Annotated in this window: 46 protein-coding genes (2 of these 46 cut by a window edge); 35 read left to right on the top strand and 11 right to left on the bottom strand. The window is 58.3% G+C overall.

The genetic code is table 11. The features are described from left to right. The 4 genes in view from motA to CFA77_RS15490 are tightly spaced (at most 53 nt apart) and all read left to right on the top strand, a layout consistent with a single transcriptional unit that may run on beyond the window. On the top strand, window positions 1-488 hold the 3' portion of the coding sequence (gene motA, locus CFA77_RS15505) for a flagellar motor stator protein MotA (protein ID WP_206991458.1). 388 nt of this gene lie to the left of the window's left edge; 488 of the gene's 876 nt are visible here — the last part of the coding sequence; its start codon lies beyond the left edge, outside the window; the stop codon is at window positions 486-488. 53 nt (window positions 489-541) lie between these two features. Next, a complete protein-coding gene (locus CFA77_RS15500; RefSeq protein ID WP_242517411.1) occupies window positions 542-1,552 on the top strand; it encodes an endonuclease/exonuclease/phosphatase family protein in 1,011 nt (336 codons plus the stop codon). Window positions 1,553-1,590: 38 nt separating this feature from the next. Further along, on the top strand, window positions 1,591-2,115 hold the full coding sequence (locus tag CFA77_RS15495) for a hypothetical protein (RefSeq protein WP_206991457.1): 525 nt from the start codon (window positions 1,591-1,593) through the stop codon (window positions 2,113-2,115). Between the two features lie 47 nt (window positions 2,116-2,162). Beyond that, the gene (locus CFA77_RS15490) at window positions 2,163-4,079 is read left to right on the top strand and encodes a sodium:proton antiporter (RefSeq protein ID WP_206991456.1); all 1,917 of its coding nucleotides are present in this window, start codon (window positions 2,163-2,165) and stop codon (window positions 4,077-4,079) included. Window positions 4,080-4,085: 6 nt separating this feature from the next. Here CFA77_RS15490 and CFA77_RS15485 read toward each other — a convergent pair whose 3' ends face one another. After that, on the bottom strand, window positions 4,086-4,805 hold the full coding sequence (locus CFA77_RS15485) for a M48 family metallopeptidase (protein ID WP_206991455.1): 720 nt from the start codon (window positions 4,803-4,805) through the stop codon (window positions 4,086-4,088). A gap of 68 nt (window positions 4,806-4,873) precedes the next feature. Here CFA77_RS15485 and CFA77_RS15480 point away from each other — a divergent pair, with 68 nt between their 5' ends. From CFA77_RS15480 to CFA77_RS15465, 4 genes are all read left to right on the top strand, one after another. Continuing rightward, the gene (locus tag CFA77_RS15480) at window positions 4,874-6,505 is read left to right on the top strand and encodes a hypothetical protein (protein ID WP_206991454.1); all 1,632 of its coding nucleotides are present in this window, start codon (window positions 4,874-4,876) and stop codon (window positions 6,503-6,505) included. Between the two features lie 89 nt (window positions 6,506-6,594). Further along, window positions 6,595-7,416, top strand: a complete 822-nt coding sequence (locus tag CFA77_RS15475) for a TIGR00282 family metallophosphoesterase (protein WP_206991453.1) — start codon at window positions 6,595-6,597, stop codon at window positions 7,414-7,416. A 32-nt stretch (window positions 7,417-7,448) separates the two neighbouring features. Continuing rightward, on the top strand, window positions 7,449-8,027 hold the full coding sequence (locus CFA77_RS15470) for a biliverdin-producing heme oxygenase (RefSeq protein ID WP_206991452.1): 579 nt from the start codon (window positions 7,449-7,451) through the stop codon (window positions 8,025-8,027). Continuing rightward, complete coding sequence (locus CFA77_RS15465; protein WP_206991451.1) at window positions 8,002-10,560, top strand: HWE histidine kinase domain-containing protein; 2,559 nt, start codon at window positions 8,002-8,004, stop codon at window positions 10,558-10,560. The genes CFA77_RS15470 and CFA77_RS15465 overlap by 26 nt, the downstream gene beginning before the upstream one ends. 53 nt (window positions 10,561-10,613) lie before the next feature. Here the strand turns inward: CFA77_RS15465 and CFA77_RS15460 are convergent, their stop codons facing one another. Next, window positions 10,614-11,252: a peroxiredoxin gene (locus CFA77_RS15460; RefSeq protein ID WP_206991450.1), complete on the bottom strand. Its 639-nt coding sequence runs from the start codon at window positions 11,250-11,252 to the stop codon at window positions 10,614-10,616. A gap of 126 nt (window positions 11,253-11,378) precedes the next feature. Between CFA77_RS15460 and CFA77_RS15455 the strand changes: the two genes are divergently transcribed. Next, window positions 11,379-11,909: a histidine phosphatase family protein gene (locus tag CFA77_RS15455; RefSeq protein ID WP_206991449.1), complete on the top strand. Its 531-nt coding sequence runs from the start codon at window positions 11,379-11,381 to the stop codon at window positions 11,907-11,909. Between the two features lie 94 nt (window positions 11,910-12,003). Here CFA77_RS15455 and CFA77_RS15450 read toward each other — a convergent pair whose 3' ends face one another. The 3 genes from CFA77_RS15450 to CFA77_RS15440 all read right to left on the bottom strand — a co-directional run bounded on the left by CFA77_RS15450 (window position 12,004) and on the right by CFA77_RS15440 (window position 14,378). Beyond that, window positions 12,004-12,309: a UrcA family protein gene (locus CFA77_RS15450; protein WP_206991448.1), complete on the bottom strand. Its 306-nt coding sequence runs from the start codon at window positions 12,307-12,309 to the stop codon at window positions 12,004-12,006. Between the two features lie 99 nt (window positions 12,310-12,408). Further along, on the bottom strand, window positions 12,409-12,591 hold the full coding sequence (locus tag CFA77_RS15445) for a hypothetical protein (RefSeq protein ID WP_206991447.1): 183 nt from the start codon (window positions 12,589-12,591) through the stop codon (window positions 12,409-12,411). A gap of 245 nt (window positions 12,592-12,836) precedes the next feature. Then, window positions 12,837-14,378, bottom strand: a complete 1,542-nt coding sequence (locus CFA77_RS15440; RefSeq protein ID WP_206991446.1) for an FAD-binding domain-containing protein — start codon at window positions 14,376-14,378, stop codon at window positions 12,837-12,839. A 258-nt stretch (window positions 14,379-14,636) separates the two neighbouring features. On the opposite strand from CFA77_RS15440, the gene CFA77_RS15435 reads away from it, so the two are divergent. The 4 genes from CFA77_RS15435 (at window position 14,637) to CFA77_RS15420 (ending at window position 18,717) form a co-directional block, all read left to right on the top strand. After that, on the top strand, window positions 14,637-15,965 hold the full coding sequence (locus CFA77_RS15435) for a glycosyltransferase family 2 protein (protein WP_206991445.1): 1,329 nt from the start codon (window positions 14,637-14,639) through the stop codon (window positions 15,963-15,965). A gap of 78 nt (window positions 15,966-16,043) precedes the next feature. Further along, complete coding sequence (locus CFA77_RS15430) at window positions 16,044-17,258, top strand: acyl-CoA dehydrogenase family protein (RefSeq protein ID WP_206991444.1); 1,215 nt, start codon at window positions 16,044-16,046, stop codon at window positions 17,256-17,258. Between the two features lie 2 nt (window positions 17,259-17,260). Continuing rightward, on the top strand, window positions 17,261-17,584 hold the full coding sequence (locus tag CFA77_RS15425; RefSeq protein ID WP_206991443.1) for a hypothetical protein: 324 nt from the start codon (window positions 17,261-17,263) through the stop codon (window positions 17,582-17,584). Continuing rightward, window positions 17,581-18,717: an acyl-CoA dehydrogenase family protein gene (locus CFA77_RS15420; RefSeq protein ID WP_206991442.1), complete on the top strand. Its 1,137-nt coding sequence runs from the start codon at window positions 17,581-17,583 to the stop codon at window positions 18,715-18,717. The genes CFA77_RS15425 and CFA77_RS15420 overlap by 4 nt, the downstream gene beginning before the upstream one ends. A gap of 78 nt (window positions 18,718-18,795) precedes the next feature. On the opposite strand, the gene CFA77_RS15415 is transcribed toward CFA77_RS15420, so the two are convergent. Then, window positions 18,796-19,224 carry a DUF2853 family protein gene (locus tag CFA77_RS15415; protein WP_084333332.1) on the bottom strand — a complete coding sequence of 143 codons (429 nt, stop codon included), beginning with the start codon at window positions 19,222-19,224 and terminating at the stop codon, window positions 18,796-18,798. Window positions 19,225-19,506: 282 nt separating this feature from the next. Between CFA77_RS15415 and CFA77_RS15410 the strand changes: the two genes are divergently transcribed. From CFA77_RS15410 to CFA77_RS15375, 8 genes are all read left to right on the top strand, one after another. Further along, a complete protein-coding gene (locus CFA77_RS15410; RefSeq protein ID WP_206991441.1) occupies window positions 19,507-21,096 on the top strand; it encodes an FMN-binding glutamate synthase family protein in 1,590 nt (529 codons plus the stop codon). 151 nt (window positions 21,097-21,247) lie between these two features. Then, on the top strand, window positions 21,248-22,642 hold the full coding sequence (locus CFA77_RS15405) for a trehalose-6-phosphate synthase (protein ID WP_206991440.1): 1,395 nt from the start codon (window positions 21,248-21,250) through the stop codon (window positions 22,640-22,642). Further along, window positions 22,639-23,373, top strand: coding sequence for a trehalose-phosphatase (otsB, locus tag CFA77_RS15400; protein ID WP_242517410.1), 735 nt, complete (start codon window positions 22,639-22,641; stop codon window positions 23,371-23,373). Before CFA77_RS15405 ends, otsB begins: the two co-directional genes overlap by 4 nt. Further along, window positions 23,370-25,136, top strand: coding sequence for a glycoside hydrolase family 15 protein (locus CFA77_RS15395; protein ID WP_206991439.1), 1,767 nt, complete (start codon window positions 23,370-23,372; stop codon window positions 25,134-25,136). The genes otsB and CFA77_RS15395 overlap by 4 nt, the downstream gene beginning before the upstream one ends. A 93-nt stretch (window positions 25,137-25,229) precedes the next feature. Further along, window positions 25,230-26,660: a circularly permuted type 2 ATP-grasp protein gene (locus CFA77_RS15390; protein ID WP_206991438.1), complete on the top strand. Its 1,431-nt coding sequence runs from the start codon at window positions 25,230-25,232 to the stop codon at window positions 26,658-26,660. 3 nt (window positions 26,661-26,663) lie between these two features. Further along, window positions 26,664-27,605, top strand: coding sequence for an alpha-E domain-containing protein (locus CFA77_RS15385; protein WP_206991437.1), 942 nt, complete (start codon window positions 26,664-26,666; stop codon window positions 27,603-27,605). Between the two features lie 4 nt (window positions 27,606-27,609). Continuing rightward, complete coding sequence (locus CFA77_RS15380; protein ID WP_206991436.1) at window positions 27,610-28,410, top strand: transglutaminase family protein; 801 nt, start codon at window positions 27,610-27,612, stop codon at window positions 28,408-28,410. 33 nt (window positions 28,411-28,443) lie between these two features. Beyond that, on the top strand, window positions 28,444-29,175 hold the full coding sequence (locus CFA77_RS15375) for a proteasome-type protease (RefSeq protein ID WP_206991435.1): 732 nt from the start codon (window positions 28,444-28,446) through the stop codon (window positions 29,173-29,175). Window positions 29,176-29,181: 6 nt separating this feature from the next. Here CFA77_RS15375 and CFA77_RS15370 read toward each other — a convergent pair whose 3' ends face one another. From CFA77_RS15370 to CFA77_RS15360, 3 genes are read right to left on the bottom strand one after another with little or no spacing between them, the layout of a single operon-like run. After that, the gene (locus CFA77_RS15370; protein ID WP_206991434.1) at window positions 29,182-30,144 is read right to left on the bottom strand and encodes an alpha-L-glutamate ligase-like protein; all 963 of its coding nucleotides are present in this window, start codon (window positions 30,142-30,144) and stop codon (window positions 29,182-29,184) included. Then, window positions 30,141-31,673 (bottom strand): UUP1 family membrane protein, encoded by a 1,533-nt coding sequence (locus tag CFA77_RS15365; protein ID WP_206991433.1) that lies wholly within the window; start codon window positions 31,671-31,673, stop codon window positions 30,141-30,143. The genes CFA77_RS15370 and CFA77_RS15365 overlap by 4 nt, the downstream gene beginning before the upstream one ends. Beyond that, window positions 31,666-32,193, bottom strand: coding sequence for a RimK/LysX family protein (locus CFA77_RS15360; RefSeq protein WP_206991432.1), 528 nt, complete (start codon window positions 32,191-32,193; stop codon window positions 31,666-31,668). Before CFA77_RS15360 ends, CFA77_RS15365 begins: the two co-directional genes overlap by 8 nt. Before the next feature lie 474 nt (window positions 32,194-32,667). On the opposite strand from CFA77_RS15360, the gene CFA77_RS15355 reads away from it, so the two are divergent. The 4 genes from CFA77_RS15355 (at window position 32,668) to CFA77_RS15340 (ending at window position 45,703) form a co-directional block, all read left to right on the top strand. After that, window positions 32,668-34,185, top strand: a complete 1,518-nt coding sequence (locus CFA77_RS15355; protein ID WP_206991431.1) for a PfaD family polyunsaturated fatty acid/polyketide biosynthesis protein — start codon at window positions 32,668-32,670, stop codon at window positions 34,183-34,185. Window positions 34,186-34,212: 27 nt separating this feature from the next. Then, window positions 34,213-38,151 (top strand): type I polyketide synthase, encoded by a 3,939-nt coding sequence (locus CFA77_RS15350; protein WP_206991430.1) that lies wholly within the window; start codon window positions 34,213-34,215, stop codon window positions 38,149-38,151. A 110-nt stretch (window positions 38,152-38,261) separates the two neighbouring features. Then, window positions 38,262-39,602 carry an SDR family NAD(P)-dependent oxidoreductase gene (locus CFA77_RS15345; protein ID WP_206991429.1) on the top strand — a complete coding sequence of 447 codons (1,341 nt, stop codon included), beginning with the start codon at window positions 38,262-38,264 and terminating at the stop codon, window positions 39,600-39,602. After that, window positions 39,599-45,703, top strand: a complete 6,105-nt coding sequence (locus CFA77_RS15340) for a beta-ketoacyl synthase N-terminal-like domain-containing protein (RefSeq protein ID WP_206991428.1) — start codon at window positions 39,599-39,601, stop codon at window positions 45,701-45,703. The genes CFA77_RS15345 and CFA77_RS15340 overlap by 4 nt, the downstream gene beginning before the upstream one ends. On the opposite strand, the gene CFA77_RS15335 is transcribed toward CFA77_RS15340, so the two are convergent. After that, the gene (locus CFA77_RS15335) at window positions 45,700-46,371 is read right to left on the bottom strand and encodes a 4'-phosphopantetheinyl transferase superfamily protein (protein ID WP_206991427.1); all 672 of its coding nucleotides are present in this window, start codon (window positions 46,369-46,371) and stop codon (window positions 45,700-45,702) included. The two genes, CFA77_RS15340 and CFA77_RS15335, sit on opposite strands and share 4 nt — an antisense overlap. A 136-nt stretch (window positions 46,372-46,507) precedes the next feature. Between CFA77_RS15335 and dusA the strand changes: the two genes are divergently transcribed. The 6 genes from dusA (at window position 46,508) to CFA77_RS15305 (ending at window position 53,893) form a co-directional block, all read left to right on the top strand. Further along, window positions 46,508-47,485, top strand: coding sequence for a tRNA dihydrouridine(20/20a) synthase DusA (gene dusA, locus CFA77_RS15330; protein WP_206993280.1), 978 nt, complete (start codon window positions 46,508-46,510; stop codon window positions 47,483-47,485). A gap of 90 nt (window positions 47,486-47,575) precedes the next feature. After that, the gene (locus tag CFA77_RS15325) at window positions 47,576-49,144 is read left to right on the top strand and encodes a YifB family Mg chelatase-like AAA ATPase (RefSeq protein ID WP_206991426.1); all 1,569 of its coding nucleotides are present in this window, start codon (window positions 47,576-47,578) and stop codon (window positions 49,142-49,144) included. A gap of 37 nt (window positions 49,145-49,181) precedes the next feature. Beyond that, window positions 49,182-50,672 (top strand): ATP-binding protein, encoded by a 1,491-nt coding sequence (locus CFA77_RS15320; protein ID WP_206991425.1) that lies wholly within the window; start codon window positions 49,182-49,184, stop codon window positions 50,670-50,672. After that, complete coding sequence (locus CFA77_RS15315) at window positions 50,669-52,408, top strand: MFS transporter (RefSeq protein ID WP_206991424.1); 1,740 nt, start codon at window positions 50,669-50,671, stop codon at window positions 52,406-52,408. Before CFA77_RS15320 ends, CFA77_RS15315 begins: the two co-directional genes overlap by 4 nt. A 26-nt stretch (window positions 52,409-52,434) precedes the next feature. Then, on the top strand, window positions 52,435-52,905 hold the full coding sequence (locus CFA77_RS15310) for a DUF4440 domain-containing protein (RefSeq protein ID WP_206991423.1): 471 nt from the start codon (window positions 52,435-52,437) through the stop codon (window positions 52,903-52,905). Between the two features lie 106 nt (window positions 52,906-53,011). Next, window positions 53,012-53,893 carry an ion transporter gene (locus CFA77_RS15305; RefSeq protein ID WP_206991422.1) on the top strand — a complete coding sequence of 294 codons (882 nt, stop codon included), beginning with the start codon at window positions 53,012-53,014 and terminating at the stop codon, window positions 53,891-53,893. 60 nt (window positions 53,894-53,953) lie between these two features. Here CFA77_RS15305 and CFA77_RS15300 read toward each other — a convergent pair whose 3' ends face one another. Then, window positions 53,954-54,499, bottom strand: a complete 546-nt coding sequence (locus CFA77_RS15300) for a fasciclin domain-containing protein (protein ID WP_206991421.1) — start codon at window positions 54,497-54,499, stop codon at window positions 53,954-53,956. A gap of 192 nt (window positions 54,500-54,691) precedes the next feature. Here CFA77_RS15300 and CFA77_RS15295 point away from each other — a divergent pair, with 192 nt between their 5' ends. From CFA77_RS15295 to CFA77_RS15280, 4 genes are all read left to right on the top strand, one after another. Further along, window positions 54,692-55,402, top strand: a complete 711-nt coding sequence (locus CFA77_RS15295; protein ID WP_034815017.1) for a molecular chaperone DjiA — start codon at window positions 54,692-54,694, stop codon at window positions 55,400-55,402. A 91-nt stretch (window positions 55,403-55,493) separates the two neighbouring features. After that, on the top strand, window positions 55,494-55,772 hold the full coding sequence (locus CFA77_RS15290; RefSeq protein ID WP_206991420.1) for a hypothetical protein: 279 nt from the start codon (window positions 55,494-55,496) through the stop codon (window positions 55,770-55,772). Between the two features lie 119 nt (window positions 55,773-55,891). Further along, window positions 55,892-56,275: a BlaI/MecI/CopY family transcriptional regulator gene (locus CFA77_RS15285; RefSeq protein WP_206991419.1), complete on the top strand. Its 384-nt coding sequence runs from the start codon at window positions 55,892-55,894 to the stop codon at window positions 56,273-56,275. Then, window positions 56,272-57,671, top strand: the 5' portion of a protein-coding gene (locus CFA77_RS15280; RefSeq protein ID WP_206991418.1) for a peptidoglycan DD-metalloendopeptidase family protein. The gene runs 511 nt beyond the window's last position; 1,400 of the gene's 1,911 nt are visible here — the first part of the coding sequence; its start codon is at window positions 56,272-56,274; the stop codon falls past the right edge of the window. The genes CFA77_RS15285 and CFA77_RS15280 overlap by 4 nt, the downstream gene beginning before the upstream one ends.

Here is a 57,671-nt window from a genome sequence, read left to right as displayed (position 1 = left end):
TTCGCCTGATGGCGCTCGACCTGTCAGACCCGGCACGGGCTGAGGCGCATATGGAGCAGTCTGTGGCCCTGCATGTCGATCAGCGCATGAAAGCAGTGAATGCACTCAATACTGTAGCCGATGCCTTGCCAGCGCTCGGTATCGTGGCGGCTGTGCTGGGCATCATCAAGACCATGGGGTCGATTGATCAGTCGCCTGCAGTGCTTGGAATGATGATCGGGTCAGCTCTGCTGGGCACCTTTCTCGGTGTATTTTTGGCTTATGGCGTAGTTGGGCCTGTCGCCGCTCGCTTCGGACAGATTGTCGAAGATGAGGCCCAGCCTCTTGATGTGATCCGCACGGTGTTGTCTGCATTTGGCGGCGGGGTTCAGCCAGGCATTGCCGTAGAACTTGGCCGCACGGCCATTCCCGTAGATCAGCGCCCCGACGCGGAATCGGTTGAACGGGCACAGACGAGCGCCCGTTTTGCTGAACGCGCCGTCGCCTGAGACAGCCGCCATTCTGCGTTGACCCCGCAGGCATGAGGCCGCATCACCGATGAATGCCTGATATTCGTTTGGCCACGTTCAATTGCGAAAACCTGATGATGCGCTGCGATTTCGCGCGCTCAGGTCTCGCCAATGCGCGTCGCAAGCTGACCGATGTCGACGACGCCCTGGTCGCCGAACAGGTGGATGCGGTTTTCGATGTCCTGTCCGAGGATGACCGCACCCTGACCGCTCAGGCTCTGGTCGCGACCAAGGCCGAAGTGTGCGCACTGCAGGAGGTCGAAAACCTCGTCACCTTGACCGCTTTTGACAATCGCTATGTCGGGCGCTGGGCCGGAAAGCCGTTTGGCGAACGTGTGCTGCACGAGGGGAATGACAGCCGCGGGATTGATGTGGGTCTGTTGTCGTCGCTTACGGTTGCATTCCAGCGCAGCCATGCGCGGGCGACCTTCGGACGGTTGGGCATTCACCCCCCCAAAGGGGCTTCCATCAATGACTACGTCTTTCGCCGGGATTGTCTGGAAGTGGATGTGGAAAAAGACGGGCGCCTTTTGACACTTTTTGTCTGCCACTTCAAATCCATGCATGGTGGACGCAAGAGGACGGTTGCCATGCGTGAAGCTGAAGCTCAGGGTGTGCGCCGGATTGTAAGCCAGCGATTTGATGACCCGGCAAAAGCGGAATGGGTTATTCTGGGTGATTTCAATGATTATTGGGAAGTAGATGGCCGCCCGGCACGGCCGCATGGTCTGGGGGCGCTGGTAGGCGACGGGTTCGCCATCGATCTGGCCAGCCGCGCCATTGCAGACCCCTATGACCGCTGGACTCACCATTATAGCGGCGACGACACCTATGGCGCGCTGGATCACATCTTCCTGTCACCCACGCTCGCCGCCCTGAATCCTGCTGCCAGGGTTGAGATTGTGCGGGCAGGATCGCCATATAGAGCCGCGAGATATGATGGGGCTCGCTTTCCCGGCGTTGGCTGGATTACGCCCAAAGCATCAGATCATTGTCCGATGGTGGCGACTTTAAAATTTGAAGGTCGCCCTGCGGCACCCTAATTTATGTTGGCTTTGGTAATGAAGGGGGCCGTCAGGCTGTGTCACGTTTTGATAATCTGATCGAGACGGTGGAGGCCTATCAGGCCCTCGCTGCTGAAAATTACGACCGAATCCGCACACTTGCGGAAGAAATCCGCAGCGGGTTTTGCGAATTCCTTGGCTCAACCGATGGCGTTTGTGTCCACCTCGTCCCGCCGGCCGGGGCCTACAAACCAAAGGCACATGGGGATGCAGCCTTTTCGATCCCGCCGCGAGGCTTCCGGCTCCTGGGGCCAATATCGTTCGGCCTTGCTGTGCGCGTCACGCGCGATACGGACTGGCTGAGGCTGGTGATGCAGTGCCGCAAGATCGGCGACAAATTCAAAATTCAGATTGAGGACGGTTCGGTATACGAATTCAGCCTGCCGCTGAAAGATGCTGACCCTGAACCATTCTATGAACATCTTTACCAGCACATCCTGCTCTGGTTCTCCGACCATATCGAACGCTACAAAGAAGGCGATTATGGTACCCGCGAGATCGGATTTGACTTTGCTGATGACATAAACGCGGCTCAAGCCTAGTTTTCTGATCGCCCGACGGGCAGAATGCACCACGAAACGGGGCTTTTATGGACCAATTCAACTTTGCACTGGCATCCGCCGGATCCAGCGAGCTGATCTTCGCCTGCGCCCTGATCGGGGCGCTGGGAATTGGTGCGCAATGGGTCGCTTGGCGTATACAGGCACCCGCCATTGTGCTGATGGCGTTGGCAGGTTTGGCGGTCGGTCCGCTGTGGACTGTGGTTTTCGGCGAGCCTCTGCTCAATCCTGAGAAGGTGTTCAACAGTGGCAGCAGCGAATTGTTGCGTCCCATCGTGTCGCTGGCCGTTGCCGTGATCCTGTTCGAGGGCGGGCTCGTCCTGAAATTCGAGAACCTGCGTGATGCCGGTGCAGCTGTTCGGCGCATGGTATTCCTTGGTGGCCCGCTGGCTTGGGCGCTGGGCACTTTCGCAGCCCATTATGCCGCCGGTCTCGATTGGGGCAGTTCTGTTGTGTTTGCGGGCGTACTGGTGGTTACCGGGCCCACCGTGATCATGCCATTGTTGCGTCAGTCCAAACTCGGCGGGCGAACCGGTCAGTTCCTGAAATGGGAAGGCATCGTCAACGATCCGGTTGGCGCCCTGTTTGCCGTGGCTGCTTTCGAAATCATTCGCGTGGCCGCCACGGGGGAGTCGATCCTGGGTAAGGGCGCCATGATCATCGTGGCCGCTGCACTGGGTGTCGGGCTGGGCTTCGCCTTCGGTTGGGCCATCGTGCGCGCCTTCCGTCAGGGGTGGACTCCGGAATACCTCAAGGCGCCGATCATCTTCGCGTCCATCATTCTCTGTTATGCGCTGGCAGAAATGATCGAAAAGGAAATCGGCCTCGTTGCCGTCACGGCCTATGGCATGACGCTGGCCAATTCGCGCCTTGCCGGGCTCGCGGAACTCCGAAAATTCAAGGAGGATATCGCCGTCTTGCTCGTTTCGGGCGTGTTTGTCATCCTGACGGCGAACCTCACGCCAGATGTCATTCGCCGCGCACTGACCTGGAATACGCTCGCCTTCCTGTTGGCGATGCTGTTCATCGTGCGGCCGCTTTCGGTGTGGATCGCCACATTCGGGACGTTGAAACGCAATGAAGCAATCCTGCTTGGCTGGATTGCGCCGCGCGGGATCGTGGCGGTTGCCGTTTCCAGCCTTTTTGCAACCCTGCTGGAGGATCTCGGGCGGCGCGGAGATTCCCGGTTCTATTTCTCTGGTGCAGAACAGATCACCCCGCTCGCCTTTGCCATGGTGTTCGTGACCGTGGTCCTCCACGGCTTTACGATCGGGCCAATGGCCCGGCGATTGGGACTCGCCCGCAAGGAGCGACCCGGCGTCTTGCTGGTAGGTGTGAACCCCTGGAGTATCGATCTGGCCAAAGTGCTGAAGGATGTCGGCATTGAACCGATCCTTGCAGACAATAACTGGAGGCGCTTGCGACCTGCACGCGAGGCCGGGCTCAACACCTTCTTCGGCGAAGTCCTGTCAGAGGAAGCGGAGGTTCGGCTGGATCATGCCGCCTTTGACCAGGTTGTTGGCTTGTCTGCCAATGAGCCGTACAACGCGCTCGTTTCCGGACATTTTGCCCCCGAACTCGGCCGCCACAGGGTCTATCAATTGTCGGCACAGGATACCGAAGAAGAAGATCCCCGGGCCATCGGCATGGGCACACGCGGGCGAACACTGATTCGTCGGGGCAGGGGCTATGACAGCCTGATCCGCGACCATTATCGCGGTTGGACCTTTGGCAAGACGAAGTTGACGGATGAATACGACCTTGAAGATTATCGCAAGGATCGACCGAAAGCGGACCTGATCGCTGAAATTCGCGCAGATGGCACGCTGATTTTCCTCGGGCCGAATCGGGAGGCCAAGGGCGGCGACGGGGTCACGTTGATCAGCTTTGGTCCGGCGCGCGATGTCGAAGTTGCAACTGAACCTGAAGAGGTTGCTGCCAGCTAGGCCGCACTATTCGCCGGCTGCCTGCAAGCCAGCGCCATGCTCACGCAGCCATGAGCGTTGCCGCTTCCAGTCGCTGCAGCAGGTTGCAACATGCGCCCAGAACCGCGGGGAGTGGTTCATTTCCAGCAAATGTGCACATTCATGGGCCGCCACGTAGTCAAGCACTTCAGAGGGCGCCATGATCAGGCGCCATGAGAACGACAATTTACCATCGGCCGTGCACGAGCCCCAACGCGAGCGGGTATCCTTCACCGAAATGCCATTGTACGAGACGCCCAACGTGGCGGCATGACGGTTTACTGAGCGGGTGATATCTGCACGCGCCTGTTTCTTCAGGTAGCGGGTGACTCGCAAATGTAGTGTTTCCGGGTCACCTGGCGCGCAAAGTGTGTTCGGCTGACCGGTTATCATGCGGGCTACGCGGCCCGAGCCTTCTGCGGTCAGGCGGCAGGGAGCACCCCGATACGAAATCAGATTGTTTTCTTCAAAGCGAACAACTTCTGGAAGGTGTTGGAGGCGCGTTGAAATCCAGTCGATTCGCTCGGCTGCGAAGGCGGCGGCGTCCTTGATCTGCCGCCGCGATGGCGCAATCGCGACCGCTTCCCGGCGGCGTTCATCCAATCTCAAAATCAACCGGCGTGCCTTCGAATTCACTTCAAGGCGAACACGAATTTCGTCCCCGTCGGGGCCATTGAATGTCACGGTCTGGCCATTGTTGTATGCCATGTTAATAATCTCACTCTAGGTGACGGGCGCAAATGAAACGCTGGCATCAATCATTAAAGGGACCAAACATGAAATATCTGCTCACAGGCGTTGCCGCCATCGCCATGCTTACGGCTTGCGGAGACAAAGACAAGCCGGTTGATGGCGCTGGCTCTGAATACGCCACAGATGCCGCAAAGGACGTCAAGGCCCGCAAAGGTGATCCAGCAACCGCGCCACAGGCGCTTGCGGCTTTTGCTTTGGATGAAGCCGACGACAGCCGCATTTCCTTCGGCAGCAGCACGCTGAACGGGGACAAGGCCGTATTCACTGATGTGACGCTTCTGGCAGGCGACGATGACGGGTCCGACGACGATGAGGACGGCACGCACCTGGATGGTGCTGATGTAAAAGCGAAAAAGTTGGAATTCGACGGTCTTGCCATGATTGACGGCAAAGCGAGCTTCTCGCGCATGGTCATGTCCGACATTTCGCTGGTTCCGACTGATCCCGAAGAAGCAGAAGATGGCAGCGCGTCCATTGGCTCCATCGAACTGGTCAATCCCTCACCTGCGCTGGCAGCATGGGTCGCGAGCGTGTTTGCGGACGCAGAACCTGCTGACATGCCTACAGGGGAAGCGCTCTCTTTCGATCTGTGGACCATGAACGACATGAACATGCAGATCGATGAAGACGATGGCGAAAGTGGTACCTTCCTCGTGGACACGATTTCGGTCTCTGGGATGAAGAATCAGAAGGCTGCTCAGATGATGCTGAAGGGCCTGAAGTTCGACATGTTCGATCCTGAAGACGACATGACCGTCAAGGCCAATCTCAGCAATGTGGATATTCGCGGGTTTGACTGGTCGGTGTTTGCACCAGCTGAGGGCGACTCTCTGGAAGACAGCTTTGAGTCTGGCTTCATGGCCGGCATGAACCCGAAAGATCCGGCCAATCCCGGTTACAAGTCGATCAATCTGAAAGATCTGAACTTCGATGTTTCAGGCGTCAATTTCGACATGCCTTCGCTCGTCTCCAATGTCAGCCATGACAAGCAGGGCCGTGCCGTAAAAGTGATCACTGAGCCTGTCAAAATGGTTTTGAACGCTGGTGATGGTGAACTTGGCCAGCAGTTGGGCACCCAGCTTGCGACGCTCGGGTACGAAAAGCTTGAGCTGACCATGGCCAGTGAACAGGCTTACGATCCTGATGCAGACGTGGTGACGCTGGAAAAAGGCAAGAATTACTGGGAGCTGAAAGATGGCTTCCGCTTGAATTTCGGCGCGAAGTATGAAGGTGCCAGCGCGATGGCAGCGGCTCAGGCTGAGCAGGATATGGACTCTGCAGATCCATCGGCAATGCTGGGAGAAGTCATGGAGAAGCTTACGCTCCACTCCATCGACCTGTCTTTGGATGATGATGGCATCGTGGACCGTGCCTTCAATGCCTACGCCGCGCAGAGCGGTGAAGACCCGCAGCAGCTGCGCAATCAAACGGCTGGTCTGCTGGCCATGGCACCCATGATGGCGTCAGGTTCGGGGATCGACATGGAACTGGCAACTGAGGCCTCCACGGCCCTGTCCAGTTTCATCACGGATCCGAAGACGCTGACCATTTCGTTGAACCCTGCAACACCGATCAAGATGTCGACATTTGCAGAGATGGAAGACCCGTCTACGCTGACCAAGTCGTCGCTCGGCTTCTCGGCTAGCAACGAATAGAGTCTACTGGAATCCGCTCTAAGCGCGCGCGTGCCGACTGGGCGCGCGCGCTTTTCTTTGTTCTCAGGCCGGGGCATAGACTTTTCGCCATGAAAATTGCCTTTTTTGGAGATGTGGTCGGAAAGCCTGGCCGACAGGCTGTCCTGGACCATTTGCCGGGCCTGAAGGCGCGCATGCGTCTGGATTTTGCTGTAGTAAACGCTGAGAATTCGGCGGGGGGCTTCGGCCTGACAAGCGTCATTGCGGAGGAATTCTTTGCCGCAGGTGCAGATTGCCTGACTCTCGGTGATCATGCCTGGGATCAACGCGAGGCTTTGACCTATATCGAACGCGAACCCCGTTTGTTGCGCCCCATAAATTACCCATCGGCTGCCGGCGCACCTGGCAAGGGAGCCAATCTGTTCAGCTTGCCGGATGGGCGTCGTGTCGGGGTCGTCCAGGTGCAGGGGAATGTGTTCATGCGCCAGACGCTGCCGTGTCCCTTTGCGGCCGTGGATGCGGCATTGGATTCCATGCCGCTTGGCGCTGTGGCGGACGCCATCATTGTGGACATGCATTGTGAAGCGACCAGTGAGAAAATGGCTATGGGCCATCACTGCGATGGGCGGGCAAGTCTCGTGGTTGGAAGTCACACCCATGTCCCCACAGCCGACACGATGATCCTTGAGGGCGGCACGGCTTATCAGACGGATGCCGGAATGTGCGGTGACTATGACAGCGTCATCGGCATGCAGAAGCAGATTTCCCTGTATCGATTCCAGACACAATTGCCTGGAGAGCGTTACCAGCCCGCTTTGGGGGAGGGGACCTTGTGCGGAACCTATATTGAAACCGATGACGCCACAGGACTTGCCACAAGAATTGAAGCTATCCGCATTGGCGGCCGTTTGAGCGATTCTGTTCCGGCCTGAGCGCTGCGCGGACGCACAGAGAGATTTCATTGATGAAAATTGTGGACACGGTCAGGCAGGATTTGCGCTTAAGAACCGCTGACCATCATGCGCGCGTGGACGAATTGATCAGCCGCCATGACCTCACTCGGCCGGAAGGGCTTGCCGCCTTTCTCGCAATCAATCATCTCGCCTATACGACGGTTGAGCGTCATTTGCGGCCGCATGGCGGGTTCACATTGCCACACTTGTCCCTCGAAGAAATAGAGGCTGATCTTGCCTCACTCGGCGCTGGAATACCGACCTGGCAGGCAGAGCCCAGTATGGAGGCGGCGCATCCAGTTGGAATAATTTATGTTATCGCGGGTAGCCGCCTCGGTGGTACGGTTCTGCACAAACGATGGCAGCAGGCCGATGATTCGAATGTCCGGCTTGCAGGTCGCTTTTTGAGCCGGATGACAGACCGTTCTTGCTGGACAGATTTTCTTGTCCAAGTTTCAAACGCGCAAATTAGCCAATCGGAATTTATTGATATAGTAGAATCTGCGAAGGGCTGTTTCTCGATTTTTGAGGCGGCTTGCCAGGACGTGACCAGAAAGTTTGCCTATGATCCGCCACAGCCCCGAAACTGACGGGCCCGCGAGCGATGTTGACCTGACGAATTGCGACCGTGAACCCATTCACGTCATCGGGCGTGTACAGTCCTTTGGTGGCCTGATCTCCATGTCGTCAGACTGGATCGTGAACCATGCTTCGGTAAACGTCAAAGAGTTCATCGGAGCCGCAGCGGAAGAGCTGATAGGCAAGCCCCTGAGAGACTGTTTCTCGGAACAGGCCTTGCTGTTGATTCGATCCCGCATGCCGATGCTGGCGTCGCCAGATGCTGTTGAGCGCGTATTCGGTGTGGCATTGACCGGGGATGAGCGCTTGTTCGACCTCTCCATGCATCTGTCGGGGCGCTCGATCGTTATGGAGTTCGAGCCTCGGGACGATGCGCGCGATACCAACTATGTGAACTATGTTCGTCCCATGGTGGAGCGTATATCTCGCGCCGATTCTTCGCAACAATTGTGCGATGAGGCGGCGCGCCAGTTGCGCAACCTGATTGGGTTTGATCGGATCATGGTTTACCGCTTTGCAGAGGATGATTCCGGCGTTGTCGTATCTGAATCCGTCAAGCCGGGAATGGATAGTTTCAAGGGTTTACATTATCCGGCGTCTGACATTCCAAGGCAAGCGCGAGCACTCTACAAGCGTAACCTTCTGCGTATCATCGCGGATGTATCGGATTCGGGCGCGGAGATCATTCCTGCCATCAATCCAGAGGGTGTGCCGCTCGACTTGTCTATGAGTGGTTTGCGGTCCGTCTCGCCCATTCATCTGGAATATCTGGCAAATATGGGCGTTCAGGCGTCGCTCTCCATTTCCATCCTGAAGCGGGGCAAGCTCTGGGGGCTTTTCGCCTGCCATCATGAGAGCCCGCGAGTGCTTGGCTATGAAGTTCGTACGGCCGCGGAACTGTTTGGGCAGCTTTTCTCATTTGTATTGGACCAGAAAGAATCTGACGAGGGCAGGGATGAGCAGGAGCGCGCCCAGTCCCTGCATGACCAACTCATGGCTCAGCTTGCCGAAGATGCGTCGATATCTGACAATTTTGATACCATCATCAGCGGTATCGCCTCGGTCATTCCTTACGACGGAGCCGTTGGGTGGGTTAACGGAGAATTCGAATCGATCGGACATACGCCGAGCAAGGAGGAATTTCTTGGCTTGGTGAGTTTCCTGAATACGACGGCCGCCAGCCGGATTTATCACACGGACAGTGTTGTTAAAGCCTATCCCGCTGCTGCTGGGTTTGTGGATCGCGCTGCCGGTATGCTCGTCTTGCCCGTGTCGCGGGCGCCGAGAGACTATATTGTGCTGTTCCGCAGGGAGCTTGCAAAATCTGTCACATGGGCCGGGAATCCGGATAAACCCGTCGTTTCTGGTCCGAATGGCGACCGTCTCACCCCGCGCAAGAGTTTTGAGGCATGGCAGCAGATTGTGCGGAATACATCTGCCCCCTGGCAGCCCGCCGAAGTGCGCGCCGCTGAAGCGCTGCGGCTGACATTGCTCGAAGTCATTTTGCGTATGTCGGACGCAACATTGCGCGAACGGGCTAAAGCGCAGGAGCATCAGGAACTTCTGATTGCCGAGCTTAATCACCGAGTGCGGAATATCTTGAGCTTGATTGGTGGGCTTGTTGAACAGAGCGGATCCGAGGCGCGCTCCATCTCTGAGTTTACGCATGTTGTGGGTGGTCGGATCCATGCACTCAGTCGTGCCCATGACTTGATCACGAGGCAGCAATGGGAGCCTGCTTCAGCACGAGAACTGATACGCATCGAGGTAGAGGCCTATCTTGGGGCAAACGCCGAGAAGGTGAAGATTCAGGGGCCGGACGTCCACTTGCGACCAAAAGCCTTCACGGCTGTGTCACTGGTCGTGCATGAATTGCTAACCAACTCGGCCAAATACGGGGCGCTTAGCAAAACAAATGGCGTCGTGCAGATTGGCTTCGCGCGGCTCTCGGACGGGGCCTTGTCAATATCGTGGTTGGAGACCGGTGGCCCGCCCATCCAGTCGCCTCCTGTACGTCGGGGCTTCGGTTCGACCATCATTGAGCGATCGATTCCGTATGAGCTGGGTGGTCGAGCCGAGATTAGGTTTGAGGTCACCGGAGTCTCAGCGGATTTCGAAATTCCCCCTGCACATGTCGATGGATTTTCCGATGCCTTGCACCCGGAGACCGGAAACAAGATGGATGAACGCAAGCAGGCCAGCCTGTCTGGGCATGCGCTGGTACTGGAAGACAATTTGATCATAGCGATGGATGCGGAGGACATGCTTCGGTCGCTAGGTGCGACGGAAGTGTTCGTGGCGTCAAACGTGAAGGAAGCCCTCGATTTCATCGAGAGCGAGACCCTTCAATTCGCCTTGTTGGATGTCAACCTCGGATCAGAGACCAGTGAACCGGTCGCCGAACAATTGCACGCACAAGGCATTTCCTTTGCATTTGCGACGGGATATGGAGATTCCATCGATTTGGCAAAGCGTTACTCATCCGCGCCAGTGGTCAAGAAACCATACGATATCGACTCGATCAAAGCAGCTTTGCCAAATTGAATTCGCTTTCAGTGCCTTCCGTGCGCTGATGGCACGGAAGGTCAGGAGGAAATCTATTTTTCCGGCTGAGGAGTGTAGCGCAAGTACGGCTTCACCGCCTTGTAGCCTTTCGGAAAGAGCCTGGCGATTTCGTTCGGGTCAGTCAGAGAAGGCACGATGATCACATCATCGCCGTCGTTCCAGTTCACTGGCGTCGCCACTTTGTGGCCGTCCGTAAGTTGAAGGCTGTCAATCAGGCGGAGGATCTCATCAAAGTTCCGACCTGCGCTTGGGGGATAGATGATGGAAGCGCGAATTTTCTTGTTGGGGTCGACGACATAAACTGCCCGAACCGTGACTTTGGCGTCCGCATTTGGGTGGATCATGTTGTACAGCGTTGCCACGCTGCGATCAGGATCGGCAATGATCGGAAATTGAACACTGGTATTCTGGGTTTCCTCGATATCAGCGATCCACTTCTTGTGGTCTTCGAGGCTGTCGACTGAAATGACGAGGGCTTTTGCGCCACGCTTTGCGAATTCATCCTTCAGTTTCGCTGTATAGCCAAGTTCGGTGGTGCAAACCGGTGTGAAATCTGCCGGGTGGGAGAAGAACACGACCCAGTCATCGCCAGCCCATTCGTGGAAGCGAATGCGGCCTTCTGTTGTCTCGGCTTCAAAATCTGGGGCGACGTCGCCAATCAGAAGGCTCATATTACCATACTCCTGTCTCTTGATTTCTGACCAGAAAATGGTGCCTAAGAAGAAGCAATCCAATGCGCGGCACCTGAAGCTGTCGATAAGTTTTTCTAATGCCCGATCCGGGAAGAAGGAATTGGAATGAAGCGCCTGATCCTGATGCGACACGCCAAGACGGAGCCTTGGGGCGAAGGGGTAGACGATTTCAGCCGCGCTCTGACGGCAAGAGGCAAGGAGGACGCGCAGCGCATGGCCGAGGAACTGGTCGCGATGGGATGGTGCCCGGAGCGGATTTTGGTATCCAGCGCCCGCCGCGCCCGCGAAACCTGTTCTGAAGTTGCCAGGGTTGTGGAGGGCGAGAAAGTACGCCCGATGGAGTCTCTCTATTTGTCGGGTGTGCGCGGCTTGACCGAAGCTGTGCGGCATAATGATGGTGCCGGTACGCTCATGATCATCGGTCACAATCCGGGCCTGCATGACTTCTCGATGGAAATTCTTCGCGAAGCCGGTAGCCAGGACCATCAGGAATCGATCCGGTTAATAGAAAAATTCCCAACCAGTTGCTGTGCCTTGTTCGAGAGTGATGAGGATGAAGCGTTTGTGCCTGCCCATTTCCGACTTGCGCAGGTCCTGCGGGCAAAGGACTTCCGGGAAGCCGACGCGAATTCCTGACAAGAAAATGCCCTGCTGGTGAGAGCAGGGCAAGGATCCGGACCGGGCGGGCGTGTGTTTGGAGAGGCAGGAGGCCCGCCAGAGCCGAAGAAGATTAGTTGGATGCGTAGTGAACCTTGGTGAAGGTCGCGTCATCCACGAAGGCGACGACCTTTTTCATCATCGAGCGTTCGCACTTTTCGACCACATAGTCCTTCGCGAAGCGAAATGTGTCATGTTCGGCGGCGCAGCGCTCATGAACATCCTGACGAATGCGCTTGTATTCTTGGATTGCGCCTTCTTGCGTCTCAAGTTGCGTGCGGTTCAGATCGATTTCCATCTGGAAATTGTCGGACGCGGCGAAAGCAGGCGCCGTGGCGATGGAAGCGGCAATGGCGATGGCTGTGATTGAGCGGATCATGGTGAGATTATCCTTCTGGGCTTGTGAGTGTGGGGGGCGGGGGGAGGCCGGCGCCACGATCGGCAGGGGAACCGATTGTCGCGGCGCCGGCAGGCGGGCTTAGTGCGCTTCGCGGCGGGCGATGCGGCGGCGGCGGCGAACCAGAAGATTCTGACGATCCTCCGCTTTGACATCATTGGCCGGCCGGGTCCGGTGAGTTGCCTCTCCGGTCATGATGGAGAGGGCCATCACTTCATTCTTGGCGGGAGCGGCGATGTCGGTATGACGAGCGCGGGGGATCATGATTTTCAATTCCTTCTAGCTGTTTTCTGAATGTCCTTGGCGAGACCATCCCGCCGCCGACACAAACAATCTAGGTTGGAAATTATCGAAAATCAATAAGTTTTTATCGAAAAAAGATAAATACGAGCAATTTCAAGGCTCTGTTATTTGTTGAATATCGATATGGGTCGGCCAATTGCAAGTCAAGCCGAAGAAAAAATCTGAAGCAGAATTAATGCAAAGGATTGTATTGTGCTGCCCCCCAATCAGGCTTGGCTCTGCAAATCAAAGCTGAGCTGGATTGGGCTATGGCCTGAGCGCTTTGCTGTCATGTTGCGGCCGATAGTTGACCTTCTGATGCCCAGCGGCTTTCGGGCAATAGAATGAAAGGGCAGTGGGCGAGACGCCCCGTCAGGGGAAAGCCTGCGTTTTGCTTCTCGGGCGGCTGCGACATGGTCCACCAGCGGCATAGGGTAGGATTGTCCGAGAATGATGCCGTGCGCGGACAGGGCCGACTTGGGAGCTTCCCAGGGTGCATGGAGATACTGGTCGGGTAGTTCGGCGATCTCGGGAATCCATTTGCGGATGAACGCGCCGTCTGGGTCACGAGACAGGGATTGCCTGACGGGGTTGGGGATATATGGCGGAGCTGCTTTGGAGAGGCCGATGACTTGGCTGGCACTTCCGTAGTACATCGCGGGAGCAAAATCGGTGCAGAGTTGCGCTAGGACTTGAGCCGGGCGAACCGGTCCCAGCCAGAGGTGACATGTTGCAAAGGAAAGAAGCATGCTCCTGAGGCTCGATTCCAAATGCCCGGTGGCCTGAAGACACCGCATACTCGCATCCAATAGCGGAAACCCCGTTTTTCCATTTGTCCAGGCAGACAAACGAGGATCAGCCAAACTGGCTTCTTCTCGGTTATGAATGTCGACCGGGAGCAGGGACGTGTCGGTCAGACTGACCCGGGCAGATGCCTGAACACGTCGAGATCGCTTGGCGAGCTTTTCGGTGAAGCGGTGAAGTGCCGTGGCAAAGGTCTCGTCCCCATCGGTGACCAGTGCCGCCTGGGCTTTCATGGCGGCTTGCCAGACTTCGCGTTCTGACACTGAGCCCATCGTCAAATGAGCGGACAGTCGCGATGCGGTCGCCTCACATGCCGTTATGGACAAGTTTGCCTTCCCAGCATTGCGACCACCGCCCGACAGGAACCACCGCAATTGAAGGATCGCATTGGTCCGCCCGCCCGTTTGTCGGTCTGGACACCCGTCTGATTCCAGACCGAAATCAGAAGCGATCGGCCAGCCTTCCGATGGAATTGACAGCGGAGGAAGAGCTGCGGGCGCCGCGATACGAGGCTTTCTCATATGTCTGCGCCACGCCGTATCCCAATCAGAATGCGGCGAAATTGAATGTTGTATCCCGGTATGCTCTCTCAGAGGAATCCCAACCTTGAGCGCCCAGGTGCGAACCTGCCGGTCCTGTTCCGCCTCTGCAGGCGTATTGCCGAGAGAGTGGAAATGAAGGGAAGCGATGCCATGCTGGGCATGTAGGCGTGAGAGAACTTCCGTCACCACGCCGGATCTGAGGCAAAGCTGACTACCGCGTTGGCGCAGGGCGCGATCAAGATCAGCAAGAGATTCCACTGCAAACTCAAATTGGCGTTCCGACGTGTCGGCCCGTTGCCAATAATTCGGCTCGAATATGAAAAGCGGCACAATCTGTCCGCCCGCTGCGCAGGCAGAGGCTAGTGCGGCATGATCGTGAACCCGAAGGTCCCGTCGAAACCAGATGATGTTGAGCTCAGTCATAGAACAAATATAGAACAAACTTTGCGAGAGTCTATATATTTCTATCAATTGGGGTATTCGTTACGATCTCGAAACGAATTCAACTTGTGGTTTCTTGAGCTTCGTCCTCTTTACTCATCAATGCATTTCATGGGTGGTGATGGGGCGTCCGCGCGGGAGAGATTTCCGCAGCATTTGTTTGATGACCTTGCTGAGCCTCCGCCGGACGTGCGTCTGGCGGAAAGGGCAGCGGAGGCGTTCCCTTCCCGATTCCAGGGCATGTCTGCAAAGACAGGACTTGACGAGGCACAGTCTCGTTTCGTCGGTCGGAGCGCGGCCACACTTGGTATTTTGGGATTGTTTGCGCCCGGGTTGATCCTGACTGGGCTTGGGACGCTCAGCCTGGTCATCTTCGTTCTCATCATTGCGTATAGACTCGCATTGGCGATCTTTGGGGACAGTCGCGCCTACCTTCTGACCGATCCAGCCTCCCTCTCCTTGTTGCTGCCGGTATATACGATCCTGATAGCGCTCAAGGACGAGGCCGCCTGCATGCCCCAGCTATCAGACAGCCTGATGTCGCTCGAATATCCGCGGCATTTGCTTGATGTGAAACTGTTGTTGGAAGCCGGAGACGACGCAACGAAGGATGCGATCCATGCTCAAATATGGCCGGAAGGAACCGAAGTTCTGGTCCTGCCCCCCGGCAAGCCACAGACCAAGCCCCGCGCGTTGAATTATGGCCTCGGACGGGCCCGTGGGGCATTTGTGACCGTCTATGATGCCGAGGACCGGCCCAATCCGGGGCAGCTCATGGAGGCGGCACGCCGGTTTGCGTGGGATCCGGACCTGGCTTGTGTACAGGCTCCCCTGTCTGGGAATGTGCGCTTCGGTAGTTGGCTGTCCCGACACTGGGCACTGGAGTATGCAATTCAGTTTCATCGGCTCATGCCAGCGCTGGCTCGGCTCGGCATGCCCATACCGCTCGGCGGAACAAGCAATCATTTCCGCCGCAGGGCGCTACTTGCGTCGGGCGGGTGGGACGCTTGGAATGTGACTGAAGATGCGGACCTGGGTCTGCGGTTCGCACGTCTTGGCAAGAAGATTGATGTCATCGCCCCATCAACTGTTGAGCTACCGCCACAGCATCTGAATGTCTGGCTTGGTCAGCGGTCGCGATGGTTGAAGGGCTTCGTGCAGACTTGGTTGGTGCTGATGCGCGAACCCGTCACTGCAGCACGTGAAATGGGGGCACTGCGCTTTGTCTCTATGCAGCTGACGCTTGGCGCCTCCATTCTGTCTGCGCTCTTTCACCTTCCTTGGCTGGTCTGGTGCGTGGTCTGTATCGTGTCTCCGGATGCCAACTTAAGCCGCATCAGCTGGGCGATGCTCACCGTTTCTTATGCGGTTGGTGCTGTGACCGCCCTCACAGTGCCGTCGGCTTCCTTCGCAATACGCATGCGAGACCTTATCACATTGCCATTTTATTGGCCGCTGCAGTTCTTCGCGATGGCGAGAGCCCTCTACAGCTTGGCGCGCAGACCACATTATTGGGTCAAAACGCCTCGAGAGGGCGTGCCTGCCGCGGGAGGCGCGCACCAATTCTAACGCTAGGTCAGTGCTTGGCGGTGCTATCTGATGGGCATATGGTTGGGCAAAGTTCTGTTGCCCCTTCAGGAGTCCGATATGGCGTATGATGAATCTGTCGATTTAGAGCAATTCCGTGCAGAAACGCGGGAATGGCTTGAGGAGAATTGTCCGCCGTCTATGCGCACGCCCATGAAGGATGACGAGATCGTCTGGGGCGGTAAGCGCGAAAAGTTCAAGAATCCCGAAGCAAAGCTCTGGTTGGAGCGTATGGGGGAGAAGGGGTGGACCTCTCCTGAATGGCCAGCGAAATATGGGGGTGGCGGACTTAGCCGCGCGCAGAATCGTGTGCTTCAGGAAGAGCTACGCCGCATCAAGGCGCGCCCGGCGCTGTTCTCCTTTGGCCTTTGGATGTTTGGCCCGGCCTTGCTTGAGTTTGGCAACGAGGAGCAGAAACTTCGTTTCATCCCGGACATCGTGAAAGGCAAGACGCGCTGGTGTCAGGGATATTCAGAGCCCGGCGCAGGGTCTGACCTTGCCGACCTTCAGACGCGTTGCGAAGACAAGGGCGATCACTACCTGATCAACGGACAGAAGGTATGGACATCTTACGCCGACAAGGCCGATTGGATCTTCTGTCTCGTTCGCACTGACACGAGCGTGAAGCATGAAGGCATCAGCTTCATTCTGTTCGACATGGAGAGCCCGGGCGTTGAGGCGCGTCCGATCCAGTTGATTTCGGGTGAAAGCCCATTCTGCGAAACCTTCTTTTCCGACGTCAAGGTGCCGAAGGATCAATTGGTCGGCGACGTGAATGGGGGCTGGCAGATCGCCAAGCGGCTGCTTCAGTTTGAGCGCTCTTCAATCTCTGCTGGCGGATTTGGCGGCACGGGAGGCTCCGGCATTCTTGGGCCTGAAGAATATGCGAAGATGCATATCGGTACCGACAATGAGGGACGTCTCATCGATGGCGATCTACGCGGACGGATCACGGACCACAAGATGTATGCGAAGGCGTTCAATCTAACCGTCCAGCGCCAGGCCGAACAAGCCAAGGCTGGCCAGCAGGTGGGCCACACAGCTTCCATCCTGAAATATGGTGCTGCCAAGATGAATCAGGATCGTCACGAACTACTCGTCGAGGCGCTTGGAACTGAGGGGCTTGGCTGGGAAGGGGAGGGCTTTGACCCGTCTGCCAAAAAGGTTACGCGCCAATGGCTTCGCTCGAAAGGCAACTCAATCGAGGGCGGCACGAGCGAGATCAATCTCAACGTGATCTCGAAACGCGTACTGGGTCTCAAGGACCACAAATAAGCATGTCGTCCACGCAGATCATCATTCTGTTTCTTGGCACACCGTTCATGGCCGGAGTCCTGGCTCCGTTTTTCCGTGGGCGCTGGCTTACGCAGGTGGCTGTGTGGACACTTGCGCTGTTGTCGACCCTTGTCGTTGTCTACGTATGGGCAGGCATGGAGGCAGCGCGCCTCGAATTGACAAACATCCGGCTGGTTCTCGCTGCCAGCGCCCTTTGGAGTACGGCCGGTTTGGCCGGTCTGCTCGTGGGGCGCGAAGCGGAAAATGTCCGCCGTGATGCAATAAACACCAGGGAAAAACGCAAGGCTTCGGAGATATTCAGATGACGTTCCTTTTGACGGAAGACCAGGAAATGCTGCGCGACACCGCTATGGCGTTCGCGCGTGACGAAATGCCAGTGACTCGCCTGCGCCAACTGCGCGACAGTGGAGCAAATGGCGTAGACGCAGAGACACGACAGAAACTCGCCGAACTCGGCTTCTTTGGTGTGATCATTCCGGATGAGCCAGGTGGTGAACACTTCGGCCTGGTCGGACTTGGCCAGGTTCTGGAAGCGCAAGGCCGTACACTGGCGCCAACACCGGTTCTCCAGACAGCCCTGATCGCGGCCAGCGCCTTGCAGCTGGGCGGTAGCGCAGAACAGCAGGCGGAATGGTTGCCCAAGATTGCCGGGGGCGCAACCAGTTTTGCCTTGGCGCTCGACGAAACTGCGCATTTCAATCCGCTGGGCGTCGCCACCGAGGCGGAGAGCAATGGGCAAGGCTACACGTTGAACGGCATGAAGCGGTTTGTGCCGGACGCTCATCATGCCGAGATGCTGATTGTTGTGGCGCGTACCTTTGGCGAAGCAGGTGACCGTCACGGCCTTACGCTGTTCATGGTTCCGGCGGATGCAAAGGGCGTGTCTATCCAAGCGCTGAACTCCGTCGACTCTCACGGCGCGGCTCATGTCGTGCTGGAAGATGTGATGGTTCCGGCAACAGCTGTCATCGGCGCAGTGGACAAAGGCGCAGACGTATTGGAGCCGGTTCTGGACCGGGCGGCGATCGGCCAGGCGGCGGAAATGCTGGGAAGTGCAGATGCGGCGTTTGAGATGACATTGGAGTACCTCAACAACCGGAAACAGTTCGGCCAACTGATTGGATCGTTCCAATCATTGCAGCATCGTGCCGCAAAGATGTTTACTGAGCTGGAGCTGACGCGTTCCTGCATTGCGGCTGCGCTGGCGGCCGTTGATGACGGTAAGCCAAATATTGCGGAACTGGCAAGTCTGGCCAAGGCGCGCGCCGGCGAATTGATTCATCTCGTATCAAACGAGTGCGTGCAGATGCATGGGGGTATTGGCATGACGGATGATGCAGACCCTGGCCTCTACATGAAGCGGGCTCGCGTACAGGAAGCGCTCTATGGTTCTGCCAGCTGGCACAGGGATCGCTACGCGCGCCTTGCTGGATACTGATCCAGCATTCAACGCAAAAAAAGCCGGGAAGGTTACAACCTTCCCGGCTTTCTTTTTCTCCCGTGAGGGAAGCAGTGCTTAGCCCTTGAGGACCGAGCCCTTCTTGAGCGCCTTCGCGATCAGGTAATACATTACCGGACGATGCTTTGCGCGAACGGACTTTCCGTACTTTGCAACAGCATCCGCAATCGCGGCATCTGCTTTTGCGTCGTCAGTAACGCCAAGCTTCTTTGCGATAAAGCCCTTCTTGATGCGACCCAGCTCTTCCTTGTCGGAAGCAGCAACGGTTGCGGAATCGGCCTTGTAGATCGTCGGCCCACAGGCTTTGACGGCTGCATCCAGAAGCGCCATGTCAGAGCGTGTCTCACCAACCTTGTCTTTCAGGTCAGTGATGTACTTCTCCATCAGGACTTCCTTCGGTGAAGGTGCCTTGGCTGGTTTCGTTGTCTTGGGTGCAGCAGCTTTTTTTGGCGCCGCAGCTTTCTTGGCTTTGGTTGCTTTTGCCATGGGAGTGTCTCCTCAATGGGCCCGACGGACGGGCGTGTTTAAATTTACGCAGCTCACAACACGAATCAGTTTGAAACGCTGTTTGAACACTGACCCGTTTTTCCACAGCCTGCCAACCCCTTTTCGGTAGTGCAACAATATCCCTAAGTAGTGCGAGTACGGATTGAATGACCAATATGCCGTCTTGGGCGGTTCGCTGGAAGCGTATGGATACGATTGATTGACCTCTCTATGCGAGGAGTTCACACCCAATGGCGATACTGGCCGTGAAGTGAGGATAAAATGTTTCGTTACCTGCCTTGGCTCGCAACTGTTCTGCTGTTGGCGCTATGCCTTGTGTTTTGGCGACAGCACAGCTGGTTGATCTACCTCGCTGTCGCCTTGATCCCTTTGGCCCTGACAGGTCTGTATGATGTGCTTCAGCGTCGACACAGTCTTTGGCGAAACTTTCCGCTTTTCGCGCGCATTCGATGGGTCGCGGAAGAGTTGCGGCCTTTCCTGCGTGCCTACATTGTCGAAAGTGAAACGGAGGGGCGTCCCTTCAATCATGAAGAGCGCACATTGGTGTATCGGCGTGCAAAGAATGTTTCGTCCGTTGAGCCGTTCGGCAGCCATCTTGATATCGACAAACCGCCTTATGAATGGCTGGCGCATTCCATAGCGGCGAAACATCCGGAAGAGGCGAACCCACGTGTGCTGGTTGGCGCGCCGGAAACATCGCAGCCTTACTCGGCAAGCGTTTTCAATATCTCTGCAATGAGTTTTGGCTCACTCGGCGCGCACGCAATTGAAGCCTTGTCACAAGGCGCATCCCTGGGTGGCTTCTATCACGACACAGGAGAGGGTGGCGTGTCACGTTACCACCGTCAGGGCGGCGGCGATCTTGTCTGGGAACTGGGCTCTGGATATTTCGGGTGCCGCGCAGCTGACGGATCTTTTGATGCGGCCAAGTTCGCGGACACGGCCTCTGACCCACAGATCAAGATGATTGAAGTAAAGCTGAGCCAAGGCGCAAAGCCGGGGCATGGCGGCGTGTTGCCGGGAGAAAAGGTAACACATGAGATCGCCGAGGCGCGCGGGATCGCAGTTGGACAAACATGCGTTTCGCCGCCCGCGCATTCCTCCTTCTCGACGCCAATCGAGATGCTGGAATTTGTTGCGCGCCTGCGCGAGCTGTCAGGTGGCAAACCGGTCGGGATCAAGTTTGCTGTCGGCAATCGTTGGGAAACATTGGCCATCTGCAAAGCCATGTTGGAAACTGGGTTGCGGGTTGACTTCATGGTGGTCGATGGTGGGGAAGGGGGCACTGGCGCAGCGCCTGCTGAGTTTCTTGACCATGTCGGTGCTCCCTTGAGACAGGCCCTGGTGCTGGCTCGCAACGCACTTGTGGGGACGGGTTTGAAGGGTGATGTGCGGCTTGCCTGTTCCGGTAAACAGATCAGCGCTTTCTCCCTTGCATCTTCCATGGCGCTGGGAGCTGACTGGGTGAATACGGCGCGTGGCTTCATGTTCTCGCTCGGCTGCATTCAGTCGCTGAACTGCCACAACAATACATGCCCGACCGGCATTGCGACATCCGACAAAGCGCGCCAGCGCGGATTGGTCGTGGCCGACAAGGCGATCCGCGTCAGGAACTACCAACGAAATACGGTCAAGGCATTGATGGAGGTTGTTGGTGCCGCAGGATGTGAACATCCGTCCGAGCTGACCCCGCGCCACGTGATGCATCGCGTGACCGAGGACATCGCCTACACCGCGGAACGCGCCTACCAGCTTGTGCGGGCCGGACAATTGTTGAATGCCCCGGATGAAACCCAACTTGCGCAAGAATGGCGCATGGCACAGGCCAACAGTTTCCTGCCAGCAAGCTAGTTCTGTGATTTGGCGGGAACCATCTCCGCGCTACTCAGATTTATGGTAGTGCTCACAAAGCGAGCAGGGTGGGGGTTTCTGCACTCAGGTACAGCGCTATGCCTTTGGCAGTGATGCGTCACGCGTTAGACGGGGTGAGACAGGATGGGCAATGACAGAACATAAAGTTTCAAAAGGCTCACGACTGATCGCAGTCTCAAACCGTACCGCGGCTGGACAGGAAAGCCGAGCCGGAGGGCTCGCAGTTGCGCTTTGGGATACGCTCGCCGACACACAGGGCCTCTGGATTGGCTGGAGCGGCCGTATTCTCGACTTTCCCAGCAACCGCGCGAAGCGGTCTGCAGAGGACGGCGTTGAGTTCGCCTTGACTGACTATTCCCGCGACCAGTTTGACGGTTTCTATCTCGGATATTCAAACAGTGTGCTCTGGCCGGTCATGCACAACCGGATTGATCTGGCCGTGTTCGATTCCGCATATTATCGGTTCTATGTCGAGATCAATGAGAAGTTTGCGGAAATAGTACGGCACCAGGCAGATGAAGCCGATATTGTCTGGGTCCATGATTATCACTTCCTGCTGCTAGGCGACATCTTGCGGGAAGACGGGTGGCAGGGAAAATGTGGTTTCTTCCTGCATATTCCCTTTCCCGCACCAGAAGTGTTCCGTGCCATTCCGGAACACCGCAAGTTGGCAAAGGGACTTTGTGCCTATGACGTGGTCGGCCTTCAGTGCCGCAAGGACCTCGCCAATCTCGCGCAATACCTCGAAGAAGAATTCGGGGCCGAGGAACAGCCGGATGGGAAGTTCAAAGTAGAGGGCCGCATTGCCCACCTGCTGCACTGTCCTATTGGCATTGATAGTGAGGGCTTTGCTGCGGCGGCAACCAAGGAGCCAGCAGACCGGGCGGCGACCCGCCTGTCACGTTTTCTAGGTGAACGCGACCTCGTCATCGGGGTTGACCGGATGGACTATTCGAAGGGTCTGCCGCAGCGGTTTGAAGGTATGGCCGACTTGTTCGACCGGTATCCGGAATTACACGGCAAGATTTCGTTCACTCAGATCGCACCGCCCTCACGGTCTGTCGTCGAGGAATACGCCCAGCTTCGTGAACAGCTTGATGCGCTGTCCGGACGGATCAATGGCGACTATGGCGACCTCGACTGGATGCCGATCAGATATTTGGCGCGCGGGTACGACCGCGAAGAAATCGCCGGGCTCTACCGTCTCGCAAAGGCCTGCTTGGTGACCCCCTTGCAGGACGGCATGAATCTTGTTGCGAAGGAGTTTGTCGCCGCGCAAGACCCTCTGGACCCGGGTGTTCTGATCCTGTCGCAATTTGCCGGTGCGGCAGAGCAGATGAAGGAGGCGATCATCATCAATCCATATGACAGCTCGGCCATCGCGGAAGCCGTTAAGCAGGCCATAGAGATGCCGCTCGTCGAGCGGCAGGACCGTTGGCAGAAGCTCTTCGACAGTATTGCCCAGCAGGACATCAACTGGTGGCGCCACCGCTTCATGACGGCGTTTGAGGGCGTTCCTGCATGAGTAATTCCTCTGTCATGCCGCCGGCGCTTGACCAGGGTGTCGCCTTGTTCCTGGATTTTGATGGAACGCTGTCTCCGCTTCAAGATGATCCAGATGCCGTGTTTCTGGCGTCAGGTCTGGATTCGGTTCTCATGCGTGTCTCTCAAAAGCTCGATGGTGCATTGGCAATTCTCTCTGGCCGTGACCTGACAGATTTGTCGAAACGTGTGCCTGATACGCTTTGGAGGTTCGGCAATCATGGCCTGAGATCAGCCGCGCCCGGCGCGGCAATGACCGAAGGTGTGCCGTCCGCGCCCGAGTCTCTGCTCTCCGGCATCTCATCCGTCGTGGACGTGCATGATGGTGTACGCTTGGAAGAGAAAGGGCCGGTTCTCGCAATCCACTATCGTGCGGCACCTGAAAAGAGTGAGCAACTCACTCACGAAATCAGTAGCGTAATTTCTCAGTACAAAGATTACTCGTTGCAATCGGGAAAGATGGTGCTTGAGGCAAAGCCGAGTGGGGCCAATAAGGGCGTTTGCCTGCAAGCTGCCATGGAGACTGCGCCGTTCGCTGGGCGCCTGCCGGTGATGATTGGCGACGACAAGACAGATGAAGACGCCTTCCTTGTGGCCAATAAGCTCGGTGGCTGGTCGATCAAGGTCGGGGAAGGCGAGAGCGCGGCAAACTATCGGCTGGCGTCTCATCGCGACGTCGCTACCTATCTGGAACAAGTGTTGGGAGAAGTATGAGTCTCGATCTGGGAATTGTTGGCAACGGAACCATTGCGGGCCTGATCAATGCGCGCGGTGACTATGAGTGGTTCTGCCTGCCACGCTTTGACGGGGAGCCCGTCTTCAACAAGCTTTTGGGCGGTGGCGGTTCATTCAGTGTGTGGATGGAGGGCCTGTCCAAGCGTACGCAGTCCTATGACCGAAACACCGCCATCCTGCGCACGCGTATGGAGTCTGAAGATGGCGCCATCCTGGAGATCGTCGACTTTGCTCCGAGGTTTGAACGCAAGGGTCGCACGTTCCGGCCCGTCAGTCTGGTGCGACGGTTTGAAGTTATCGCGGGCACGCCACAGCTGAAAATCTCCCTGACGCCGGAAACTGACTGGGGAGGGCGTCGGCTCAAGCCCATACGCGGTGTCAATCATGTGCGGTTCGTCGATGAAGAGTTTTCATTCCGAGTCACGACTGACGCGCCGGTTTCCTATATTCTCACCGAAACAAGCTTCGTTCTAGACAAGGATGTGACGTTTATTCTTGGGGCAGACGAATCGCTGACAGATTCCCCGAGTGTCATCGCACGCGACTGGGAGGAGCGCACACGTCAATACTGGGCGAAATGGGCGCGGAGCCTGGCCGTTCCGTTCGAGTGGCAGGATGAAGTTATCCGCGCGGCCATAACACTTAAACTGTGCGTTTTCGAAGAGACTGGCGGCATTGTGGCGGCGCTGACCACGTCCATTCCGGAACATGAAGGTTCGTCACGCAACTGGGATTATCGCTTTTGCTGGATCCGGGATGCCTATTTCACTGTGACAGCGCTGAACCGGCTCTCAGGCATGGGGACGCTGGAGCACTATATGAGGTGGGTGCGGAATATTGTGGCGCATTCCAAAGGCGGCCATATCCAGCCTGTGTACGGGATCGGGCTCGAGGCAGACTTGACCGAAGACCTCGCACCGAACTTGCCGGGCTTCCGCGATTCAGGACCGGTGCGTCGGGGTAATCAGGCCGCCGAACATGTACAGCACGATGTTTACGGCCAGGTCGTACTCGGCGTCGCGCAATCCTTTTTCGATCACCGGCTGCTTGCGCAGCCCGGCATCGCCGAGTTTGAACAACTTGAGCCCGTGGGCGAGCGCGCATTCGCGGTCTATGACACACCGGATGCAGGCATCTGGGAGTTCCGGACCATTGCGCATGTCCACACATCGTCGGCGATCATGTGCTGGGCAGCATGCGATCGCCTGTCGCGTATTGCCGTGCGGCTCGAACTCGACAATCGCGCGGCCTATTGGCGTGAGCGGGCGGACATCATTCACGCCACCATTCTGGAGAAGGCCTGGAGTGTAGACGTCGGCGCGTTTACAGCGGCCTTTGGTGGCACCGACCTTGATGCCTCTGTCCTGCTGATGGCAGAGATCGGCTTTCTCCCGGCAACCGATCCGCGTTATGTCGCAACCGTTGAGGCTGTCGACCGCGACCTTCGAATGGGAAACCATGTTTATCGCTACAAGGTCGAGGATGATTTCGGAAAACCGAAGACTGCCTTCACGGCGTGTACTTTCTGGTTCATTGATGCGCTCTACCGGGTGGGGCGTGTCGAGGAGGCGCGCGAAATCTTTGAAAGCGTGCTTGCCAGCCGCAATCATGTTGGATTGCTGTCGGAGGATGTTGATCCGGAGACCGGCGAGCTTTGGGGGAACTTTCCTCAAACTTACTGCATGGTCGGAATCATCAATTCTGCGGCCCTGCTGAGCAAGCCTTGGGCAGCGGTTACCTGATATTGCGCAGTTTGTACGAACGCAGGCTATTGATCATCATGATCGCTGACTGAGTTTGTTGAAACTATCCAGCGTTTGTGTGTTGCTGGGTCCATGGCTGATGGTGAGGACGTATTCGACGAGATGCATGGATTTGGCGAAGGCGTGCGAGCGCCTTATGCCGGATACAATGGCTGGTTTGACAACACGACCCCTTCGGCTCTGCTGAAGAAATCACGGGATGCGCAAACCTTCTTTCGGCGAACCGGTATCACCTTCAACGTTTATGGAAAATCTGAAGCTGACGAGCGGCTGATCCCGTTCGATCTGGTGCCGCGCATTATCGGCGCCAGCGAGTGGGCCTTGCTGGTTCGCGGCATCGAGCAACGGGTCAAGGCAATCAACGCTTTCCTGTACGATATCTATCACCGACAGGAGATCGTCCGCGCCGGTCGCCTGCCGGAACACCTTATCCGCGAGAATGACGCCTTTCTTCCGAAAATGATCGGCTTCGATCCACCGGGAGGGATTTACACGCATATTGTCGGGATTGATCTGGTGCGCACCGGCCCCAACGAATTCTTTGTACTGGAGGACAATGCCCGCACGCCCTCTGGCGTGTCCTATATGCTGGAAAACCGGGAGACCATGTTGAAGATGTTCCCGGAACTGTTTGCGCAGATGTCGGTGCAGCGTGTCTCGGGGTATCCGATGGCGCTGCGGCGTTCGCTCGAACGGTCTGCACCGGCACAGGCCTCGGGCCGACCCACGGTGGCGATCCTTACACCTGGTATCCATAATTCAGCCTATTTTGAGCATGCCTTCCTGGCGGACCAGATGGGCGTTGAGCTTGTCGAAGGTCATGACTTGCGCGTCGTTGATGGACGGGTCGCCATGCGAACCACGCAAGGCTACGAAACCATTGATGTGCTGTATCGACGAGTTGATGATGACTATCTCGATCCACTGAATTTCCGCTCGGAATCCATGCTGGGCGTGGCGGGCATCTTTGATGTTTACCGGGCTGGGGGCATTACGATTGCCAATGCTCCGGGCACCGGCATTGCCGACGACAAGGCGATCTACTCATACATGCCTGACATCGTCGAATTCTATACGGGGCAAGCGCCGCTGCTGAAGAATGTGCCGACTTGGCGCTGTGCGGAGAAAGACTCCTTGTCCTATGTGCTGGAGAATTTGGAAGAACTCGTCGTCAAGGAAGTTCACGGCTCCGGAGGCTATGGCATGCTGGTCGGGCCCGCAGCGAGCAAGAAGGAAATCGCTGCCTTCCGAAAGAAGCTTCAAGCCAAGCCATCCAATTATATAGCCCAGCCCACATTGGCCCTTTCGACGGTGCCTGTGCTGACGAAAGCTGGCCTGTCACCTCGCCATGTCGACTTGCGCCCATTCGTACTTGTTTCATCTGATGGTGTTGAGGTGACGCCCGGCGGATTGACCCGCGTTGCCATGAAAAAGGGATCGCTCGTTGTGAACTCCAGCCAGGGCGGGGGCACCAAGGATACTTGGGTCCTGAAGGAGGGCTAAGTCATGCTGGGCAGGACTGCATCGGGTCTGTTCTGGATGGCCCGACTTCTGGAAAGAGCCGAAAATACCAGCCGCCTTGTCGAGGCGGGCTTCCGCATGGCGCTCACCCGGACCCAACCGGGCGAGGAGGAGTGGCGATCTGTGCTCGTCACTGCTGGCTGTTGTGATGCCTATCTGGCGCGTCATGACACAATCACGGGCGACAAGGTTGCCGATTTCGCTCTGCGAGATCGCAGCAATCCGTCCAGCGTGATGTCAACGCTGCATGCGGCGCGAGAAAATGCCCGCATGACCCGCACCGCGCTGACGCGGGAAATGTGGGAAGCGATCAATGACTTCTGGATGGCCGTGCGCGATGCGTTGAAGCGTGCGCCATCCGAGACGGACCTGCCAGAAATCTTGACCATGATCCGCCAGCAGGGCGCGCAGGTAAGAGGCGCGACCACAGGCACTATGCTCCGCAATGACATCTATAATTTTATCCTGTTGGGCATCATGTTTGAGCGCGCTGATAATACGGCGCGCATTCTCGATACAAAATACTACGTCCTGCTACCGTCCAGCGCCTCGGTCGGCTCGTCGCTCGATAATGTGCAGTGGGAGATGATCCTGAGGTCGGCTTCGGCAGAGCGGTCTTTTCATTGGCTCAATGGCGGCAACATCACGCCGCGAGCGATAGCCGATTTCCTGATCTTCGACACACGTATGCCGCGCTCGCTGGCCTATTGTTACGACACGATCACCCACCAACTGGATTGTCTGTTCCGGCAATATGGCCAACGGCTGGGGACCCATGATCTTGCCGAGTCTCTTGAGGCGAGCTTGACGGCCACGACGATTGAGAGCGTGTTTGAAAACGGATTGCACGAATTCCTGTCGGACTTCCTGAGGCGGAATGCGTCCCTCTCGGCGCAGATCGAAACAGATTTCAGGTTCGCGGAGTGATGACATGCGACTGACCGTAGACCATTCATCAACCTACACATACGAACATGGCGTGTTCTATGCGCTCCAGCAGGTTCGCAAACGGCCGATCAGCCTTCCGTCGCAATCAATCCTGTCTTGGGACGTGTCGATTGAAGGGGCGCACTGGGAAACAAGCTATACCGACCATCATGGAAATCTGGTGGATCTGATTCAGTTGGAGCCGGACGTCATGAGCGTGTCGGTCAGTGTAAAAGGTGAGGTCGAGACGCATGACACGTCCGGTGTCATGGGGGGGCACAGTCAGCTTGTGCCGCTCTGGCTTTACCAGCGACCGACCGAACTCACCATGCCGGCGAAAGGATTGCGGGCATTGGCGGGCAAGTTCAGTCGAAGCCCGTCACAAGATATTGGCGTCCTGCATGAGTTGATGGTGGAAATTGCGGACAAGGTTGCCTACCGGACCAATGAGACAGACTCGCGCACCACGGCAGAAGATGCGCTGCAGCAGGGGCAGGGGGTCTGTCAGGACCATGCGCACATATTCATCACGGTCGCGCGCCTGCTTGGCTATCCTGCGCGTTATGTCAGCGGATACCTGATGATGACGGACAGGGTGGACCAGGACGCCGGCCATGCCTGGGCGGAGGCTTGGGTCGATGGCCTTGGATGGACGGGGTTTGATGTTTCCAATGGTATTAGCCCGGATGCGCGCTACATACAGGTAGCGACTGGCTTGGATTACAGCGACGCGGCCCCCATCAGAGGTTTGGTCTATGGCGCGGGTGCGGAAAATCTCGTGGTTTCCATTCAAGTCCAGCAGTAAAGTTAGTCGAGATATTGATCGGAGAATCATCAAGTGACGTATTGCGTTGCGCTTCGGCTTGACCGGGGGCTCATCTTTATGTCGGACACTCGCACCAATGCGGGCATCGACAACATTTCGAAGTTCCAGAAGATGTTCACATGGGAGGTGCCCGGCGAGCGGGTCATCACCATTTTGACTGCGGGAAATCTCGCCACCACGCAGGCCGTGATCAGCCTGTTGGATGAGCGCCTGAAGGCGCCGGAAGAACGAAACCCCAGTATCATGGCAGCTGATACAATGTTTCAGGTTGCCAGATTGGTCGGAGACACGGTGAAGGAGGTCATCCGCACGCAGGGCGATGGAGGGCCGGAATCAGAGGCGGCTTTCGGCGCGACGCTCATCGTGGGGGGACAGATCTCCGGGATGGAGCCGCGTCTGTTCCTGGTCTATCCCGAAGGCAACTTCATTGAGGCCAGCGACGAAACGCCTTTCTTCCAGATTGGCGAGACCAAATATGGCAGACCGATCCTGCTGAGAGCCTTCAGCCCGGACATGACGTTCGAAGAAGCGGTAAAACTGCTCTACGTCTCATTTGACTCAACACTCAAGGCAAACCTCTCGGTGGGGATGCCGCTTGATCTGCAGACGATTGAAAAAGACATTTACAAAGTCACTGAGAAGCGACGCGTCGAAGAGAATGACCCCTATTTCACGGCGATCTCTTCGCGTTGGGGAGACGCGCTGAAACTGGCTTTCAACTCGCTGCCCGACTATGAATTCTGACTTGGCCTAAAAGGTCGGTTCCGGGACATGGTTGCGGTAGAGCCTCTTGGCGAGCTCGACACGGGCCAGTGCATCCAGGCCCTCAATGTCTGCCTTCAGAGTCGCGTTCAACAGGGGGCGAATGCCGATCCGGTTGGCGACCTGAATCGCCAGGCCGGGACGGGCATTGAGCTCCAGCAGGAGCGGCCCCTTGGTCTTGTCCAGTACGATGTCGGCGCCGAGATAGCCGAGCCCGGTTACATCATAGGCCTTTGCTGCCATTTCGAGCATTGTGTCCCAGTGTGGCACCGAGAAATTCCGCAGCGGGTTTGCCGTGTCAGGATGGATGTCAGTGGTTTTGCCATTCTGCATGCCGCTGAGTGTCTTGCCGGTCACAAGATCCAATCCGACACCAACGCCGCCTTTATGGAGGTTTGCCTTACCGTCAGATTCTGCGGTCGGCAGACGCACCATGGCCACGGCAGGAATGCCCCGCACGACAATGATCCGGATATCCGGTACGCCGCCGAATGAGATCGGATTGAAGATTTCGTCGAACTTCACCCGGTACTCAAACATCGCCACATCCGGTTGGCCGCTTAGGCTGTACATGCCCGACAGGATGTTATTGACGTGGAAACGGATGTCTTCGAGCAGGGCGCGCTGCCCATTGGAACGGCGCCAGCCGCCACGCATTGGCTCCATCAGCACTTGAATCCCATTTCCCTGAGAGCCATTGGCGGGCTTGATGACCACGCCATCCGGCTTGTCGAGATAGGATTCCAGATGGCGCATGTGGAACGGGTTGGCGATCACACCATAGAGTTCCGGTGTGGGAATATTGGCTGCGTTCGCAAGTCGCTTCGTCTCGCGCTTGTCATCAACCAGCCGGATCAGTCGCCTCGGATTGAGCTCATTGACGAGCCGGACATTCCGCTCGTTGATTCCGAGCAGTCCGGCACGTCGCAATGCCCGGTAGCGTCCGATCATTTCCGGTCATCCAGTTCACGGAAACGGATCAACTCGCTGAGGCGCAAGCCGGTATATTTCCCCATCAGCAGGCAGATCGCCATGATCACCAGGAGCAGTTCAGGGAAATTGAACATCAGATATTCGACATGCGTGTTGGTCATCACCAGATACGATGCTGCCGCCACCATGAGACTGCCAATACCTTGCTTGATGGCCTCTGTAGCCGAGTATTCTTCCCATGCGATCGACATACGCTCGATCGTCATCGTCAGAATGACCATGGGGAACAGCGAGATCGATAGACCGATGCGCTGACCGTTATTCGCCATGATCTGGGCGATCACAGCCATACAGATAACAATGAACACAACCACCGTCGCCAATCGCGGCACCAGCAACAGCTTCAATTTCTCTAGATAGAAGCGCACAGCGAGGCCCAGCGCGATCAGTGCGGTGAACAGGATCACGCCATTCACAAGAGCGGTTTCACGGAACGCAATTCCGATCAGGACGGGCATGAACGTGCCGAGTGTCTGGAGCCCGATGAACTGACGCAGGAAGACCAGCATCAGAATGCCAACCGGGATGGTGACGAGCACCTGATAGACCAGCTGAGTGGTAATGGGCAGTCGGTTGAAGGAGAACCATTGCATGGCCGAGCCTTCTGCCTTGGCGACGCGCTGCATGACATCCGCCACGTCTGCGTTTACCGGCTGCAGGCTGACTTGCAGGTCCAGGTCCGAAATGCCTTCCGCGCGAATAAAATCATTCGTGCCATGCCAGATCGTGAAAAATTCTTCGGGGTCCGGGCCGGGGAAGTAGCGTCGATCGGCTCCATCGGCATGGTATTCAAGCCAGTGACGGATTTCGGCCCGTCGGCGTGCCTGGTCCATGTAAACACCATTAGCGACCCGCGCTGGAATTCCCTGACTTGTCAGCACATCACGTGCGAGTGCAAGGCGGGCGATCTGACGGGTGAGTGTGGGAGACAAGAGCGCTTCCACTTCATCGACATCGCCGTCCACGAATATCTCTTCCAACACCAGATCGGCGAGAGATTCATCGTCAGCGGATCGCCGGCGCAGATCTGTCGACCAGACCAGGAAGGCTTGCCGTTCAAGGTCATTCTCGGCTTCAGGCGCGGCGCGGCGCAGCTTGCGCTGCATGCTTTCCGGCAAGGGGCTAGCGAGCGTTTCGCCGAGCAGGCGCGCGCGGTAGCGGAGCACTTTCCGGTCATTCGGATAGCGGTAAGTCCAGATCGCGGTCCGGCCATCACCCTCGCGCGCATTCAGGCGCAGGCCGAAGGCGCCGTTGTAGAATTGCTCCTGAGACACCCTGCGGTTTTCACTGTTCGACGGAATATAGGTTTCCAGTCGGACGGGTTGGTTGCTCGTGTCGAAATCGAGGTAGATTTCGAAATCCCATGTGGTCGTCCGTTCGCCGGGCGTCAGGGGATAGTCCAATTGCAGAACTTTGGTTGCGAATATGCCGAGACCGATAGCGGCCAGAACCAGCGCAAGTAGTCGGGTATGTGTAAAACTATTCACTGTCTTCTTTTTCGCAGCTGCCTTCGGCGATGAATGTCGAAGAGGAATCAACAAGCACGCGGGATGCCATGAACTCGCGGCCTACCAGGAAGTCGTACTCGAAATCCTCGCGGTCAGCCAAATTGACTTCAGCGAGTCCACTGACGCCGCCGATGCAGAGCGGCAAGTGGATGACGGGACGCCGGATGGTTCCGCCGGTTTTCAGCTTGATCAGCGCGAAGCGACGGACATTCTGGTCATATCGCACTGTGCGACCATTCTTGCCGACCAGACGAAACCGGACCCAGTCATCCTTGCCAGATTTATTGTAGATATGGACGTCACGGGCAAAAACAGAGCTTGAATCAGCGCCGGTATCCAGCTTGCCCTTCATCTCCAGGCCGAGCTTGCCGACATAAACATTCTCGACATAGCCCATCACTGCCGGTTCGCTTGAGCGGTCGCGACTGTCCGCAATGGCGGAAACTATGGGCAGTGAAAGAACGGCCGTTGCGGCCAAGACGTGTCTCAGATACTTCACGAGAATTCGTTCCTCTTGCCTCAGGATCGGCATTTTTCGTCACCTAACATGCAAGGCATGCGGGCGATAGCTATCCGATCACTAGGTGGTCCCAAAACGGGACGCAAGGATGATTGAATAGTTCCCTTAACAGCCCGATTCCGCCTGAAAAACCTGATTTCGTGGCATTTCTATGGTGAATGCTGGGATCGTCTGTGGCCTTGCCTTTGCACCCAAATAGAATGGCGCTTGGCAGGTGTGCCATATCCCGACAAAAATTAACCAAGAATAGAATTTGAAAAAATATCTATTTCAGGTTGCGTTCATTGGCTGCTGCTTTACAGTAGTTTCTGGAGGGAGAGAGCTGAGTCTGTCTCACGGAACACAGTAGAGGGTTTTGACACGTCTTAGGAGGTGCGTTTCCTTTATCTGTGTTCAAATGTACGAGTCACGTCCGTCCTCGAAGAAATCGGGGTCAGCAAGCAGGAAGGCTTTATGAGTCTGTCGGTGGATCAGGTTCTGGACCGTGTTCGTGAGAATGTCGGGCTATTCGTTCGCGACGGTTTCCTGCGAGCGGACGAGCAGGGCGCTCGTTCTGTCACACTTCCTGCAATTTATCCTGAATGGTTGGGGGATGCAGCCTTTGCGCAAGCGCATGGCGCGCGCTTCAACTATGTCGTCGGCGAAATGGCCCGCGGGATTGCGACGCCGAAGATGGTGATAGAAGCCGTTCGCGCGGGATGCGTTGGCTTCTACGGCAGCGCGGGGCTGAAACCTGAAACCATTGAAGAAGGCGTGCGCGAGATCAAGGCTGGTATCGCACCGGGGCAAACTGCTTGGGGCGCGAACCTGATCCACTCTCCGCAACAGCCGGGCTATGAAGCGCGCGTCGTCGATCTGTTTCTGGCAATGGGAGTCCGGCGGGTGTCGGCTTCAGCCTATATGAGGCTTTCGCCAGACATCGTCCGTTATACAGCGCTTGGTCTCACACGCAGCGCGGACGGCAAGGTCCAGCGCGCCAACCACGTATTTGCCAAGGTCTCTCGCGCGGAAGTTGCCACCCAGTTCATGCAGCCTGCGCCCGAAAAAATACTGAAAACGTTGGTTTCTGAAGGGAGCATTTCTGCCGAGCAGGCCGAACTTGCTTCGAGAGTACCAGTAGCGCTGGATATCACCGCTGAAGCTGACAGTGGCGGTCACACCGACAATCGTTCTGCCGCTCCGCTCTTTTCCTCGTTGTCCCTGGCGCGAGACCGTGTCGCTGCAGAAACAGGCATAGACGCAAATGCGATCCGTATCGGCCTGGGCGGGGGTATAGCGACGCCACATGGCGTGGCCGCAGCATTTCAGATGGGCGCAGCATATGTGTTGACTGGCTCCATCAATCAGGCCGCCGTAGAATCCGGCTTGTCTGAACCTGCGCGACAATTGCTGGCCAAGGCAGGGCCGGCTGATATCGGCATGGCTCCTGCGGCCGACATGTTTGAGCAAGGCGTCGAAGTGCAGGTGCTGAAGCGCGGTACGCTCTTCGCGATGCGGGCACGCAAGCTGCACGCGCTCTACAAGTCTGGTATGTCTTTTGAAACCATGGACCAGAAAGATCGCGACTGGCTGGAAGGCGTGCTCGGGGAATCCTTCCAGAGCGCTTGGGAGCAGACGCGGACCTTCATCACGGAGTCGAATCCAAAGGAGGCGGCCCGCGCCGAAACCGATGGCAACAAGCGGCTCGCGCTCGTTGCGCGTCGCTATTTGTTCATGGGGGCTCAATGGGCACGTGATGGTGCTCCTGACCGCGTTTCCGATTACCAGATCTGGTGCGGCCCGGCGCAGGGTGCGTTCAATGAATGGGTCGCTGGCACATTTCTGGAGCCCATCGAGAACCGCACAATCCGCCAGATCGCCCTGAACCTGATGGAGGGCGCGACGCGTCTGACACGCGCCGGACAGATGCGCGCCTGTGGGATTGGCGTGCCACCCTCAGCGTTCTCCTACACGCCTCGAAAGTTTCTCTGATACGATGAATGACAAGGCCAGCAGATCATGAGCTCAAAAGCTGCCACTCCGATTGCCATTGTGGGCATGGGCGCAATCTTCCCGGGCCGGGGAGACGTGACCGGCTTTTGGCGCGATATTTTCGAAGGGCGGGATTTGTTGTCCGACGTGCCATCAAGCCATTGGCTCGTGGATGACTATTATGACTCCGACCCACTGGCGAAGGACAAGACGTACGGTCGGCGCGGTGGGTTCATTGATCCAGTTGCCTTCGACCCCCTGACGTTCGGCATCCCGCCCAAAACGATGGAAGGGACCGACACTGCGCAATTGCTGGCATTGATCGCGGCCTATGCGACCTTACAGGATATCGAGCGGGACAGTGAAGGCCGGATCGACAAATCCCGCACCAGCGTGATCCTCGGCGTGGCGTCGGCGACAGAACTGACCGCTCATATGGCAGGCCGTCTGCAGCGCCCGGTCTGGGTCAATGCGATGCGCGAAGCAGGCATGCCAGAAAGCGAGGTTGTCGCACTCGCTGAGCGGATCGAGAACCATTATGTCGAATGGCAGGAGGCGACATTCCCCGGCTTGCTTGGGAACGTCGTGGCAGGGCGGATCGCCAACCGCTTTGACCTGGGCGGCAGCAACATGGTCACGGATGCCGCTTGTGCCTCCAGCTTGTCGGCGCTCAGCATCGCTCTGCACGAACTTCGCGCCGGAGACAGCGATACGGTCCTGACCGGAGGTGTCGACGCACTGAACGATATCCTGATGTATATGTGCTTCTCGAAAACACCGGCCCTGTCGCCGACGGGCGACTGCCGACCGTTTTCGAATAGTGCCGATGGTACCATGCTGGGGGAAGGTATTGGCATGCTGGCGCTGCGCCGGTTGGACGATGCCGAGCGCGACGGCAACACGATACATGCGGTAATTCGTGGACTGGGTGGCGGTTCGGACGGGAAGGGGACGGCGATCTATGCACCGGTTCCTGAGGGACAGGCCCGCGCGCTTAAACGTGCCTATGTTCAGGCCGGATATGGTCCGGAAGCTGTCGACTTGATGGAGGGGCATGGCACAGGCACCAAGGCTGGTGACAAGGCAGAACTGGACGGCCTGCATCTCGTGTTCGGTGAAGTCAAATCAGACGAACCATGGTGCGCGCTCGGATCCGTAAAATCACAAATGGGGCATTCCAAGGCGGCTGCTGGCGTTGCGAGTCTCGTCAAGACTGTCAACGCGCTCAGTCGTAAAGTCCTTCCGCCCACGATCAAGGTTGAGGAGCCCGCGGATGTCATCAAGGAAAGCAGTGCTTTTTACCTGAACACCGAACCCCGTCCCTGGATCACGACAAAGAAACGACCGCGCCGGGCATCAGTCAGCTCATTCGGGTTTGGTGGAAGCAATTACCATGTGACCCTGGAAGAATATGTCGGCAAAACCGCAATACGGCCGTACCGGGTCTTTCCGGCGGAGCTTTTCCTGTTCAGCGCAGACACGCCCGACGCCCTCGCCACAGCAATAGAAGCCAGCGCATCCGGCGTGGATGACGCATCGCTGGCGTACGCCGCTTCACAAACACATGCGGGCTTCGAATCGAAAGCTCCAGCACGGGCTGCGATCATTGCTGAAACCGCAGACGATCTCAAAACCAAGTCGGAGAGTCTCGCAAGCCAGATTCGGGCAGGGGAGGTAGGTATTCGTCCGTTCAAGGCCGATTGCTTTGCCTCATTCAATGCGCCTGTGGATGGCAAGATCGCCTTCATGTTCTCCGGTCAGGGCAGCCAATATGTCGGAATGGGCTCTGATCTGGCCATGGCGTTCCCGGAGGCTCGGGCAGCATGGGATCAGGCAGCCAGCCACAAGCGCACGGGCAAGCTGAGGCTCGACAAATTGTCCTTCCCGCCAGCGGCTTTCGATCAGGTTGATTTCGGTGCGCAGACCCAGACACTGACGGAAATGCAGCATGCCCAGCCAGCCATCGCAGCGGTGGCCTTGTCGCAGCTGGGCCTTCTGTCACAGCTCGGCTTGCAGGCAGACATGGCCGCAGGCCACAGCTTCGGTGAGATCATGGCTCTGCATCTGGCTGGCGTGATGGATTCCGACACGGCCCTCACGGTGGCTGCGGAGCGTGGTGCGCTCATGGCCAAGGCGGCGGGCAACACCAAGGGCGCCATGTTGGCAGTCCAGACCGATTCCGCGACAATAGCACCGGTATTGAAGAAGATCGGCCAAGGCCTCGTACTTGCCAATGACAATGGGCCGGACCAGGTCGTTCTGTCGGGTGCGCAAGACATTGTTGAAAAGGCAAGACTGGAGTGCGAAGCGCTTGGCCTGAAGGCTCGCATGCTGCCGGTGGCGACAGCGTTTCATTCGGAGATTGTTGCCGAAGCCGTGCCGCCTTTTGCCAAAGTGCTTGCAAAACAGAAACTGCGCACGCCGAAGCTTGATGTCTTTGCGAATGCTACGGCGCAGAAATATGACGCCAAGGTCGCAGATCTTCCGGACTTCATATCCGATCAGCTAATCCAGCCGGTTCGTTTCCGTGAACAGGTTGAGGCGATGCATGCGGCCGGAGCCCGCGTGTTCGTGGAAGTCGGCCCTGGCGGCGTGGTCACGGGGTTGGTCGGCCATATTCTGGCTGGCAAACCCCATCTTGCGATCTCATTGGATCACAAACGCCGCAATGGCGTGAACCAGTTCCTCCTTGCCATCGCAACGCTCGGCGTCTCAGGCATCGACCTCGACTATGCCGGCCTGTTTGCAGAGCTTCCGGCCCAGCCGCCAAAGCCCGCGCCCTCCAGGCACGCCGTGAAGATTTCCGGCGGCAATTACAACAAGCCTTATCCTCCGGCGAATGGTGCGGCAGGCCGCGCTCCATCAAATCCGGAAAGGCCAGCAGTGCTGGAGAACCCAGCCGCGCAATTCCCATCCACCAGCAATCCCGTTCAGGCGCAGTCTTCCCCACGCCCCGAGCACAAAGTCCTTCCAGAACAGACAGGCAGTCCTATGACCCAAGACGCATCCTCAAAAGGCCCTGAATACGCCGTGCAGCCCCGTTCCTCCGCTGCGCCCGCTGCAACAGTCTCTGAGCGGATCATGCATGAAGTTTCCCAGCGCCATGCAGACTACATGTCTGCCATGTCGACAGCGCATTCGGCTTTCCTGAATATGGCCGCCCAGATGGCGGGCCAGGCACCCCTCGAACCCGCACGTATTCACGCGCCCGTTGCCTTGCCAGCTCCAGCTCCTGCTCCAGCGCCAGCGGCGCCGGTCCAACCACAGCCTTCGGTCAGTGATGTGAAGCCAAATGGCGCCTATCGTGAAGTAGAGTCTGCAGCCGCTCCCGCGCCGATGGCGGTCCCTGTACCCGCGGCCCAACCCGCGCCCCAGCCACAAGCCTCCGTTCAGCCTGCTCCAGTGGTGGCTCCGGCTCCAGCACCCTCTGCATCAGGGGGAGATTCCATCAGCCTGGTCCGCGGCATCATCGCCGAGAAGACCGGCTATCCCGAAGACATGCTCGAGCCCGACATGGACCTCGAAGGGGAACTCGGCGTCGACTCGATCAAGCAGGTCGAGATCCTGTCGACCCTGCGCGAACGCATGCCAAGCCTGCCAGAGATTGATCCGGAACAGCTCGTGGAGTTGCGCACGATTGCCGCGATTGCGGGCATGATCGACGCGTCGGGTGTCGCCTCGGCGCCTGCACCAGCAATGAGTGCGGCTCCGGCGGCTGTGACGGCCTCGTCCAATGGCGGCGTTACGGCCGACACGGTCCGGGCCCTGATCGCGGAGAAGACCGGCTATCCGGAAGACATGCTCGAAGATGACATGGACCTCGAAGGAGAACTTGGGGTCGACTCGATCAAGCAGGTCGAAATCCTGTCGGCCCTGCGTGACCAGCATCCGGAATTGCCGGAAGTCGATCCCGAAGTGCTGGCGGACCTTCGCACCATCCGGGCCATCGCAGATTTTTTTGCGTAAGGGGCGGCGGGGCGCCCGCTGCGCTCTCCCGTCCCGGCCCGCCGGCCGGTCCGGTTCCCACCTATGAGAGTTTCGTTCGGGTAGTCTCGCCCGGGTCTGCGCAGCCCTGGGTGGCCGCTCAGGATCTTTCGGCATGGGGGCCGTTTGCCGTATCGGCTGGGGCATTGGAGATCGCAACCGAACTGGTTCAGGCGCTCACCGGACGAGGTGCTCAGGCGGACCTTCTGGGCGATAGCGTTCAGGGTGTTCAAACGGTGATCGTAACCGAAGGCCTTTCGCATTTGCCGGTAACGGAACGACACTGGCAGGTTCTGGACATTTGCAAGCGGCTGTATGCGAGCGGTGCCCGGATTGTGATTCTGGAGCATGCGGGCGCTGGCGGTTTTGCGCAGCTTTGCGGTCTGAAAGGCCTCTCGCGTACACTCCGTCAGGAATGGCCTGATCGGTCCATAGTAACGTGGTCACTTCCTGCTGGCGTGTCGCTGAACGCACAGGCTGAACTGGTACTTGGCGCCGTCGCCTCCAATGCTCCCGAGGCAGATCTTGATGCGGCGGGTACTTCGGTGATGGAGATCGGCGCCGCACCTGGGCTGGTGCAGGCCGCTCCAACAGATGCAAACGTCTGGTTTGTGCCGGGAGGTGCGCGCGGTGTGACCGCAGCCTGCGTATCCGAACTGGCGCGTCGACAAGCGGGATCGACCTTTGTTCTGGCAGGCCGGTCCGGCATCACGCCCTGGCCAGAAGGATTGCAGCCAACAAGCGACGTGAAACTTGTCCGGGGTGCGCTGATCTCCGCAGCCAAGGCGCGCGGCGAAAAGCCTGCCTTGCCTTCCATTGATCGTCAGGCGCGCGCGCTGCTGGCAGGACAGGAAATTCGTCACACACTGGACGCCATCGCGGCGGCAGGGGCGAGGGCTGTCTATTTGCAGGTAGACATGTCGAATCGCGACAGCGTTCTCGCCGCCGTTCAGAAGATTACGGCTGAGTGCGGGCCGATTACTGGCCTCGTGCATGGGGCAGGGGTGCTGGCAGATGGGCTTGCCCTGAAGAAGACGCGAGAAGATGTGGAATATGTCTTCGGGCCGAAGGTCGAAGGCTTGGCAAACCTGATCGCCGCTATCGACCTTTCGCAGCTGCGCCATGTCGGCCTGTTTTCGTCCGCCTCCGCCGTATTCGGCAATACGGGGCAGAGCGACTATGCGATGGCCAATGCCTGGCTTGGCGCCGTTGCGCGGAAGCTCGCAACGCAACTGCCCGCCGCGATCGTCAAGAGTTTCTGTTGGGGCCCTTGGGATGGCGGCATGGTCGACGCAACACTGGCGGGACATTTCGCAACACGCGGCATTTCGTTGATTGGCCTTCAGGATGGCGCGCGCATCTTTGCTGACCAGATTCTTCAGGGAGACAGGCAAGAAATCGAACTATTGATCGGGGATGAGTGGGCAGGATGACGGGTGATTGCCGATTTGAGCCGATTGCTATTGTCGGCCAGGGCTGCGTGCTGCCGGGGGCCATGAGCCCGGCGGAGCTTGGCGATCTCGTCTTTGACAAGCGCGTGGTCTACGGCCCGGTGCCTTCTGAGCGGCTTGGGCTTTCGGAAGCAGATGCAGCTTCCCGAAACTATGTATCCGGAACGGTGCAAGGATTCGAGGATATCTTCGATGAGGATCGTATTCCGGAAGCGTGGCGCGCAGCTGCCAGGATCGACCCGGTTTGCGCCTGGTCCGTTCATGCCGCGTTGGATGCGTGGAGCAACGCACGTCGTCCGAAGGTCCGAAAGGGCCGCGCAGGTGTCTTTGTGGCCAATCTTTCCTACCCAAGCGCGGCGCATGCAGACTATGCCGCACGCCATTGGGCGGGGCAGGCGCTTTCGGAACCGCTTGCGACGTTCAATGCTTCTCTTCCGCCCCAACTGATCGCTCAGACGCTCGGCCTGTCCGGTCCAGCATTCTCGCTTGATGCGGCGTGCGCCTCATCGCTCTATGCGCTGGAGATCGCCTGTCGACGGCTTCAATCGCAGGCGATTGATTGCGCCGTCGTTGTCGGCGTCAACGCGGCCGACAATCTGATCCTCCATATCGGGTTCGAGGCGTTGAAGGCACTCAGCCCGACCGGCCAGTCACGACCCTTCGTGAAGGGCGCAGACGGATTAGTGCCATCTGAAGGAGCGGTCTCGGTTGTCCTGAAACGTCTGTCTGATGTGAAGAAGAAGGATGTCGTTCACGGTGTTATTCGGGGCATCGGCCTCTCGAATGATGGTCGGCGCAAGGGTTTGCTCGCCCCGTCCGGCGAGGGCCAGACTGAAGCCATGACGCGCGCATACACAATGGCGGGCGTGGATCCGAAGAGCGTGTCCTATCTGGAATGCCATGCGACCGGCACGCCGACTGGTGACGGTGTCGAGGTGCAGGCATCGGCGGACATGTTCGCAGGCAACAAAAATCTCGCCATCGGATCCCTGAAGGCCAATACAGGGCATCTCATCACGGCGGCGGGCCTGGCCAGCCTCCTCAAGCTGACCGAAGCGTTCAAGCGCGAAGCCCTGCCGCCTACACCGATCAGAGGTAACCTGATCGAAGTTGCTAGCCGGAACGGTATGAAAGTTCTGGGGGAGGCCGCACCGTGGGAGCCGCGTAACGGAATTCGCCGCGCAGCTATCAGCAATTTCGGTTTCGGCGGCAACAATGCGCATCTGATCCTCGACCAGTATGATCCGGAATCGGATTTGGTTGAGGCGCGGGAGGCCAAGCTGTCCGAGCAGGACATCGTGATCTGCGGGACAGGCCTGCTGGCGGGTTCTGACCGCGGGGCGGACGCCGTCACGCGCCGCATCATGAACCAGCCGATAAAGCCTGCCACAGCCTGCCGAAAGGTGGGCGCAGATCCGAAGACTGCGCGAACTCCGCCAACGGATTTGCTTGAGGCGGAACCTCAGCAGCTCGCCATTGTCGATGTGGTGGAAGAAGCGCTGCAATCGGTAAAGCCTGTCGCATCCGATCGGGTGGGCATTTTTACCGGCATGGGCTGTGCGTCAGATTCGGCGCGTTGGCTGTTAAGAGAACGCTTGGCAAATCTGGCAGGATTATCCCGGAACTCCGAGGAGCTTGCCACTGCGCAGGCCCTCATTGCGCCACCGCTTCATGCAGCCACCGTTCTAGGTGCCATGGCGAACATGACCGCCAATCGCGTGACCTATGCGCATGATTTCCAGGGCATGGGGTTCTCGGTGTCTGCCGAGGCGGCTTCCGGCCTTGCCGCGCTGGACCTCGCCGTCGAAGCGCTGCGCTTGGGTCAGCTGGATATGGCCATCGTGGCCGCAGCAGACTTTGCGACCGAACCGGTTCGTGCCGCTGCGCTCGCAGATATCGGCATTACAGTGCGACCTGGTGACCAAGCTGCGGCCATCGTCCTGAAGCGAAAAGACGACGCTGAAGCCGCATCGAATCGGAACTTCGGGTCTCTCCATGACGTCAACTGGTCTAAGGGCGGAGCGTCCGAAACAGGCGTCATAAATCGCGTATTCGGCAAGGCTCCTTGCGCCTCGGTCGTGTTCGAACTGGCCCTGCAAGCGCAGCTCTGCGCACGGGGGCATGTGCTGACGGCGGAAGGCGCGGTGCCGGACATACGGGAAACGTCTCTTCCGGTCGACATCTCGGTTGCAGCAACGCAGCTCAACACCGTTGGCTCCGTCACATTCGATCCTGCGGATGCGGTGCCCATACCAGATGCGCTGCGGCCGACACCCTTCCTGTTCTGGGCCTCGGCAAAAGACAAAGCGACGCTCGCCGCGCGCATGGCATCCGGCAAGGCCGGGGGCAGGGGCAAATGCCGTATTGCGATAGTGGCGCCCACTGAGGAAGCGCTCGCGGAACAGTTGGATTCTGCGCAGCAAATGCTGGAGCAGGGCAAAGCCCCTGTCGGCGACGGCGTCCACTTTGGCGAAGGCAAGCCTGAGGGCGAACTCGCCTTCATGTTCACTGGATCTGCGGCCGTTTATCCCCGCATGGGACGTGGTCTGCTCTCGGCCTTCCCGGAATTGCGCCAGCGTCTCGCCAAACTCGACAAGGCGGACGAGATCGCCCCACTGCTCGCCAAGGCAAGCCTAACGGAATTTGAACAATTGTGCGCTGGCACGCTGATGAGCCAGGCACACGCAATCCTGTTGCTGGACCTTCTCGGTCTCAAGCCGGATGCGGCGCTCGGCCTGTCGCTTGGCGAGAGCAACGCGCTGTTCGCTTTCGGCTTCTGGCGTGATCCCGGCGCTCTGCTGGACGAGATTTCCGATGCCGCCATGTATGAGCGCCATATCGGCGGCGAGTTCGAAACGGCAAAAGAGGCGTGGGGCCCGAACGTCCCGGCGGACTGGACCAATTGGCGTGTCCAGGCGCCGGTTGATGCCGTGAAGCGTGAAGTCGCCAAACATACCGGCGTCGAGATTACGATCATCTATTCGCGAACAGACTGCATGATCGGTGGCCCGGCTGAGGCCTGTCGCAAGATCTGCGAATCTCTTGGGCCCGGCAGCGGCGCAAAGATGCACCAGCATCTGATTGTGCATGCCAAGGCCATGCAACCCTTCGCGGAGACGTGGCGCAAGCTGCATACACGCAAGATGCATGATGGGGGCGGGGTGCGTCTCTACGCCAATGCCGTCAATGCCGCCTATGAGCCGACCAGCGAAACCTCGGCAGATATGCTAACCCGGCAGGCCATCGATACAGTAGATTTTCCGCCTACGGTCGAACAGGCATGGAAAGATGGCGTGCGCACCTTTGTGGAGCTTGGCCCGCGCGACACGCTGACCGCAGCACTTGGCAATATTCTTGAAGGCAAGGACTACAATGCGGTCGCCACCGACCGCATTGAAACAGCGGACTTGGGACAGGTCGCCGACCTCGCCGCCTTCCTGTTCGCGGACGGGCGCGCTCCCAAGATGAAGCCCGTCGCAGACGCGCTCGACGCCGCGCGACGCAACAGGACCGTGCGGCCTGCGCCCTGGGCGCTGACACGCGATGTCCCTTACGCCAAGCCTATTGTTCCGGCCCTAATCCCAACAAGCCGGATGCCGGTTGCGCCGATTTTGGCCGCCGTGAACTATCCTGCGCCATGCGATTCAAAAGTCAGCACCACGCAGGTGCCATTCCCCGCGCCGCCGGCAGACCGACCGATGCCTGCGCCGCGCAAGGTGACTGCTGGAACAGTGCCACTTCTGCCGCGATCACCCGCAGGACCGCACTGGAACTATCCCGAGATCGAGAAATCCACGCGTGAGAAGATGTCTGACTTCTTCGGCGCCGCATTCAAACCGCAGGACAAATATGCTCGTCAGGTGCGCCTGCCAGCGCCCCCTTTGCTGCTCGTCGACCGGATCACCGGAATCGATGCAGAGGCCGGAGTCGAGAGTACCGGCATCATCTGGACCGAGACCGATTTGAAGCCGGATCAATGGTTCATCCATGATGGCCGGATCCGACCCGGTCCGCTGATCGAAAGCGGGCAAGCTGACCTGACCTTGATCGGCTGGATGGGGGCGGACTTCAAGAACCAGGATGACCGGGTCTATCGCCTTCTGGGGTGCGAAATCACATTCCATGAGGGCGGCCTGCCAGAGCCCGGTGAGACGCTACACTTCCAGATCGAGATCACCGGGCACGCGACACTCGCCGGTGTCCGCATGTTTTTCTTCCAGTATGATTGTATGGCGGGCGACCGCCGCGTCTTCTCCGTGCGAAACGGTCAGGCCGGCTTCTTCAGCGATGACGAACTTGCCTCCGGAAAGGGCGTCATGTGGGATCCCGCCAAGGATGCACCGCCTACCGCAGACCCCACGCCATTTGCCGCCGAGGGCGCGAGCCGGAAGCGAGCTTTCAGTGCCAGAGATCTGGACGCTTACCGGGTCGGCAATGCCTGGGCGTGCTTTGGCGACGGGTTCGAACTGGTGGCCGCGCAGTCACGTCCGATCCGTCTGTCGGACGACAGGCTGGCTCTCTTCGATGATGTCGAAGCCTTTGACCCCCATGGCGGGCCGTGGGGCAGGGGATATTTGAAAGCCCGCGCGCATGTGCCGGTCGATGCCTGGTTCTATGAGGGTCATTTCCACAATGACCCCTGCATGCCGGGGACACTGATGGCTGAGGCCGCCGTACAGACACTGGAGTTCTATGCAGCGGCCGCGGGCCTGCTGACCGAACGTGACGGGTATGTCTTCGAACCGATGCCGGGCCATATGGCGCAATTCGTCTGCCGGGGGCAGGTCATTCCGGATACGGACCACGAGGTGACCTATGAGGTCTTCATCGATGAGATCATCGATGGAGAAACCCCGGAAATTTACGCGTCCCTTCTTGCAAGCAGTGACGGCAAGAAGGTGTTCTATTGCCCGCGCTTCGGCCTGCGCCTGCGCCGTGATTGGCCAGCACCACGCGTCGCCGAAGCACCAATCCGAACCGGGCCGATGGGGGAGAGTCGGGGTGACCATGATGCGCTGCTAGATTGCGCCAATGGTGCGCCATCGGCGGCCTTTGGCGAAATGTATGATCGGTTCGATTCCGAAGGCATCGTACCCAGACTGCCGCAAGAGCCATATCACATGATGACGCGGGTCATCGACGTGTCCACACGGCCGGGCGTGCAGGAAGTTGGCGCAAAAGTTCGCGCCGAATACGACATTCCTACGGATGCCTGGTATTTCGAGGACAACAGGAATGGGGCCATGCCCTTCGCCGTCCTGTCGGAGATCGCGCTGCAGCCGTGTGGGTGGCTCGCCAGCCATTGCGGTTTTGCCTTGTCCGGTAATCTGAAATTCCGAAATCTCGAAGGCGATGGAGTCCTGCATCGCGAGCTCAGCCCAGACGATGGGACTATGGTCGTTGAGAGCGAGTTGACGGCCTTCTCACGTGTCGGACCGATGACCATTGTGACCTTCAGCGTTGTGGTCACGCTAGCCTCAGGCGAACCTGTCCTGGACCTGACGACCCAGTTCGGATTCTTTCCAGCTGCCGCGCTGGTGCGCCAGGCCGGCCTGTCGGCCAAGCCGCATTTCTCTGCTGCGTTCGACCTGCCGGGCGAAAAAGTGAAGACGCGCATGATTGAAAAGCGCCTTGCAGGCGGCAAGATGCGCATGCTGGAGGCGGTCGACTATTTCAACCCGACCGGCGGAGAGGCCGGGCTTGGTCTGATCCGGGGCCGCCAAGCAGTTGATCCGAATGCGTGGTACTTCAAGGCGCACTTCTATCAGGATCCGGTCCAGCCGGGGTCGCTCGGCCTTGATGCGCTCGCACAGTTGCTGGCGCGCGCCATTCTGCTCAAGGGACTGGATGAGGGCATGAGCGACCCGCACTTTGAAACCATTGCGACCGGCGCACCGTTCAAATGGAGCTATCGCGGACAGGTGACACCCGACAAGAAAGAAGTCGTTACCGTAATGGAGATTGTTTCCATAGAGAAACGCGACAAGGGCTGGTTGGTCACTGCACGAGGAAGCCTGTGGCGGGATGGCCTGCGTGTTTACGAAGTCGGTCCCTACAGCCTTGCGCTGGTGGACAAAGGCTAGGCGCACTCGCCCGCGACGCAAGTGACAATGTCTCCGTGCAGGAAGCACGAAATGTCGAATATTCGATCCGTATGCGATACTTGTCCCTGGGAAGTCTCACCAAGGATGAGGCTTGCGGATAGGTTGATCGTCGGTGCCCCCATGCGGAATCCCTGACCGGCGGCTTTCATGATGGCCTCCTTGATCGTCCACAGCCTGTAGAATGGGAGGAGATCGTCGTCAGCGATACCGCTGAATATCTTTCGCTCCGAAGCCGAACACATCATCGGTAGCATCTGTCGCCAATCGATGTCGCGAACCTTTTCGATATCAATTCCGACCGCTTTGTCATGAGAGGTGGCGAAGGCAGACCAGCCCCCGGTGCGAGAAATCGACAGATACAGTTCCCGCATATTTCGCAGGGAAGGCGCCCCGAGCGTATCATGTTCGAGAACTATATCCGCCTTCGCTTGGCCGAGATGATTTGAAAGGCCGGTTCGCACAGCTGCGAATGAGCGTTCCAGATCAAGACGTATGTCTGGATCGAACAACTTTCCAAGGCGCGCGTACTCGGTATTTGTGAGGACCGATGACTGCGTCTGTACCTCCGAATGATCCAGAATATACGCCGAGATGCTCGGCTGCTCCGGCGTGCGGGTCTGAGATGAGGGAATGTCGAGTTGGATCATATCAGTCAGGCTGCAAGTGATATACCGGATCAGCGCGGGAAATGATCCAATTACAGCCAAGAATATACACACACCGCTTGTTTCCGCTAGAAGTCGGAACGAGCCCGTATATGCACTTCCGGACCTGACATTGACTATGCCATCCAGCCTTTCCTACAAGTTTTCGATCGCGCCCATGATCAACTGGACGGACCGGCACTGCCGCATGTTCCATCGGAGCCTGTCGAAACATGCGCTGCTCTGGTCTGAAATGGTGACGGCTGATGCCGTCATCCATGGAGACCGCGGCCGCTTGATTGGCTTCTCCGAAGCTGAGCATCCCGTCGTCCTGCAACTGGGTGGCAACGAGCCGGCAAAGCTCGCCGAAGCGGCCGCCATTGCCGAGCAGTTCGGCTATGACGAGGTAAATATCAATTGCGGCTGCCCGTCCGACCGAGTTCAATCAGGCGCGTTCGGAGCTTGCCTGATGGCGCGGCCGGACGAAGTAGCCGCGTGCGTTGACGCCATGAAAGCCCGCGTGTCCATCCCGGTCACGGTAAAGTGCCGCATCGCCATTGATGATTTGCCAGCGGAAGAAACTCTGTTTGATTTTGTCGAGAAAGTCAGCGCAGCAGGTTGCGAGGTTTTCACCGTTCACGCGCGCAAGGCTTGGCTTAAAGGCCTGAGCCCGAAGGAGAACCGCGATATTCCGCCGCTTGATTATGACCTTGTGGCGCGCCTGAAGGCCGTGCGGCCTGACCTGACCATTATCCTGAATGGCGGCATCACCACAATCGAGGCTTGCCGCGACCACCTCGATACTTTTGATGGCGTCATGCTGGGGCGTGCCGCTTATCAATCCCCAGCCCTGCTGGGCGAGGTGGATTCCGCATTGTTCGGGGTCGGCGAGCCTGTCTCACCAGAGGTAGCCCTCGACGCGTACCGGCCTTATATGGCAGCGCGTCTGGAAGAGGGCGTCGGGTTGCATGCGATGACCCGTCATATGCTGGGCCTCTTTAACGGACAGCCCGGCGCGCGCCTCTGGCGGCGAACACTCTCTGAGAAAGCCGTGCGTAAGGGCGCCGGTCTGGAAGTGTTGGATGAAGCGCTTAGCGCGGTCATGCTCGACGCCTGATATAAAGCAGGTTCAACTTTTCGGAATTTCGTTCTTTATTTGTTCGCAATATTCTGTTAACCATTTGCCCCATGCTGACAGGGGTTGGAGATGGTTTGCAGGGTTACGACGTTTGCATTTGAGGGCGTAGACGCCCAGCCCGTGGACGTGCAGGTCCAGATGACCGGCGGCCAGCCAGCGTTTCATATTGTCGGCTTGCCGGACAAGGCGGTTGGCGAGAGCCGTGAACGTGTCCGGGCTGCTTTTGCCTCCCTTGGGCTCGCACTCCCGCCGAAACGGGTCATCGTGAACCTCGCCCCCGCTGATCTTCCCAAGGAAGGCAGCCATTATGATCTCGCCATCGCGCTTGCCCTGCTCGCCATGATGGGCGTGATCCCACCAGACCAGTTGGAGGCCTACGCGGCCATTGGAGAACTTTCGCTTGATGGCGCGCTGGGCGAAACGCTCGGGGTCCTGCCAGCCGCCATGGCCGCTGAAGGGATGGATTTACAACTCATCTGCCCACAGATTTGCGGCGCTGAAGCGGCCTGGGCAGGCGGCAGTGTTATTGGCGCAACAGGCCTGATTGCCCTGATCAATCACTTTACTGGCCGCGCTGTTATCAGCCCTCCGCAGCCGGGCGAGCTGGCAACCCCGCCCGCCGGGCCGGATCTGCGCGATGTGAAAGGTCAGGAAGGTGCCAAGCGCGCACTCGAAATTGCAGCCGCCGGGGGGCACAATCTCCTTTTTTGCGGCCCGCCTGGGTCGGGGAAGTCCATGCTGGCCCAAAGATTGGCTGGCATATTGCCGCCATTATCTGCGCGGGAATTGCTGGAAGTTTCGCAAATTCAGTCGATTGCGGGCCTGTTGGAGCGCGGACGCCTCTCGCGGAGACGACCCTTTCGCGCGCCCCACCATTCGGCCTCCATGGCTGCTTTGGTCGGGGGCGGAATCAAGGCCAAGCCCGGTGAAGTCTCGCTCGCGCATCATGGCGTGCTTTTTCTTGATGAATTGCCGGAATTCCCCGCAACGGTGCTCGACAGTTTGCGACAGCCGCTTGAGGCGGGCGAAGCCGTGGTGGCGCGGGCCAACCGGCATGTGCGGTATCCGGCGCGGTTTCAGCTGATCGCTGCCATGAATCCATGCCGGTGTGGGGGAGGGCCCGGCGCAGCCGCCTGTCGGCGGGGTCCCCGCTGTGCACAGCAATATCAGGCCCGCTTGTCCGGTCCGTTCCTGGACCGGATCGATCTCTACTACGACACGCCACCAGTTACCGCCGTTGATCTTGCGCTGCCGCCGCCCTCGGAAGGCTCTGAAGAAGTTCGCGTGCGCGTCGCCCGGGCGCGTGACATCCAGACAGAGCGGCTGGGGCATATGGCAAGTGACACGATCCGATCGGTTAACGCCGACACGCCTCTTTCCGAACTGGAAAAGTCGGCAGCGCCTGATGAGGCTGGTGCCGCTTTGCTGGCGGATGCCGCTTCGCGGCTGCAACTGACCGCGCGGGGCTACAGCCGGGTGCTCAAAGTGGCACGCACCATTGCAGATCTTGAGGGTTGTGACGGCGTGCGGCGGCTTCATGTCGCTGAGGCACTATCCTATCGGCATCGTCCGCCGGGCATGCCCGAGCCAGCCGTATCTGCGGCGCGCGGCGCTGCAGCCGGGAGCATGGTCGGTTAAATGAATGCTAAAGGCTTTGCGATAAGTCTGCTGCCCGATGACAGACTCACAAAAGCCTCCCGCAAATCCCGCCAAGCCGGAAGACACCTTCCTGGCAACGGCGAGTCATGAAATTCGCACGCCCCTGAACGGTATTCTCGGCACAGTTTCCCTGTTGCTTGAGACCGAACTGGCCCCAGCGCAGCGCGAATATGCCGAGGCGATCAAGATGAGCGGCGGGCGCCTGCTCGATTTGCTTAATAATGTGCTGGATTATGCCCGGCTCGATGCGTCTGCAGTGGAACTGGAAGTCGAAAATTTTTGCCCGGTGCGGCTGGGCCGTGAAGTGATCGAACTGCTCAGCCCGCGTGCGCATGCGGCAGGGCTCGACCTTGCTGTTCGCGCGCAGCCTTTGCCGATGCCGACCTATTCCGGCGATGCAGGTCGTATACGACAGATCTTGTTTAACCTGGTGGGCAACGCCCTCAAGTTCACGCGCCAGGGTTCGGTCCTGCTGGATATCGCGGCTCGAACGGATGGGCTCGAATTCCGTGTCATCGACACCGGCCCCGGCATAGCTGAAGCGGATCGCGTGCAATTGTTCAGCGCGTTCAAACAATCGGCCACGCAGGATGCTTTCAATGATGGCGGAGTCGGGCTTGGCCTTGCCATCGTCAAGCGGCTGACGGAGCTGCTGGGTGGACGGGTAGACATTGATGGTGCTCCCGGCCTGGGCACCGCCTTCAAGATATTCCTGCCCCTGGCACGTGCAGACATGCCGTCCACGCATGACCTGCCGCAACTCGATATGACCGTTGGCCTCGTCGGTCTCCCGGCCGCCACCACGCTTGCAGCCGCGTCTGCGCTTTCCGGGTCCGAGGCCAGGCCTTTTCTGATCGACCCAGTCGCGGGGCGTGTGCCCGGTCACGTCGATATATTGTTGATTGGCGCTGATTTACGCGAAAAGCTCGTCAGAGAATTTGCCTGCCAGCGTCCAACCCTGGTGGTCCTGCGTCCCGAAGACCGTGGCGCGATCGAGCGGTTTCGGAGTCTGGGCTGCACAGGCTGGCTGGTAAGACCGCTGCGCGCATCCTCGATTGCAGAACGTGTCTATGTCGTCCAATCAGGTGAGCAGGCGATAGACGAGCCGGAGCAGAAGACAGGGGCAGGGCATGTGCTGATTGCCGATGACAATCCGGTAAATGCACTGATCGCACGACGCGCCTTGGAATCGGCCGGTTTTACCGTCACTGTAGCCTCCACCGGAAGCGAAGCTGTGGAGACTGCAACGCAAATGAACATCGCCCTCATCCTGATGGATTTGCGCATGCCAGTCATGGATGGCTTTGAAGCCATGCGCCGCATTCGCGACAACGGGTCGGACGTTCCGATGCTGGCTGTCTCTGCGGAAATGAATCCGAACATCGAGCGACAGGCGCGCGCGGCTGGCGCAAACGGCGTGGCTGCCAAGCCTCTGGATGCCGAGGCACTCCGTCGCCTTGCGCTGCACTGGACGAGCGCGCCGGTCCGGCACGAAGGCGCTGCATGAGCGACACCTCAGTGCCAACGCCTCCTGAAGTTCGCGAGCCATCGCGCGCTGTCCGCGCGCTGAAGGCCCTGAAGGATCGCCGCATGGCGGCTATGCTCATCCTGTCATTTGCTGCCAGCATACCATATGGCGCGGTGGTTGGTGTCTTGTCGGCCTGGCTCACTCAGGAAGGCGTCGACACAAACACGATCGGTGTGCTCGCGCTGGTCTCTCTGGGTTACTCGTTCAAATATCTCTGGGCGCCCATGTTTGGCCGCGCTCGAAACGTACCATTTCTGCGCATCGGGGGACGCCGATCCTGGCTGATCGTGTGCCAATCCGTGATCGCTTTGCTGCTGATCATCCTGGCCTTTAGCAATCCACCGGAAAATATTGGCCTCGTGGCGCTGATCTGTTTCGTGATCACGCTCATTGGACCGACCCATGATCTGATCCTTGATGCCTGGCGGATCGAAGTGGCGCGCTCTGAAGAGGACAAGGACCTCATGTCCGCCCTCTACCAGTTCGGCTACAAGTCCGGCGGTTTCATCTCCGGCTTTCTCGCCTTGCTGGTGGCCGCACGTGTCGGATGGACTGTATCCTATGTGATGATGTCGGTGTTCATTGCGTTGACCGTGCTGGGCAGTTTGCTCGCGCCGGAACCGGAATCTTCTTCCCGCCCTGATACGAGCCGTATGAGTTTCCTGCCGTCGCTGCGCAGAAAAGTTACTCTTCCGGCCGTGATCGTCGTCGCACTCAGCTGGCTCATCGGCTTCACGATGATCGGCACTTTCGTCGTGCGCAAACTGGCCTTGGGCGCAGACATATCCTCGCGGGTGTTCGTTTCCGAACAGGGGCCCGTCATTGTCTTGCTGACCGTGGTCCTGCCAGCCGTCGTTGCCGCCTTGCTGGTGTTCACACAAAAGGCTGTTGCAACAGAGGCGCCCTTGCTGGTGGTGGGACAGAGTCGCGGCGACAAGCTGTTGGCCACCCTGTTTCGGGCGATCTTCGACCCATTGATGGAGCTCATTTCCCGGCTCGGTTGGTGGACCATTCTCGTGCTCGCACTGGCACTGACCTACCGGTTCACCGATGCGGTCTGGGGCTCGTTTGCCTATCCTTTCTATTTGCGCGCAGACCTTGATGCGTTGGGACATACGCTCGACGATGTAGCCATCGCCTCGAAATTCTTCGGTGTTGTGGCGACCATTCTCGGCTCGCTCATCGGCGCGACACTGATCGCGCTGCTCGGCCGGATGCCAGTCTTTTTTGTTGGTGGGATCGTCGCGGCGGCGACCAATTTGCTTTATGCGGACTTGGCGGCTGGCGCGGTGACGGTTGATGCTTTCCTGGCGTTCACCCATCTTGATGCACCATTGATCACCTTTGCGGATTGGGCCGCAAAACTCCAGCCTGAGGAAGTGGCAATTGCCTCTGACCAGGGCCAGCGCATGGCGCGCCTGATGGTGACGATCTTTGCCGAGAACATTGCAGGCGGCTTCGCGCTCGTCGCAATGACGGCCTATCTGACATCAGTGGTCAATCCGCGTTTTGCCGCCGTTCAGTATGCGTTGCTGGCCTCGCTCACAATGCTGATCGGCACGCTGGGCCGACCTTGGCTGGGCGAGATGATTGAACAGAACGGGTTCTATGACGTGTTCATCATTACCTTCTGGCTTGGGGGTGTTGCGGTCGTACTCAGTGCCATAGAGTGGGGCCGTCAAACCTATCTCAAGCGGTCGGTATCGGCCGGGTAAATCTCATTAATACTGGAGGAAGTCTCATGCGTTCAGCCCTGATTGCGTTCGTCATGCCCCTTGCCATATCGGCCTGCGGGACTGTTTCGGCCCAACCGGCTGGGGTGAGCGTCGCGTTGGAAGTTCAGGAGGAGGCAGCCATCACGGCGATGCTTGAGGCGCAAGACGCAGCCTGGAATCGCGGTGATATACCCGCCTTCATGGACGGATATTGGAAGTCTCCCGACTTGCGCTTTGCGTCTGGCGGCAACATTGCGCGCGGGTGGGACGCAACGCTTCAACGCTATGAAACACGCTACGATACGCCTGAAAAAATGGGCACGCTGGTGACGTCCGACTATGAGATTGAAATTCTGTCGCCCGATGCCGCCATCGCACATGGCCATTGGATGCTCGAAGTCGAAGGCGACAATCCGTCCGGACTGTACACGCTTGTCCTGCGCAAGATTGATGGCGGTTGGGTGATCATTTCCGACACAACCACGTCAGCGGACTAACGGGTTGCGATGACGCCGACATAAGCCATTCCAAGCCTTGGCAGTCGGCCCAGTTACGGGCAAAACGCCGTGTGGCCTCACGACCGAAGGGGAGCCGGCACAGACCATGAAACGCGCAACACTCGATTTTGAAACCCATAATTCTGCGCTGGAGCGCGTGATCGAGCGGCCGTGGTTCCGGCATCTGGTGATCGCCTTGATCATCGTGAACGCCGTGATTCTTGGCGTGCTGACCTATCGCGAGACACTGCCTGCGGGCCTTGTCGCGTCGCTCGACGCAGTTGACCAGACGATCACATATGTCTTTGCGGTCGAGATCCTGCTGAAACTGGTAGTCTATCGGTTGCAATTCTTCCGGCGGGGTTGGAACTGGTTTGACTTCATCGTCATTGGCGTTTCGCTGATACCAGGAACTCAGGCATTCGGCGTATTGCGTGCGCTCCGGGTCCTGCGGATTCTCCGATTGCTGCATATCGTTCCAATGATGCGCCGGATTACCGAGGCGCTGATGAAGGCCCTGCCGGGCATGGGCGCCATTTTCGCAGTACTGGCGCTGATCACATATGTTGCCGCCGTAATGGCGACCAACATGTACGGCAATACCGAGAATGAAGAGGTCACCGAACTGTTCGGGGATCTGCCGCGTTCGGCCTATTCACTTTTCCAGGTCATGACGATGGATGGCTGGCGGTTCGAAGTTGTCCAGAAAGTGATTGATGATGGCAATCCCTATGCCTGGATGTTCTTCCTGATCTTCATCTTCATCGCCAGCTTCGCCATTCTCAACTTGTTCATCGCCCTGATTGTGGATTCGCTCGCGGCCGAACAACAGGCGATCATCGAGGAGGGACTCGACGAAATCGAAGGAGAATTGGAAGGTGAACTCATGACCGCCGAGAAGGAGCGCGCCGCCGTCCTTTCGGCAATACAGGAGATGCGATCAGAGATCGCCGCCTTGAGAGCCTCGGTTGAGGCGCAGTCAAAGTAGAGAAGGCCCGCCCCCGATATGTGGGCAGGCCTTCAGCATCGCTTCGATTTGCAGATCACCTTAGCCTTTGGGCAGAAGGACCTGGTCGATCACATGGATGACACCGTTGGAGGCCATGACATCGGCTTTCACGACGGTGACGCCATTCACCGTTACGCCGTCGGTGCCATTGATTGCTACGTCGCCATTCAACGTGCTTGCGGTCAGAGTCTTTCCGGCGAGCTGGTCAGAGGTCACCTTGCTGCCAGCGATCACGTGCAGTTTGAGAATGTCGGCAAGTTGGTGCTTGTTCTCCGGCATCAACAGGGTTTCGACCGTACCCTCGGGAAGGGCGGCGAAGGCAGCATCCGTTGGCGCAAACACGGTAAGCGGGCCTTCGCCCTTCAGGGCATCGACCAGACCAGCTGAAGTCGCGGCAGCCAGCAGCGTGTTGAACTGGCCAGCTTCGGCGGCGGTGTCGACGATATCCATCTTGGACCATTCGCCTTTGACGAGCTCGGCCTCGACATGGCTAGCCATGCGATCCTTGGAATACTGACAGGTTTCTGCGAGGGCCGGGGCGGCCAGGAAGGCGAAAGCAGCGGTGAGCGTGAGAAGACGTTTCATGATTAGGGGTGTCCCAATTCAGAAATTTTCCGATGGAACCATATCCATCGATGCCACCCTTTACGGGTCGTCCGTCCCGGAGGATCAGAATCTAAAAAAGAATTCATCTTTGGAAGTGTGAGCAGGACTTCACGCAACTGTCAGCATGCCGCGCTCCCAAAACTGCCAAAATAGGGTATAGAATTTCCCGAGATGTCTTTGTGGACCCGAGTGCTTGAGGGCGGACGGCGCCTGTTCGATCCTGACAACTCTGACGGCATGCTTGCCGACGGGGCTGATTTTGCGTGCGCGCCAGATCCGAATGATGTCGGGTTTACTGCGGCGGTCGTGGGGCTCGGTGCAAAACTTGCCGTAGCTGACGGCACCGTATCGGATCAGGAAATCATGGTGTTTTCGCGCGTCTTCCGCGCCGCGCCTGAAGATGCCGACAGTGTTCGCCGTGTCTTCAATATCGCCCGCCAGACTGTGCGCGGCTATGAAGGCTACGCTCGCAAGATCGGCCGGAAATACCGAGACCGCCCATGCTTGCTGGAAGGCGTGCTGGACGGCCTGTTCCAAATCGCGGGTGCGGATGGCGTCGTGACGGCGGATGAGATGGACTATTTGCGCACCGTATCCGATGCCTTCGGCTTTGATGAGCTGACATTCCGCCGGATCAAGGCCAGCCATTTGGGCCCGGATAGCGACGACCCATACCACATTCTCGGCGTCTCCCATGATGCAGAGTTTTCCGATATTCGTGCCGCCTATCGTCAGTTGATGTCTGATCACCATCCGGACCGTGTGGTGCAAATGGGCGCACCACGCGAATTCGAGGATGCCGCGCATGCCAAGGCGGCATCGATTACAGCCGCCTATGCGCAAATTCGGACCGAACGCGGTCTGCTGATCCGGTCGGATTGAGGCATTTCCGCGAATTCACATAGTATCGGCATGCCATTCCATTGACGGAACGCAGCACTGGCGCCATGTTTGCACTGTAAACGAGAGATTCATGACCCAAGCAGCTTCCAGTTCCGGCCGTTTCAATATTGCAGACGCATTTTCGAGTGCGATCAGCCTTGTGGCGCGGCTATGTATTGGGCTCTTGCTGGTGCTGTTTGCCGGATTGCTAGCCGTGATGACCGCTATCGCAGGCGTCTTGCTGGCTTCGGCGGCCTTGTTCATGCGGTATGCTGGCCGGAAGGGCATCCGCCCGCAAGCGCGCGACACGGCTGAAGAGCCGCTCATTCTTGACGCCCGCCGCACGCCGCGCGGCTGGACTGTCGAATAACAACTCCGAATTATCTGGAATTTTGAAACGGATGGGGAGCCTGAAGCCCCCAAAAGCGCTCGCTTGACACTGGAGCGCTACAACTGTAGCGTACACGTGACTTTGATAGCGAGATTTGCATGTCCCAGCCCAATCCTTCCGAACTCAGCGTGTTGAAACATCTCTGGTCACATGGCCGGCAAAGCGCACGTGAGGTGCATGATGCCATCGGTCCGGGGCAGGGGTGGAAGCCGTCGACGACCCGCACCGTCATTGCCAGGATGGAAGAGAAGGGCTGGGTCAGCCGTCAGGACATGCATGGCATCGCAGTGTATGCCGCCGCTATAGACCGGACCGCCACATTGGGCGGATTGGTCCGTCATCTCGCCCGCCAGGTTCTGGATATGGACGGGCCGTTGCCGGCGGCCTTGTTTGCGGAAAGTCCACACCTCTCCGATGCCGAACTTGACGAACTCGACGCCATCATCAACGCGGCGGCGGCCGATACGGAGGGCAAGGCATGAGCTTGTTCGGACTGATCGCACTCGCCTTTGGTTGGAGCGCGGCGCTCTGGCTGCTCGCCACCGCGCTTTGCACGCTCAAACCCTCACCCAGGATGGCTCAGGCCATATGGCGCGGCGCTGTAGCTTTGATGTTCGCACCATTCCTGGCATCTGCTTTCATGCCGGGCCTGACGCAAGTTGCCGCACAGGCCTTGCCGGACTTGCCGGTCATGGATGCGCTGACGGTCCAGTCTGATGCCGTCTTTGTTGAAGAATCTACCACAGAATTCCGTATACCGCCGGTTGCGACACTGGTGCTGTGGGCGCTTGTTGCCGGGTGGTTCGTGCGCGCGGTCTGTTGGGCTGTGGGGCAGGCCAGACTTCAGCGCTTGAAGCAGACATCCCGTCCGGTCATCCGCCCGGTTCGCCACTGGGCCGACGCGATTGGATTGCGGCGCGTGCCGGATGTGCGGGTTATCCCCCGGGGTGCGCCCTTCCTTGCCGGTATCGTGCGCCCGGTCGTCTTCATACCGGCAGCGCTCATCTCGAAACAACACACACCACAAATCATCGTGCACGAACTGGTTCACCTGAAGCGGGGTGACCTGCTGACCCGCCCATTTGACCGTATGGTCGCAGACATATTCTGGTTCTCTCCTTTTGCCTGGGCCATGCGCGAGCGCCTTGATTATTGGCGCGAGGCGATCGTCGATGAAGAGACCGCCGAGCTGACGGGTGACCGGATCGCCTATGCTCGCGCCTTGACCCAGGTGGCGCGTCATGCCCGGCCTGCGCTCATCCTGCCGGTTGCAGCATTCACGCTCAAGAAAGAAGGAACCCTCAAAATGCGCTTGACCCAACTCCTGAGTGAGACCCACCACCGGCCGAAACGTCTTGGCTTGGCAGTCGCGGCAGCGCTGGCGCTCGCGACCCCGCTCGCCTTGGCGCAGGGATCACTGATCCGGGGCGCCGCCGCGCTGCCGACCGACGCGGTTACATACAGTCATGCCGTGCTGGACAAGGCGAAGCTGACCAGCGCCTTTGGCGTGCGTAAACACCCTGTCTCAGGCGAATTGAAACAACATCAGGGCGTCGACTTGGCAGAGGAAGAAGGCAAGCCGATCTATGCGCCGACTTCAGCAATCGTGACCCGCGCAGAAATGACAAATGGATACGGGAATCTCGTCGAAATCGCTGCGGGTGAGACTGTGCTCCGCTTCGGGCAGTTGAAAGATATCAAAGTGTCACTGGGGGAATCCGTCTCCGCAGGTACTGTGATCGGCTCGCTGGGCCAGTCCGGCCAAGCCACCGGGCCACACCTGCACCTTGAAGTCTGGCGCGCAGGCCAGGCGGTCGATCCGATGGCAGAGCCCGGGCTCATCCTGGCGGACTCCCTGTTCATCACGGCAAATTCCGG

The organism is Hyphomonas sp. KY3 (genome assembly GCF_017309975.1).
GTDB lineage: Bacteria > Pseudomonadota > Alphaproteobacteria > Caulobacterales > Hyphomonadaceae > Hyphomonas.
Note: the sequence above shows the minus strand (reverse complement) of the source record. Positions and strands in the feature narration are given on the sequence as shown.

What these genes read in the sequence shown, in the direction of transcription:
- CFA77_RS15335 (WP_206991427.1), bottom strand. Translation starts at nt 46,371, where the DNA reads ATGATCCAACTCGACATTCCCTCATCTCAGACCCGCACGCCGGAGCAG.
- CFA77_RS15395 (WP_206991439.1), top strand. Translation starts at nt 23,370, where the DNA reads ATGAGTCTCGATCTGGGAATTGTTGGCAACGGAACCATTGCGGGCCTG.
- CFA77_RS15440 (WP_206991446.1), bottom strand. Translation starts at nt 14,378, where the DNA reads ATGACTGAGCTCAACATCATCTGGTTTCGACGGGACCTTCGGGTTCAC.
- CFA77_RS15380 (WP_206991436.1), top strand. Translation starts at nt 27,610, where the DNA reads ATGCGACTGACCGTAGACCATTCATCAACCTACACATACGAACATGGC.
- CFA77_RS15430 (WP_206991444.1), top strand. Translation starts at nt 16,044, where the DNA reads ATGGCGTATGATGAATCTGTCGATTTAGAGCAATTCCGTGCAGAAACG.
- CFA77_RS15315 (WP_206991424.1), top strand. Translation starts at nt 50,669, where the DNA reads ATGAGCGACACCTCAGTGCCAACGCCTCCTGAAGTTCGCGAGCCATCG.
- CFA77_RS15350 (WP_206991430.1), top strand. Translation starts at nt 34,213, where the DNA reads ATGAGCTCAAAAGCTGCCACTCCGATTGCCATTGTGGGCATGGGCGCA.
- CFA77_RS15325 (WP_206991426.1), top strand. Translation starts at nt 47,576, where the DNA reads ATGGTTTGCAGGGTTACGACGTTTGCATTTGAGGGCGTAGACGCCCAG.
- CFA77_RS15285 (WP_206991419.1), top strand. Translation starts at nt 55,892, where the DNA reads ATGTCCCAGCCCAATCCTTCCGAACTCAGCGTGTTGAAACATCTCTGG.
- CFA77_RS15410 (WP_206991441.1), top strand. Translation starts at nt 19,507, where the DNA reads ATGTTTCGTTACCTGCCTTGGCTCGCAACTGTTCTGCTGTTGGCGCTA.
- CFA77_RS15445 (WP_206991447.1), bottom strand. Translation starts at nt 12,591, where the DNA reads ATGATCCCCCGCGCTCGTCATACCGACATCGCCGCTCCCGCCAAGAAT.
- CFA77_RS15480 (WP_206991454.1), top strand. Translation starts at nt 4,874, where the DNA reads ATGAAATATCTGCTCACAGGCGTTGCCGCCATCGCCATGCTTACGGCT.
- CFA77_RS15465 (WP_206991451.1), top strand. Translation starts at nt 8,002, where the DNA reads ATGATCCGCCACAGCCCCGAAACTGACGGGCCCGCGAGCGATGTTGAC.
- CFA77_RS15320 (WP_206991425.1), top strand. Translation starts at nt 49,182, where the DNA reads ATGACAGACTCACAAAAGCCTCCCGCAAATCCCGCCAAGCCGGAAGAC.
- CFA77_RS15435 (WP_206991445.1), top strand. Translation starts at nt 14,637, where the DNA reads ATGTCTGCAAAGACAGGACTTGACGAGGCACAGTCTCGTTTCGTCGGT.
- CFA77_RS15295 (WP_034815017.1), top strand. Translation starts at nt 54,692, where the DNA reads ATGTCTTTGTGGACCCGAGTGCTTGAGGGCGGACGGCGCCTGTTCGAT.
- CFA77_RS15485 (WP_206991455.1), bottom strand. Translation starts at nt 4,805, where the DNA reads ATGGCATACAACAATGGCCAGACCGTGACATTCAATGGCCCCGACGGG.
- CFA77_RS15420 (WP_206991442.1), top strand. Translation starts at nt 17,581, where the DNA reads ATGACGTTCCTTTTGACGGAAGACCAGGAAATGCTGCGCGACACCGCT.
- dusA (WP_206993280.1), top strand. Translation starts at nt 46,508, where the DNA reads ATGCCATCCAGCCTTTCCTACAAGTTTTCGATCGCGCCCATGATCAAC.
- CFA77_RS15290 (WP_206991420.1), top strand. Translation starts at nt 55,494, where the DNA reads ATGACCCAAGCAGCTTCCAGTTCCGGCCGTTTCAATATTGCAGACGCA.
- CFA77_RS15490 (WP_206991456.1), top strand. Translation starts at nt 2,163, where the DNA reads ATGGACCAATTCAACTTTGCACTGGCATCCGCCGGATCCAGCGAGCTG.
- CFA77_RS15455 (WP_206991449.1), top strand. Translation starts at nt 11,379, where the DNA reads ATGAAGCGCCTGATCCTGATGCGACACGCCAAGACGGAGCCTTGGGGC.
- CFA77_RS15470 (WP_206991452.1), top strand. Translation starts at nt 7,449, where the DNA reads ATGAAAATTGTGGACACGGTCAGGCAGGATTTGCGCTTAAGAACCGCT.
- CFA77_RS15305 (WP_206991422.1), top strand. Translation starts at nt 53,012, where the DNA reads ATGAAACGCGCAACACTCGATTTTGAAACCCATAATTCTGCGCTGGAG.
- CFA77_RS15370 (WP_206991434.1), bottom strand. Translation starts at nt 30,144, where the DNA reads ATGATCGGACGCTACCGGGCATTGCGACGTGCCGGACTGCTCGGAATC.
- CFA77_RS15340 (WP_206991428.1), top strand. Translation starts at nt 39,599, where the DNA reads ATGACGGGTGATTGCCGATTTGAGCCGATTGCTATTGTCGGCCAGGGC.
- CFA77_RS15450 (WP_206991448.1), bottom strand. Translation starts at nt 12,309, where the DNA reads ATGATCCGCTCAATCACAGCCATCGCCATTGCCGCTTCCATCGCCACG.
- CFA77_RS15500 (WP_242517411.1), top strand. Translation starts at nt 542, where the DNA reads ATGCCTGATATTCGTTTGGCCACGTTCAATTGCGAAAACCTGATGATG.
- CFA77_RS15415 (WP_084333332.1), bottom strand. Translation starts at nt 19,224, where the DNA reads ATGGCAAAAGCAACCAAAGCCAAGAAAGCTGCGGCGCCAAAAAAAGCT.
- CFA77_RS15300 (WP_206991421.1), bottom strand. Translation starts at nt 54,499, where the DNA reads ATGAAACGTCTTCTCACGCTCACCGCTGCTTTCGCCTTCCTGGCCGCC.
- CFA77_RS15405 (WP_206991440.1), top strand. Translation starts at nt 21,248, where the DNA reads ATGACAGAACATAAAGTTTCAAAAGGCTCACGACTGATCGCAGTCTCA.
- CFA77_RS15310 (WP_206991423.1), top strand. Translation starts at nt 52,435, where the DNA reads ATGCGTTCAGCCCTGATTGCGTTCGTCATGCCCCTTGCCATATCGGCC.
- CFA77_RS15475 (WP_206991453.1), top strand. Translation starts at nt 6,595, where the DNA reads ATGAAAATTGCCTTTTTTGGAGATGTGGTCGGAAAGCCTGGCCGACAG.
- otsB (WP_242517410.1), top strand. Translation starts at nt 22,639, where the DNA reads ATGAGTAATTCCTCTGTCATGCCGCCGGCGCTTGACCAGGGTGTCGCC.
- CFA77_RS15390 (WP_206991438.1), top strand. Translation starts at nt 25,230, where the DNA reads ATGGCTGATGGTGAGGACGTATTCGACGAGATGCATGGATTTGGCGAA.
- CFA77_RS15385 (WP_206991437.1), top strand. Translation starts at nt 26,664, where the DNA reads ATGCTGGGCAGGACTGCATCGGGTCTGTTCTGGATGGCCCGACTTCTG.
- CFA77_RS15460 (WP_206991450.1), bottom strand. Translation starts at nt 11,252, where the DNA reads ATGAGCCTTCTGATTGGCGACGTCGCCCCAGATTTTGAAGCCGAGACA.
- CFA77_RS15355 (WP_206991431.1), top strand. Translation starts at nt 32,668, where the DNA reads ATGAGTCTGTCGGTGGATCAGGTTCTGGACCGTGTTCGTGAGAATGTC.
- CFA77_RS15425 (WP_206991443.1), top strand. Translation starts at nt 17,261, where the DNA reads ATGTCGTCCACGCAGATCATCATTCTGTTTCTTGGCACACCGTTCATG.